Below are 54,444 nucleotides of genomic sequence, written 5' to 3' on the forward strand. Positions count from 1 at the left end.
CGCGCCGCAATCGCCCTCCCCTCTGGCGGCCTGCCACAGGGAATTGTCCATGCCGACCCGCCTCGCCCAAGCCTGCTTCTATTCCGCCGCCCTCGTCCTCCTCGCCGCCTCGCCCGCCTTCGCCGATTGGGACAAGGCAAAACTCGACAGCGAAATCCCGAAGCTCGAGCAGCAGGCGAAGGGCAGGCTCGGCGTCGCGCTGATCGACCTCAAGGACCGCAAGAGCTGGTCACATCGCGGGGCCGAGAGCTTTCCGCTGCAGAGCGTCTTCAAGCTTCCGCTCGCCTTCGCCGTGCTGCAGGCGGTCGAGGCCGGCAAGCTGAAGCTCGACCAGAAGGTCACCGTCACCCGCAAGGACCTCTCGCTCTATCACAGCCCGCTCGCCCGGGCCTTCAAGGGCGAGCGCAACGACTACACGTTGCGCGATCTGATCACCCGCTCGGCCGGCGACAGCGACAACACCGCCGCCGACCTGCTGCTGCGCCTGATCGGCGGACCGCAGGTGTTGACCGCGATGCTCAGGGACGGCGGCATTTCCGGCATCTCGATCGACCGCTACGAGCGCGTCTTCCAGCCCGAGATTTTGGGCCTGCCCGGCTATGGCTGGGACCAGGCGATCGACACCGCCGCTTTCTACAAGGCGATCCGTGCGATTCCCGCAGCCGAGCGGCGCAAGCGGCTCGAGGCGAGCCTCGACGACAAGCGCGACGCGGCGACGCCGGAGGCCTCGATCGCCTTCCTCGAGGCGATGGCCAAGGGCAACTGGCTGCGCGAGCCGGCCCATGCCGCGCTGATCGACAAGATCGCCTCCGAGTCGAAGACCGGGCCGAATCGCGTCAGGGCCGGCCTGCCCAAGGGCGCGGGTTTCGCCCACAAGACGGGGCTGGGGCCGAGCGCCGACGGGCTCAACCACGCCACCAACGATATCGGCATCGTCTCCTTGCCGGACGGGCGCCGCTTCGCCATCGCCGTTTTCCTCAAGGGCGCGCAGGTCGACGAGACGGCGCGCGAGGCGACGCATGCGGCGGTGGCGCGGCTGGCGGTGGAGAGCCTACGGCCCTGATCCGGCGCCTCAACGCGCCTCGATGCTGGCGAGATAGGCCCGCAGCGCCCGCTCGGGCCCATGCCAGGAGGCGCTGCCCTTGCCTTGCAGCTCGGGAGCGTCTTTCCAGCCCGGCTCGATCCCGGTCATGTCGGGGAGCTGATGGGCGATGCCCTTGTGGCAGTCGATGCAGGTCTTCTCCTTCGGGATCAGGTAGCGGCTATGGATATCGGCGGCGCGCCGCGTCTGCTTGGTGAAGTCCATCGCCACGGACGAATGGCAGTTGCGGCATTCGAGCGAGTCGTTCGCCTTCAGCCGCCCCCATTCGTGCTTGGCCAGCTCGAGGCGATGGCCAAGGAATTTCTCGCGCGTCGAGATCGTCCCGAAGATCTTGCCCCAGACCTCCTTCGAGGCCTGCATCTTGCGGGCGATCTTGTCGGTCCAGTTATGGGGCACGTGGCAGTCCGGGCAGCTGGCGCGCACGCCCGAGCGGTTGGAGAAATGCACCGTCTGCTGCAGCTCCTGATAGACGTTGTCGCGCATCTCGTGACAGGTGATGCAGAATTTCTCGGTATTGGTGATCTCCAGCGCCGTGTTGAAGCCGCCCCAGAAGATCACGCCGCAAACGAAGCCGCCGAGCGTCAGGAAACCGAGCGGCAGATAGGCGCTCGGCCGGCTGATCACGGTCCAGAACCGCACCAGCACGGCCCAGCACCAGAGGATGAAGGCTTTGAGCTTGGCCATCACCGCATCCCGCTAGGGCTTCCGCCCGACATCATTGGCGTCCTGGAACTGGTTCGGCACGAGCGGCGGCACGTCCGTCTGCTGGACATGGCAGGCGGTGCAGAAATAGCGCCGCGGCGTGACGTCGGAGAGCACCTGCCCGTCCCGGTCCTGGAAATGCGTGACGCTGATCATCGGCGCTCCGGAGCCTTCGGTGAACTCGCGCTTGTGACAATCCATGCAGCGGTTGGTGTTGACCGTCAGCTGATAGCCGTCGATCGAATGCGGGATGACCGGCGGCTGCTCCGGGTAGTTGCGCATGCGCCTGACGTCGTCGACGACCGGCCGGCCGAGCGCCGGAACCCGCTCCAGCGCCATGGGCTCGGGCGTGCCGGTGAGCCGCGGCACGATCTTCACCGGCGCCCCGTCCTGCGACAGGGCCGCGCCGAAGGCCAGCACGAGGCAGCCCGCGAATACGGCCCCGAGGAGGGTCCGCCAGCGCATCAGACAGAGACCGGCAGGATCTTGACCGCGCATTTCTTGAAATCCGTCTGTTTGGAGATCGGATCGGTGGCGTCCAGCGTCACCTTGTTGATCAGCTGGCTCGCGTCGAACCAGGGCACGAAGATCACGCCCGGCGGCATGCGGTTGCGGCCGCGCGTCTCGACGCGAGTGCGCATCTCTCCGCGCCGCGAAATGATCCTGATCTCGGCGCCCTGGTTCAGCCCGCGGGCACGCGCGTCCTCCGGATGCATGAAGCAGCGCGCGCCGGGGAAGGCCTTGTAGAGCTCCGGCACGCGCATGGTCATCGAGCCCGAATGCCAGTGCTCGAGCACGCGGCCGGTGACCAGCCAGAAATCGTACTCGCCGTCGGGCGATTCCGCCGGTGGCTCATAGGGCACGGCGATGATCCGCGCCTTGCCGTCGGGATTGCCGTAGAACTCGACGCCCTTGCCGGGCTTCACGTAAGGGTCGAGCCCCTCGCGATAGCGCCAGAGCGTCTCCTTGCCGTCGACCACCGGCCAGCGCAGCCCGCGGACCTGGTGATAGGTGTCGTAGGGCGCCAGATCATGGCCATGGCCGCGCCCGAACGAGGCATATTCCTCGAACAGCCCCTTCTGGACATAGAAGCCGAAATGCTTGGCCTCGACATTGTCGTAGCCGGCATCGATCTCGCTCAGGTCGAAGCGGTCGACATGGCCGTTGCGGTAGAGCACGTCGAACAGGGTCTTGCCGCGGAAATTGGGATTGGCGGCGAGGAGCTCCGCCGGCCAGACCTCGTCGGTGGTGAAGCGCTTCGAGAACTCCATCATTTGCCAGAGGTCAGAGCGGGCCTCGCCCGGCGCCTGCACGAGCTGGTGCCAGACATGGGTGCGGCGCTCGGCATTGCCGTAGGCGCCTTCCTTCTCGACCCACATCGCGGCGGGCAGGATGAGATCGGCCGCCACCGCGGTGACGGTCGGATAGGCGTCGGAGACGACGATGAAATTCTCCGGGTTGCGATAGCCCGGATAGGCCTCGCCGGTGTTGTTGGGCGAGGCCTGCAGGTTGTTGTTGACCTGGATCCAGTAGAAATTGAGCTTGCCGTCCTTGAGCATGCGGTCCTGCTCGACGGCATGGTAGCCCGGCTTCTCCGGGATGATGCCGTGGGGGATGCGCCAGATCTCCTCGGCATGCTTGCGGTGCTCGGGATTGGTCACCGTCATGTCCGCCGGCAGGCGGTGCGTGAAGGTGCCGACCTCGCGCGCCGTGCCGCAGGCGGAGGGCTGGCCGGTCAGCGAGAACGGGCTGTTGCCGGGCTCGGAGATTTTCCCGGTCAGCAGGTGCAGGTTGTAGACCATCTGGTTGGCCCAGACGCCGCGCACATGCTGGTTGAAGCCCATCGTCCAGAGCGAGACGACCTTGCGCTTGGGATCGGCATAGAGCTCGGCGAGCTGCTGCAGGAAGCCCCTCTCGACCCCGGTCAGGGCCGAGACCTTCTCCAGCGTGTAGTCCTTCACGAAGGCGGCGAAGGCCTCGAAATCGATCGGCGTCGTCGCCGCCGGATCGGCCGCCTTCTTCGCCGCGACCTCGCGCGGATCGTCGGGCCGCAAACCGTAGCCGATCTCGGTCGCCCCCTTCACGAAGGTGGTGTGCTTGTCGACGAAATCCTTGTTCACCCGCCCCGTCGAGATGATGTGGTTGGCGATGTAGTTCAGGATCGCCAGGTCCGTGCCCGGCTTGAACACGATCGGGATGTCGGCGAGATCCGAGCTGCGATGCGTGAAGGTCGAGAGCACCGCGACCTTGACATGCGGATGCCCGAGCCGCCGGTCCGCCACCCGCGTCCACAGGATCGGGTGCATCTCGGCCATGTTCGAGCCCCAGAGCACGAAGGCGTCGGTGGCCTCGAAATCGTCATAGCAGCCCATCGGCTCGTCCATGCCGAAGGTCCGCATGAAGGCATAGGCGGCCGAGGCCATGCAGTGGCGGGCGTTCGGATCGAGATTGTTCGAGCGGAAGCCGGCGCGCATCAGCTTGGTCGCGGCATAGCCCTCGAAGATCGTCCATTGGCCGGAGCCGAACATGCCGAGCGCGGTCGGCCCCTTCTCCTTCAGGACGCGCTTGGCCTGCGCGGCCATGGTGTCGAAGGCCTCGGCCCAGGAGACGGGCGTGAACTCGCCGTCCTTGGCATAGGCGCCGTTCTTCTTGCGCAGCAAAGGCTGGGTCAGCCGGTCGGCGCCATACATGATCTTGGAAAGGAAATAGCCCTTGACGCAGTTCAGGCCGCGATTGACCTCGGCCTTCATGTCGCCATGGGTCGCGATCACCCGGCCCTCCTTGACGCCGACCATGACGCCGCAGCCGGTGCCGCAGAACCGGCACGGCGCCTTCGACCAGGAGATCTTCAGCGCATCGACGCCCCCAGTGACAGGCTGCGCCGCCGCCTCCCCGCCGATATTGGCCGCCAGCGCGGCAATTCCCGCCGCCTGAGCCTTGAGCATCTCGCGACGGGACAGCGTCATCTCTCGTCTCCGGGGTCGTCGAGGGGTTCGATCTGCTCGAACACCATGTTGGCCGAGAACACGCCGTCCATCAGCGCGATGGTCGTGAGCCGGCTTCCGATCTCGCCGCTGCTCTCGCCTTCCATGACCGCGACGATCTTGGTGTGCTCGACCGCGCGGACCTCGGTGCCCGGCAGCAAGGCGATCTGGCGCGCGATCTCGGCGCAGCGCTCCGGCCGGGCCGTGACGACCGCGCTCGAAATATGGAAGAAGCGCTGCGGACGCGGCGGCGCGGCGCCGGGTTGCCCTCCGGCACCGCCGGTCAGGAACTCACGTCTGTCGATCTCGCGCTTGACGGTTCGCATCGCCGGCCCTCAACGCGGTGGGCCTGGCGGGCCGAGGAGCAATTGCGACATCCAGATCAGGAAGCCGAAGCCGCCGACGATCCCGACGGCGATGACCGGCCAGATCAGGACGGCAAGTGTGACGAACGCGACGATTTCCTCACGTTTGCTCGGCGGCTCCGCCACAAGATCCGTATTGAACTCGTCCGACATCAAGACGGCTCCCGATCAAGGGTTCAACCGATGTGCGAGTCTGCTTTATTTTATCTATTCTAACGAGAGTAAGACGCCGGCGTGGCACTGTCCAGCCGTTCGACATCGCTGCCGTTCGTCGTGCTGGTCTCAGCGAAGCTTCCGCTCGGCGATCCAGATGCCGCCGAGCACCAGCACCAGCGCCAGGCCATGATAGAGCGCGAGCTGCTCGCCGATGATCAGCACGGCGAGCAGCGGCGCGAAGACCGGCACGAGATTGACGAAGACGCCCGCCCGCCCCGGCCCGATCAGCTCGACCGCGCGCATGAAGAAGAGCTGCGAGAGCAGCGACGGCCCGATCACGACGAAGGCCAGGATCAGCCAGCCCTTGGCCGTCGGCCAGATGATGCTGCCGCTCCAGATCTCGAGCCCCAGCAGCGGCAGCGAGACGATGCAGGCGACGATCGCCATCGCGGTGAAGAAGACCAGCCCGGGAACCGCCGGCCGGTTGCGGATGCCGACCGTGAAGCCGGCATAGAAAACGCAGCCGATGATCATCCAGATATCGCCCGGCACGAAGCTGAAATTGGCCAAGGTGGCGACATCGCCGCGGCTCGCCGTGACCAGCACGCCGAGGATGGTGACCGCGACGCCGAGCGCCTGCATCCAGCCGATCGGCGTGCGATAGATGAGGAAGGCGCCGATCAGCACATAGACCGGGATCGAGCCCTGAAGGATGCCGATATTGATCGCAGTGGTCGAATAGGCCGCCAGATACATCAGCGCGTTGAAGGCGGTGAAGCCGAGCGCGCCCAGCAGGATGATCCGCCAGCGATGCGCCAGCAGCACCGGCGCGTATTGCCTGAGCTCGCGCCGCAGCAGAAAAGGCAGCAGCGCGCAGACGAAGACCCAGCGCAGCGAGGTCAGCGCCATCGGCGAGATATGCCCGACGGCCATGCGGCTGGCGACGGCATTGCCGCCCCACATCAGGGTCGTCAGGATCAGCAGCAGATAGGCATTGGCCCAGGCTCGCTGTGGCAGGGACATGGCTGGGGACAAGGTTGCGGCCTGTGCGGGAGGGAGTGCGCCTCAATAGCCTTGCACGCGCCTCATATCCTATGAGATGAGGCGCAAGGCTGCCCGTCGCCCGACGCATCCCTCCCGGAAGCTCGCCCATGCTGCATGTCTCGAAGCCCCTGCGCCTGCTCGTCGTCGACGGCAACACCCGCGAGCAGCGCGAGAGCCACGCCGCCGGCTACGGCTCGCAGCCGGGAGAGGCCTATGCCGAGGTGGTGCGCGCCATCGCCCCCGACGCCATCACCGATATCTGCCTGCCGGCCGATGCCGGCACGAACCTGCCGGACGGGGCGGGCCTCGCCTCCTATGACGGCATCTTCCTGACCGGCTCGGCCCTGCATATCTACCATCTCGAGCCGGAGGTGACGCGGCAGATCGAGCTGATGCGCGCGATCTATGCCAGCGGCACGCCCTGCTTCGGCTCGTGCTGGGGCGTCCAGGTCGGCGCGGTCGCGGCCGGCGGCACCGTCGTCGCCAATCCCAGGGGCCGTGAGGTCGGCTTCGCCCGCAGGATCACGCTGACCGATGCCGGGCGCTCGCACCCGCTTCTCGCCGGCCGCCCGCTCTCCTTCGACGCGCCGGCGATCCATCTCGACACGATCGCGTTGCCGCCGGCCGATACCACGGTGCTCGCCTCGAATGCCTACAGCACCGTCCACGCCGCCGAATTCCGCCATGACGGCGGCACCTTCTGGGGCGTGCAGTATCATCCCGAATTCCCGCTCGGGCAGGTCGCCTCGATCCTCGGGCGCATGACCACGATCCTGGTCGCCGAGGGCTTCCGGCGCGACGAGGCCGCCGTCGAGAGCTGGCTCGCCGAGATCCGCGCGCTCGACGCCGACCCCGCCCGCCACGACCTCGCCTGGGCCCATGGGCTCGACGAGGAGGTTCTGGACGAGGAGCGCCGCGTCCTCGAATTGCGCAATTTCATCGCGGCCCGCGTCAAGCCGCATGTGAGCCTGCGCGGCCGCGCCTGAAACTGTCCGGTTTCTGCATTCCGGCCCAATTCCGCCTTGGCCGCGCCGAATTCCGCCACGTCAATCCGCCGGTCTTGATTTGCCGGGGGAATGCCTGATGAAAAGCCGACTTGCCGCCGCCCTGATCTTCGCGCCCGGACTCGCCAGCGCCAGCGAGATCGAACTGCCGACGCGCATCGACCGCGTCACCGTCTATCCCGACGGCGCCGTGGTCACCCGCCTCGGCAAGGCCGAGCTGATGCAGGGCGCCTCCCAGATCGTGCTGCGCGGGCTCCCCGCGGCGGTCGATCCGGCCTCGATCCGCGTCGAGGGCAAGGGTAGCGGCGCGCTTGCGATCGGGGCGGTCGATGTCCGGCTGACGCCCGGCGACGCGAAGCAAGGGCTCGATGCCGTGGTCGAGGCCAAGCTCAAGACCCTGCGCGACCAGAAGGCCATGCTCGACGGCCAGATCGGCGCGATCGAAGCCAAGCGCGCCACGATCGAACGCTTCGCCCAGACCGGCCCCGACAAGCTCGGGCCCGATGGCAAGGCCTTGCCGATCAGCGACTGGCCGGCCGTGTTCGACGCGATCGGCACGGCGCTGGTCAAGGTCAATGACGAGCTGCGCGGCCTGCGCAACAAGATTGCCGATCTCACGGCCGAGATCGAATCCCTGGAGCGGACCCGCCTGCCGGCCGGGCGCGGCAGCCCGCCCAAGCGCGACGTCGCCATCGCGGTCGAGGCGCAGGCGCCGCTCGCCGCGGAATTCGCCGTGAGCTATCGCGTCACCGGCGCGAACTGGCTGCCGAGCTACGAGGCCAGGCTGGCGACCGGCAGCACCGCCGCGAAACCCGAAATCGTCTTCATCCGCCGCGCCGAACTGCGCCAGCGCACCGGCGAGGACTGGAGCGATGTCACGGTGACGCTCTCGACAACGCGCTCTGCCGGCGGCACGCGGGCGCCGGAGCTGACGCCCGTCCAGGTCGCCTTCTTCGAACCGCCGAGCGTCTATGAGAGCCGCCCGCGGCTCGGCGCCGCGCCGTCGCCCATGGCCGCAGCGAGAGCCAAGGCCGAGGCCGAGATGCAGGCCGACACGGCGCGCAGGATTCCCGAACCGCGGCCGGCCGAGGTCCAGACGGCACAGCTCGAGGCCGGCACCTATCAGGCCAGCTTCACCGTGCCCGGCCGTGTCTCGGTGCCGCAGAACGGCGCCTCCAAGGCTGTCGTCCTGTCGCAGGGCACGGTCAGCCCGACGCTCTCGGCCCGCGTCACGCCCGAGCTGGAGCAGAAAGCCTATCTCGAGGCCGTCTTCAACCATGAGGACGAGGCGCCGCTTCTGCCCGGCGAGGTCTTCCTGCATCGCGACGGCGCCTATATCGGGCGCGGCCGCCTGGCGCTGGTCGCGCCCGGCGACAAGGTCGAGCTCGGCTTCGGCGCCGACGACAAGCTCAAGATCAGCCGCGTGCCGGTGCGCCGGCGCGAGAGCGAGCCGAGCTGGGTCGGCCAGACCCGCACCGACCTGCGCGAGTTCAGGACGGTGGTGAAGAGCCTGCACGCCCAGTCGGTCAACGTCACCGTGACCGACCGGGTGCCCTTCTCCGAGAATGCCGCAATCACGGTCGAGATGCTGCCGCAGACCACCCCGCCGACCGAGAAGCAGCCCGGCGGCAAGCGCGGCGTCTCGGCCTGGACCTTCGATCTCGCGCCCGGAGCCGAGAAGGAGATCAAGCTCGCCTACCGGATCAAATGGCCGGGCGACCGCGAGCTGAATTACGAGCAGCAGCCGCTGCATTAGAGCGTGCTGTGATCTGACGGGATTGGAACTCCGTCATCCCGGACAAGCCGCGTCAGCGGCGCAGTTCCGGGATCCATCGTAAGGCTCCGGTGCTCTATGATGGATCCCGGAGCTACGCTTCGCTGCGTCCGGGATGACGCGCGTTTCGATTTGAAGACGGCATGCATTGGCAGCGACCGGAACCGTCATTGCGAGCGCAGCGAAGCAATCCAGCCTCGCGCGCTCTGCCCTGGATTGCTTCGTCGGCTATGCCTCCTCGCAATAACGAGGCGCGACTCAGCCGGCCATGGCGAGCTCGGCGCCACGGCCGAGCCGGGTCATCCAGTCGACATAGTTCGGCTGCGCCCTGAGCTGATGGGCGTAATGCCGGCCGAGCGCCGCGCTGAGCCGGCCGCCGCGGCCGAGCTGCGCATCGGCAAAGCCGATCATCACCGAATTCGGCCAGGCCTGCGGGCGAATCTCGCGCAGGCGCTCGAACAGCCGGTCGTCATCTTCATCGGCATGCACCTGCGCGATCAGCGTCAGCATCGCCGCGGTCGAGCGCGAGATGCCCATATGGCAATGCACCAACAGATGGCCCTGCTGCCGCTGCAGCGCCGAATCGCGCAGGCCTGAGCCGAAGGCGAGGATGGCGGCGACATGCTCCTGCGTCGGATGCACGCGGCCGGGTTGGGGCGCGATGATATCGTGGAAGCGCAGCGTCACGCGCTCATGCGCGTCATAGGCGACGAAGGATTCGAGCTCCGGCCAGTCGGGATCGAGCAAGGACAGGACATGGCTGACCCTGCGCCCGCTTTGGGCCGGCAATTCCTCGATCCCGCAAATGGTGAGCGTCGAGATGGCGATGGGCTGCATGCGGAACCTCGCTGGTGCTGACGGCGCGCAGTAGCGCCGCCGGCGCTACGCCACAAGCGCCAATGCCGCCGGGCCGCCCGCCTTTCAGCGCCGCACCGCATAGCGCAGCCACTGGATGCCGTCGCCCAGCGTCTTCGCCTCGGCAAGCGCCAAATCGCTGCGCGCGCCCTCCGCGAAGAGCCGGCCGCCGGCGCCGAGCGCGACCGGATAGACCATCAGGTTATAGGCATCAACGAGTCCGACGCGCTGCAGGCCATGGACGAGCTTCAGGCTGCCATAGACCAGGATGTCGCCGCCGGGCTGGCGCTTCAATTCCGCAATCGCGGCCAGCGCGTCGCCGCCGAGGATCGTCGTATTGGCCCAGTCGGCCTTGGTCAGCGTAGTCGAGGCGACATGCTTCGGCAGCGCATTGATCCGGCCCGCGAAGGGACCGTCCGTGACCAGCGGCCAGACCGCCGCGAAGGCCTCGTAGGTGTTGCGCCCGAGCAGGAACGCATCGGCGGCCAGGAGCTCCTCGAGCTTGAGCCGATCTCCCTCCGGTCCGCGCGAGAACGGGCCCGTCCAGTCGCCGAGGCCGGAGCCCTCCATCCCGACCGGATCCTCGATCACTCCGTCGAGCGAGATATATTGCGTGACGACAAGCTTCCTCGGCATGGTTTTCTCCTGGGCAGGACGGCGGGATCAGCCCCGCTCTGCCTTCACGTCGAGCGGCGCGGCGCGGAATCGACAGGCCCGGTGGATTTTATTGAAGGCCCGCACGCAGCCGTCATCGGCTCGGCCGGCGAAGCCCAATCTTGACCTCGCCGCATTGTTGGCCCATGAGGGCTTGCAAGGACCTGCCCCGAAACCCCGGCCTTGCGCCGGGGTTTTTCATGTGCGCGGCGCTTGCGCGAGACACGCAGGAAAGCGAAGCGATGGCGAATGTGGTGGTGGTCGGCGCCCAGTGGGGCGACGAGGGCAAGGGCAAGATCGTCGACTGGCTGTCGAGCCAGGCCGACGTGGTGGTGCGCTTCCAGGGCGGCCATAATGCCGGCCATACGCTCGTCATCGACGGCGTCGTCTACAAGCTCTCGCTGCTGCCCTCGGGCATCGTGCGCCCCGGCAAGCTCTCGGTCATCGGCAATGGCGTCGTCGTCGATCCCTGGCACCTCGTCGAGGAGATCGAGCGGCTGCGCGCCCAGGGCGTCGCGATCAGCCCTGAGAACCTGCGCATCGCCGACAACGCCACCCTGATCCTGCCGCTGCATCGCGAGCTCGACCATTTCCGCGAGACCAGCAATGCCGGCCTGAAGATCGGCACGACCAAGCGCGGCATCGGCCCCGCCTATGAGGACAAGGTCGGCCGCCGGGCGATTCGCGTCATCGACCTCAAGGATCCCGCGATCCTCAAGGCCAAGATCGAGCGGCTGCTGGCGCATCACAACGCGCTGCGCCGCGGGCTCGGCATCGGCGAGGTCGACGGGGCCGAATTGCTCGACCAGCTCACCAAGGTCGCGGCCGAGGTCCTGCCCTATGCCGACACGGTCTGGGCGCTGCTCGACACTGAGCGCCGCGCCGGCAAGCGCATCCTGTTCGAGGGCGCGCAAGGCGCGCTGCTCGATGTCGACCACGGCACCTATCCCTTCGTGACCTCCTCCAACATCGTCGCCGGCCAGGCCGCGACCGGCTCGGGCCTCGGCCCCTCGGCGGTCGGCTACGTGCTCGGCATCGCCAAGGCCTATACGACCCGCGTCGGCGAAGGCCCCTTCCCGACCGAGCTCTTCGACGAGATCGGCGAGCTGATCGGCCAGAAGGGCAAGGAATTCGGCGTCGTCACCGGCAGGAAGCGCCGCTGCGGCTGGTTCGACGCCTGCCTGGTGCGCCAGACCGTGAAGACCTCCGGCATCGACGGCATCGCGCTGACCAAGCTCGACATCCTCGACGGCTTCAAGGAGATCAAGGTCTGCACCGGCTACCGCCTCGACGGCGCCGTGCTCGAGCATCTTCCGGCCGGCCAGAGCGACCAGGCCCGGGTCGAGCCGATCTACGAGGTGATCGAGGGCTGGGAGGGCTCGACCGCGAATGCCCGCTCCTGGGCCGACCTGCCGGCGCAGGCGATCAAATATGTCCGCCGCATCGAGGAACTGATCGGCGCCACCGTCGCCGTGCTCTCGACCAGCCCCGAGCGCGACGACACAATCCTGGTCCACAACCCCTTCGAGGGTTGACGCTGCGGCCCAAGACGGACAAGTGAGGCCAATGGCCGATTTCTATCCCATCCTGGCGCGCGCGATCGCCGGGCTGCCCGACAAGTCGCCCGAGGCGCGCCGCGCGGTCTATGACCGCGCCAAGGCCGCCCTGGTCGCGCAGCTGCGCAGCCTCGACCCGCCGGTGGGCGAGGCCGAGATCATGCGCGAGCGCCTGGCGCTCGACGAGGCCGTCGCCCGGGTCGAGGTCGATTACGAAGGCGGCGAGGCCGAACGCCCCGCGACGACGACGATCCGCCCGGCGCCGGAGAGCGCTGCCGCGCCATTGGCGCCCGCTCCCGGACCATTGCCGCCGGCGGAGACGCTGCGCGACGAGACCGATCCCGAGCGGCCCCGCTTCGACGATGAGCCGGGCGAGCTGCCCGAACCCGTCGACACGCAGCCGGTCCGCCCGCGCGTCGCGCCGCCGCGCGAGCGGCGCGTCGATCCCGGCCATATCCGGACCGCCATCGTCGGCGGCGGCGTCGCCATCGCGGTCGCGGCGATCGCAGGTGCTGCCTATTACGTCAACAAGATCAAGCCGCCCGAGGTCGCGCAGCGTCCGCGCGTCGAGACCTCGGCCCAGCCTGCCCAGCCCGACGCCGCCGGCAAGCTCGGCGACCGCATCGGCGAAGGCGGCGCGACCGCTCCGGTGCAGCAGCCGCGCACGAACCCCAATACGGGCACGCCGGCCGCCCAGCCGCCGGCCGGCAGCGAGGTCGCGGTCGCCCAGCGCGCCATCCTCTATACCGAGGTGCCCGAGAACCCGCAGCAGCCGCAGGCCGTCAACGGCCGGGTCTTCTGGCGGCTCGACAGCGAGAGCGCCGGCCAGGGCCGCCCGGTCGAGACCATCGTGCGCGCCACGATCGAGGTGCCCGATGCCGGCCTCTCGCTCGATTTCACCATCCGCCGCAACACCGACAGCGCCTTTCCCGCCTCGCATATCATCGGCCTGCGCTTCACCCGTACCGGCGACGCCACGACCGACGCGATCCGCGAGGTTGGCGTGCCGCAGTTCAAGGCCGACGAGAACGAGCGCGGCGCGCCGCTCTCGGCGATCAGCTCGGCGCTCGGCGACAATCTCTTCGTCTCCGCCCTGTCGAACAACCCGGTCGAGATCGACCGCAATATCGACCTGATGCAGAACCGGAACTGGGTCGACATCCCGGTTCGTTTCGCGTCGGGCCGGCGCGGCATCATCACCTTCGAGAAGGGCGTCTCCGGCAACCAGACGCTCGCCGACGCGCTCGGGCGCTGGCGCTAGGCGCCCGCCTATCGTCAGCCGTAGCTGACACGCGCTGTCAGCACGGCCGGCAGCACGGCTTCCCTCCTTCGTCTGTGGTGCTAAGCGAGAAGCGCAGCACCGTTGAAGGGAGACCACGCAGATGGACCAGGCTCCGTTGTTCGAGCGGCTGTGGAACGGCAGCGCGCAAATGGAGGAATGGACCGAGGCGGTCTCAGTCGGCGCCATCACCTCCGTCGCCGAGAACGTGATCACGGTCCACACGACCTATTTCTGCGGCAGCGTCACCGTCATCCGCACGGCCGCCGGTCTCGTCTTCATCGACACCGCCAAGCCCGACACCGCCGACCAGACCCTTGCCACTGTCCGGGGCTGGGACGACGGCCCTATCCACACCGTGATCTACACCCACGGCCATATCGACCATACGAGCGGCATCAGGGCCATCGACGACGAGGCCGATGCGCGCGGCGTGCCCAGGCCCAGGATCATCGCGCATCGCAACGTGCTGCGCCGGATGGAGCGCTACGAAGCGTCCCACGGCTTCAACAGCATCGTGCAGGGCCAGCAGTTCAACAAGCCGGGCTATGTCTACCCGATCGGGCAACGGCGCCCGGACGAGGTCTATGACGACACCCTGTCGCTCACGATCGGCGGCGAACAGATCGAGCTCTTCCATGGCCGTGGCGAAACGGACGATGCGAGCTTCGTCTGGCTGCCGGAGCGCCGCATCCTGGCGAGCGGAGACTTCGTCATCTGGGTCTTCCCCAATGCGGGCAACCCGCGGAAGGTCCAGCGCCATGTCCCGGACTGGGCCGCTGCGCTGCGCCGGATGGAGCAGCTGAAGCCTGGGGTCCTGATTCCCGGCCACGGCCCGGTGATTTTTGGCGAAGCCCGGGCGGCCCAGGTGCTGCGCGACGGCGCCGAGGCGCTCGAGCACCTGACGAACCGGACGCTGGACTTGATGAACCGGGGCGCGACGCTCGACGAGGTGCTGCACGCCGTCAAGGTGCCCGCCGGCTATCTGGCGAAACCCTATCTGCTGCCGAAATACGACGACCCGGAATTCCTCGTTCGCGGCATCTACCACCTCTATGGCGGGTGGTTCGACGGCAATCCCGCGCATCTCAAGCCGGCGAGAACCGCAGAGCTGGCGGCCGAGCTGGCGCAGCTCGCAGGCGGGGCGGATAAGCTGGCCGAGCGCGCGGCGACCCTTGCCGCGGCCGGCCAGACCCGCCTTGCCGCTCATCTCATCGAATTCGCCAGCGCCGCGGCGCCGGAGGCCCGGCAGATCCAGGCCATTCGCGCGCGCGTCCTGCAGGGATGCATCGAGGCCGAGAGCTCGCTGATGGGCAAGGCCTTCCTCGCCGTCTATCAGCGCGACGCGGAGCAGCGCGCGAAGGCGACGGATCAGGCGTAGGCGACCCACCCCCGCCAGGTGAAGGCCGCATAGAACAGGGTGATGTCGGAGAACCCGGCCTCGCGCAGGATCGCCTCGTCATGCTCGGGACTGAGCAGGTCAAGATGCGCCTCGACCGCTGCGCGGGCATGCGCGGCGTGATCGCGCTCGGCGCCGGACGCGACCGCGAAGGCCGCGTAGCGCGACAGCCAGGGCCCGCGCTCGCCATCATCCTGCGGAAAGCTCGAATGCGCAGCCACGAAAGGCGCGCCCGGCTTGAGGCGGCGGCGGATCTCCATCGCCGTGCGCCGGCGCATCTCGGGCGCCATGAAATGCAGGGTCAGAAGGCAGGTGGCGGCATCGAACGGCCCCTCCGGCGCATCCTCTATATAGCCCTCGTGCAGGCGCACGCGCCCGGCCGACGGTCCGAGCGTCCGCTCCGCCAGCTTCAGCATTTCGGGAGCCGGGTCGACGCCGTCGAATGTCCAGCCCGGCTGGGCCGCGGCGAAGGCCTTCAGCTCCAGGCCGCCGCCAGCCCCGAGGACGAGCACGCGCGCGTCCTCGGATGCGCGCTCCGCAAGCAGGATGGCGCTCATCCGATGCAGGTCCGCGAAGCCTGGCACGAAGCGCGGCGGCCCTTCGGCATAGCGGGCCACGGCATCTGGGTTGGAGAATGGAGCCAGCATTGCGCTCACGAGATTCGCTCCAGCGGGTCCGGGCCTGACAGGCTCAGGGCGACCCGGCTGCCGCCGATGATGATGGCGTCATGACGCATGAATGCTCTCCAGATCGTGGCTGCCGCCCCGGGCAACGAGGCGGGCATGGAAATCGGCGCTCAGCCGGGCCAGCGTCACTTCGCCGAAGCGCGCCAGCAGCAGGGCCTCGGCCTCGCCGAACGCCTGGTCGAGGGCAGCATTCACCGTCTGCTCGACGAGGCAGCCCGGCGCCTCCGTCCGGTTCCCCATGGCCAGGAGCGATGGCGAGCCGAGCGCCGTGTAGATGTCGCGCAGGCTCACCTGCGACAGGTCGCAGGTCAGCTCCCAGCCCCCGCCATGGCCCTTTTCGGAGCGGACATAGCCCTGGTCGCGCAGCCCGGCCATGATCCTGCGGATCACCACCGGATTGGTCGCCATCGCCCGGGCCAATAGCTCGGAGGTCACGGGGCGGCGTTGCTCCGCCATATGCAGCAGCACATGGAGCACGCCCGACAATCTGCTGTCTCGTCTCATGCAACTTCATATGTTGCGTGATGAGGCGAAGGTCAAGTGGGACGCGCGCCGATTGGATCGAGGTTGGAATGACGGCATCGCGCCGATAATTCGTCATTGACGGCTAGTGCCCGCCGCTAGCTCCGCCGCGCCGCGGCGAACCGCGCCGCCGCCCGGAGCATCGCCGCCTCCGCGCCGAAGGCCGACAGCGCCGCGATCGCCTCGTCGCGCAATCTGTCGCGCTCGCGCTTGGCGCCGTCGAGCCCGAGCGCGCCGATCAGCGTCGCCTTGCCCTTGTCGCTGTCCTTGGCCGTCGCCTTGCCCATCTGATCGGCGCTGGCCTCGACATCGAGGATGTCGTCGGCGACCTGGAAGGTCGCGCCCACCGCCCTGCCATAGCGCCCGAGCGCCGCCAGCGCCGCCGCATCGGCCCCGCCGAGCCGTGCGCCGATCTCGACGCTCGCGGCCAGCAAGGCGCCGGTCTTCATCGCCTGCAGGCGGCGGATATCGGCTTCGGCCAGCGCCCGCGGCGCGGTCTCGAAGCGGCCTTCCGCGGCAAGGTCGAGCATCTGGCCGCCGACCATGCCGCCGAGGCCCGAAGCCCGCGCCAGGCAGAGCACCAGCGACGCCCGCACCGCGCCCGATTCATGCGTCGCCGGATCGGCCAACACCTCGAAGGCCAGCGCCTGCAAGGCGTCGCCGGCCAGGATCGCGGTCGCCTCGTCGAAGGCCTTGTGCACGGTCGGACGGCCGCGGCGCAGGTCGTCATCATCCATCGAGGGCAGGTCGTCATGGACCAGCGAGTAGCAATGCAGCAATTCGACGCCCGCACCCGCCCGCAGCGCCTGCGCCTCGTCCACAGCGAACAGCCGCGCCGTCTCGATCGTGAGGAAGGGCCGCAGCCGCTTGCCGCCGCCGAGCGCGCCATGCCGCATGGCAGCGAGAAGGCGCTCGGGCCGCGCGATCTCGCCCGCCCGCGGCTCCAGCGCGAGGAGATCCGCCAGCAGGGCCTCGATCGCGTCGGCGGTCTGCGCCAGCCTTGCCGGCAAGGCCTCGTTCGTCCCGAAGGCGTCGTTCGTCTCGGCGGAACTCATGCGCGGATCTCGCGTTCGCAACTCCGGCGGGGCTTGCCGGAGCGGGGCGGGATCGTCAAGTTGCGGGGGCATGGCGATTTTAGCGGGTTCCGGGCGGGCGAGACGACGAGGCATGTTCGGCACCCTGCGGCTCTGGTGCCTGCGCATCCTCCTCGTTCTCACGGTCGCTCTGGTGCTCGGGCTCGCGCTCTACCGATTCGTGCCCGCGCCTTCGACCCTGATGATCGGGCGCTGGCTCACTTTGCAGCCGGTCGACCGGCAATGGGTGCCGCTCGAACGGATATCGCCTTCGCTGATCCGCGCCGTGATCGCGGCCGAGGATCAGCGCTTCTGCAGCCATGCCGGGGTCGACTGGGTCGAGCTCGGCAGCGTCCTCGATGATGAGGACGGGCCGAGCCGGGGCGCCTCGACGCTGACCATGCAGACCGCCAAGAACGTTTTTCTCTGGCCGGGGCGCTCCTATTTGCGCAAGGCGCTGGAGATTCCGGTTGCCGTCGCCATCGACCTCGTCTGGCCCAAGCAGCGCATCATCGAGGTCTATCTCAACGTCGCCGAATGGGGCGACGGGCTCTATGGCGCCGAGGCCGCGGCGCAGCGCTATTTCCGCAAGCCGGCGGCGCGCCTGACCGGCGCCGAGGCCGCGAGACTGGCGGGCGCCCTGCCCAACCCGATCCTGCGCAATCCCGCCCGGCCGAGCCGCGCCCTGCAAGCGGCCTCGGGCCGCGTGCAGCGACGCATGGGGCAGCTCGGGCCGCTGGGCGATTGCGCCGTTCCTGGCCGCGATGCCGGCTAGTTGGCCGGAACCGGGCAGCTCATGTCGCCTTCCTTGCAGGCCAGATAGGCCTTGAAATCCGCGATCCGCTTGGTCGTCAGGCCCTCCGCACAGTTCGAATAGACCATCGGATAGGCGCTGCCGCCGGCGACGCCCGATGTCGAGAACTTGCATTCGGCGTCGCGGAAGGCGACCCAGCCCCGCTGGGCCGCGACGAGCAGGTTCCTGGTATCGGCATCGTCCTTGAGGCGCTGCTCGATCTGCTTGTAGAGCGCATTGAGCTGCGCATCGGCCTTGCTGTGGGATTTGCCGGCGCATTCGGTCATCGTCGCCTGGTCCATGGCCTTGGCGCAGTCTTCGGCCCTGGCCCCGGCGGCGGGGATCATCGCCATCGCGAGAAGTGGAATCAGCAAGCGCATGGGGTCTCTCCTGGCAATCGTCCCGGCCCCATTGAAAGCCGGACGGGCGCAAGTGCCAAGCCTCCGCTTGCCGGGGCAGGAGAATTCGACCTTCAGATATGCTAGGCACTAGCCAGCGTGCGCCTGAGCGTGTATGGACAACGCCTCACGAGATTGATCCGTCGTCGTGGCGGTGGCGTGGCCCTGCGGCCTGCGCTTCCGGGCGGCGGCACGATGGAGAGTAGAATGGCCGTTCCGAAGAGAAAGACTTCGCCGTCGAAGCGCGGCATGCGCCGCTCGGCCGACGCGCTGAAGCAGCCGACCTATATCGAGGACAAGAACTCCGGCGAACTGCGCCGCCCGCATCATGTCGACCTGAAGAGCGGCATGTATCGTGGCCGCCAGGTGCTGAAGGCCAAGGCTGAGGCCTGAGCCTTCCGCCACGTGCCTGAACGTTTGAAGCCGGCCGCGAGGCCGGCTTTTTCTTTGTCCGGAGCCGCTCGTTTCAATCCAGCCCTCATCCTGAGGAGCGATCGCAGATCGCGTCTCCTTAGGATGAGGGCTCGTAAATCGTCAAGCGATGAGGCGCTCCACGCGCACGGTGCGCTGGGCCGCCGCCCGGTAGCGCCCCGCCGCCGCCTGCGGCGTCTCGCGGTCGCGCCCGGCAAAAAGGCCGATCCCGGCATGGCTGGCTGCGATCTGGATCAGCAGCATCGCCGGCATGGCGGGCCCGTCGCCGCTCCGGAACCGATCGTCTTTCATGTCCCGCCCCGATACGCAAAAGTTGCATCGGGGTGGATTCTGCAAGCGCCCTGCCGCGCCTTAACCCTGCGTTAACCGCAAAACCTGCATCGTTTCGAGACACGTCCCGATTCCCTCCGGCCAGGACGGCTGGGTGCCGCAAGGCGCCGCGCGGCCTGTGCAGTCTCAAGGCCCCCGCACGATGCCCGCGCCATCGATCCTGAGCTCCCGCGACGACACCATTGTCGACCCGCGCAGCCTGCTCTCCTCGATCGGCGAAGTGGTCTATAGCTGGGACATCGCCAGCGACGGCCTGACATGGGGTCCCAACGCGGCCGAGGTCCTCGGCGCCATTCCGGACGCGGCGATGAGTCGCGGCCTCGCCTTCGCCGGCCTGGTCGAGCCCGGCAGCGGCCGCAGCCGTTATGACGCGATCTTCTCATCCGGCGGCCAGGATCACGGCGAGGGCGTCGTCTACCGCACGCGCTATGCCGCCGATCTCGGCGGCCGCAAGATGTGGATCGAGGATGCCGGGCGCTGGTTCGTCGGCATCGACGGCCACCCGGCCAGCGCCCGCGGCGTCCTGCGGCTCGAGCGAAGCGTCGGCCCCGACGAGCTCGGCGTTCAGAATCGCGACGTCTGCGACCGGTCCTCGCTGGTCGAGCGGCTGGAAACGGTCCTCCAGGAGCATCTGCCGGCCGAGCGCCCGGTGGTCGTCCTGGTCGCCGCGATCGACGAGCTGGCGCGTCTCAACGACGATTTCGGCCATGAGGCGACCGACGAGATCATCGGCGTCGTCCAGGAGCGGCTGCGCTCGGTGATGCGCCGGCGCGACCATCTCGTCCGCTATTCCGGCAACCGCTTCGCCATCCTTTTGACCGGCTGCCCGCAGAACCAGGTCGAGGCCGCGGCCAGGCGCTTCATCAAGGCCGTGGCGCAAGCGGCGATCGAGACGGCGCGTGGCATCGCCCTGGCGCGCCTGCGCGTCGGCGCGGCGGTCGCGCCGGAATTGTCGCGCCATGCCGGCGCGCTGGTCTCCGCCGCCGAGAACGCGCTCGCCGGCGCCAAGGCCGGGGCGGTCGATTCGGCCGTCATCGCCCGCCATCGCGAGATCCGCGAGCCGTCATCCGACCAGCAGGGCTTCGACATCCAGGCCATCGCCGCGCTGAACGAACGCCGCGTCACGCTGGCGCTGCAGCCGGTGGTGCGGGCGAAATCGCGGGAGGTCGCCTTCCACGAGGCGCTGCTGCGCGTCGGCCACGGCCCGGAAGGTCTGTTCTTCGCCGCGGCCGAGCTCGTCCCCCTGCTCGAACGGCGCGGCCTCGTGCGGCTGTTCGACCATCGCGTGCTCGAGCTCGCCGTCGACATGCTGGCGGCCGACCCCGGCATGACCCTGTCGATCAACGTCTCGCCGCGCTCGCTCGGCGATCCGGAATGGCTCGACGCCTTCATGGCCTGCACGCGCCAGTTCGGCGGCCTCGCGGGGCGGCTCGTCGTCGAGGTCACCGAGACGGCGACGATCGACGATCCGGCGCGCGTCGCCCGCCTGCTCACCCGGCTCAAGGACCAGGGCGCGCGCATCGCCATCGACGATTTCGGCGCCGGGCACACCTCGCTCCGGCACCTGCGCGCCTTCCCGATCGACATCCTGAAGCTCGACGGCGCCTTCACGCAGAACCTGCGGCGCTCGACCGACGACCGCTTCTATGTCCGCACCCTGATCGACCTCGCCCGCCACCTGATGGTCGAGACGGTAGCGGAATGGGTCGACGACGAATTGCAGGCCAACATGCTCTGCGACTGGGGCGTGACCTATCTGCAGGGCCATCTCGTCGGAAAGGCCGAGCTGTGGCGGCCGGACGAAGGGCCGCTGCGCGCCGCCGGTTGAGGAGCGAGCCGCGTCATTCTCGGGCGGAGCCCTCGGGTCCGACCTTCGGTCGGCCCAAGGATAAACTCCGCGCAGACCCGAGAATCTCCTGCAAGCGATGCTCGGGTCTTCGCCCGAGCATGACGCCATGCCTCACTTGGTCTTGGCGAGCTTGTCCAGCCTCTCGCGCATCTCGGAAAGCTCGCGCTTCAGGTCGCCGAGCTCGTCGCTCTTGGCGGCGGGAGCGGGCGGATCCTCCGGCTTGGCCTTGGCGGCCGCCGCGGCGGCGAACGGATTGAACAGCCGGAACGCCTCGGTGAACATCGCCATGTTGGCGCGCGTCTGCGCCTGGATCGCGTCCATCGCGCCGCCGCCACCGAAGGCGCCGCCCGTGAAGGCCTTGCCCATCATCTCGCGGAACTGGTTCTGCTCCTTCGTCAGATTCTCCATGGAGAATTCGAGATAGCGCGGCACCAGCGCCTGCATGCTATCGCCGTAGAAGCGGATGAGCTGGCGCAGGACGGTGATCGGCAGCAGGTTCTGGCCGTCCTTGCTCTCTTCGTCGAAGATGATCTGCGCAAGCACCGAGCGCGTGATGTCCTCGCCTGACTTGGCGTCATAGACCACGAAATCTTCGCCGCCACGCACCAGACCGGCCAGGTCTTCCAGGGTGACGTAGGAGCTGGTTCCCGTGTGGTACAGCCGGCGATTGGCGTATTTCTTGATGACTGTCGGTTCTTTTTCGCTGGCCATCATGTCCTGCATACGTTGGTCCGCGCCTGACCTTTCAAGCCCGCACGGAACGATCCTCTAATCCCGACGATAACCTGTCGGTCGGTTGCTGCAAGTTTTTTGAGCCCGCTGCGGAAGGTCGAGCCTGAACCGAAGCTGAACGCCCGGCTTGCAGTGCCGCTCTGATGCAACCTGCCGGGATCGCGGCGGTTCCGTCTCCCCCACTCGCATGGCTTGACGCGGCCGCGGCGGGCTTCGAAGGTGGATCGGAAACCGGCCGGTCCGACCCTGGCGGACGGCACGATAACAGCGAGGAATTTCCATGGCTGATACGGACATCGTCATCGTCGCCGCGGCGCGGACCGCGGTCGGCGCTTTCAACGGCGCCTTCGCCAACACCCCGGCCCATGACCTCGGCGCCACCGCGATCAAGGAAGCGCTCGCGCGCGCCAAGGTCGAGGGCGGCGAGGTCGACGAGGTCATCATGGGCCAGATCCTGACCGCCGGTCAGGGCCAGAACCCGGCCCGCCAGGCCGCGATGAAGGCGGGCGTGCCGCAGGAGGCGACCTCCTGGGGCCTGAACCAGCTCTGCGGCTCCGGCCTGCGCGCCGTCGCCATCGGCCTGCAGCAGATCGCCAATGGCGACGCCGACATCATCGTCGCCGGCGGCCAGGAATCGATGTCGATGGCGCAGCACGCCGCGCATCTGCGCAACGGCACCAAGATGGGCGACACCAAGTTCATCGACACGATGATCAAGGACGGGCTCTGGGACGCCTTCCACGGCTACCATATGGGCACCACCGCCGAGAACGTCGCGACCAAGTGGCAGCTCACCCGCGAGGACCAGGACAGGTTCGCCGTCGGCTCCCAGAACAAGGCCGAGGCCGCGCAGAAGGCCGGCAGGTTCAAGGACGAGATCGTCCCCTTCACCGTCTCGACCCGCAAGGGCGACATCGTCGTCGATGCCGACGAATATCCCCGCCACGGCGCGACGCTGGAGGCCATGGCCAAGCTCAGGCCCGCCTTCTCCAAGGAAGGCACGGTGACCGCCGGCAACGCGTCCGGCCTCAATGACGGCGCCGCGGCGCTCGTGCTGATGACCGCCAAGGAGGCGGCCAAGCGCGGCCTCACCCCGCTCGCCCGCATTGCGTCCTGGGCGACCGCCGGCGTCGATCCGGCGATCATGGGCTCGGGCCCGATCCCGGCGACGCGCAAGGCGCTCGAGAAGGCCGGCTGGAAGATCGGCGATCTCGAGCTGGTTGAGGCCAACGAGGCCTTCGCGGCCCAGGCGCTCGCGGTCAATAAGGATCTCGGCTGGGATCCCGGCATCGTCAACGTCAATGGCGGTGCGATCGCGATCGGCCACCCGATCGGCGCCTCGGGCGCGCGCGTGCTGGTCACCCTGCTGCACGAGATGGCCAAGCGCGACGCCAAGAAGGGCCTCGCCACGCTCTGCATCGGCGGCGGCATGGGCGTCGCCATGGCGGTGGAGCGCTAGGCGCCGCCATGGCCAGGCAGACGACGCTCTACCGCTATCTCACGGGCCCCGATGACGCGTCCTTCTGTCATCGGGTCTCGGAGGCTTTGAGCAAGGGCTGGGTGCTGTACGGGCACCCGACCCTGACCTTCGATGCCAAGGAGCAGCGCGTCGTCTGCGGCCAGGCGATCATCAAGGACGTGGACGGGCCCTATTCGCCCGAGCTGAAATTGTCGGAACAATAGTCTCAGAAAATCAAAACCGAGGGGAGACGACGAGATGGCGAAGGTCGCGTTGGTGACGGGGGGAACGAGGGGTATCGGCGCGGCGATCAGCCGGGCACTACAGGAGGCCGGCCATACGGTCGCGGCCAGCTATGCCGGCAATGACGAGGCCGCCGCCAAATTCAAGGCCGAGACCGGCATCCCGGTCTATAAATGGGATGTCGGCGACTACGACGCCTGCACCGCGGGCATCGCCAAGGTCGAAGCCGAGAACGGGCCGGTCGACATCCTGGTCAACAATGCCGGCATCACCAAGGACGGCTTCTTCCACAAGATGAGCAAGGACCAGTGGTCCGCCGTCATCCGCACCAATCTCGACTCGCTCTTCAACATGACGCGGCCGGTGATCGAGGGCATGCGCGCCCGCTCCTTCGGCCGCATCATCGTGATCTCCTCGATCAACGGCCAGAAGGGCCAGATGGGCCAGGTCAACTACTCCGCCGCCAAGGCCGGCGATATCGGCTTCGTCAAGGCGCTGGCCCAGGAGAACGCCAACAAGGGCATCACCGTCAACGCGATCACGCCGGGCTATATCGGCACCGACATGGTCGCCGCGATGCCGGAAGAGGCGCTGAAGCGCGTCGTCGCCGGCATCCCGACCGGCCGTCTCGGCAAGCCCGAGGAGATCGCCCAGATGGTCGTCTTCCTCGCCTCCGACCATGGCGCCTTCGCGACGGGCGCGACCTTCGCTGTCAATGGCGGACAGTATATGGCGTGAGCCTCGGGTCGCGACGCGCGCGGAAGCCGGCTCAGGCAGCGGCGACGCCGAAACGGCGCCGGTAATCCGCCGGCGCGAGCCCGGTGATGCGCTGGAACAGCTTGCGGAAGGCCGAGGCATCCTCATAGCCGACATCCCACGCGATCTGCGCGATCGGGCGGCGGCTGAGTTCGAGTGCCTCGCGCGCCTTGGCGATCCTGATCTGCTGCGCGTACTCGGTCGGGCGCAGACCGGTCGCCTTGCGGAAACGGCGCAGGAAGGTCCGCTCCTCCAGAGCCGCACGCCTGGCCAGCGCCGGCACGCCATGATCCTTGCCGCCCGTCGCCTGCAGCCAGTGCTGGGCCTTCAGGATCGCCTCGTCGCCATGGGATAGCCGCGGCACGAAGCGGCCATAGGGCTGCTGCGTTCGTCCGGGCGGATCGATCAGCAGGAAGCGCGCGGTCTCCAGCATGACGCTCGGCCCGAGCAACCGCTCGACCAGCGTCAGGCCGAGATCGGTCCAGGCCAGGATGCCGCCGGCCGTGATGATGTCGCCGTCGTCGATCACCATCCGGTCGGTATCGATCCGGATCGCCGGGAAGCGCTTGGCCAGCGCCTCGGCGAAGGCCCAGTGGGTCGTCGCCTCGCGCCCGGTCAGCAGGCCCGTATCGCCGAGCAGGAAGGCCCCCGCACAGACCGAGCAGAGCGTGCTGCCCTGCGCATGCCTTTCGCTCAGCCAGGTCGCGAAGGCAGGCATCGGCTGCATCCTCCCGGGCATGACCAGGCTCGGCGGCGCGATCAGGTAGCTCGGCTTGTGATCGTGGCGCGGGTGGCTGTCGAAGACGCATTCGACGCCGGTGCCGTCCAGCGTCTGTCGCCAGTGGCTGACGCGCAGCGACGGCGCGTCCGGCTCGCCGGTCGCCTCGCTCATCTCGCCGGCGATCCGGAACAGGTCGGTGAGGCCGTAGACGGCCGCGAGCTGCACATCGGGATAGAGCAGCAGCCCGATCTCCGCGACAATCCTTTCGCCCTTCGTCATTGTGTCAGTTCTGCCCCGCAGATTGTCGGTTGCGCCGAGCGGCAGCATGCGACGGCCGGCTTACAAACGTCCATATCGAAGGGCGACGATCCTGCCGCCCGAACACTGAAAGAGGACGGCCATGAGCACGATCACCACCAAGGACGGCACCGAGATCTTCTACAAGGACTGGGGTCCGAAGGACGCGCAGCCGATCGTCTTCCATCACGGCTGGCCGCTCAGCGCCGACGACTGGGACAACCAGATGCTGTTCTTCCTCGATCGCGGCTACCGGGTCATTGCGCATGACCGGCGCGGCCATGGCCGTTCGAGCCAGACCGCGACCGGCAACGAGATGGATACCTATGCCGCCGACGTCGCCGAGCTCGCCGCCAAGCTCGACCTCAGGAACGCGGTCCATATCGGCCATTCGACCGGCGGCGGCGAGGTGGCGCATTACGTCGCGCGCGCCGAGCCCGGCCGTGTCGCCAAGGCGGTGCTGATCGGCGCGGTGCCGCCGATCATGGTGAAGTCGGAGAAGAACCCGGGCGGCCTGCCGATCGAGGTGTTCGACGGTTTCCGCGCCGCGCTCGTCGCCAACCGCGCCCAGTTCTATATCGATGTCCCCGCCGGGCCGTTCTACGGCTTCAACCGCGCGGGCGCGAAGGTCTCGCAGGGCGTGATCGACAACTGGTGGCGCCAGGGCATGATGGGCGGCGCCAAGGCGCATTACGACTGCATCAAGGCCTTCTCGGAGACCGACTTCACCGAGGATTTGAAGCGGATCGAGGTCCCGGTGCTGGTGATGCATGGCGACGACGACCAGATCGTGCCCTATGCCGACTCGGCGCCTCTTTCCGCCAAGCTGCTCAGGAACGGCACGCTCAAGACCTATAAGGGCCTGCCGCATGGGTTGTGCACCACCCATCCCGAGATCGTCAATCCGGACCTTCTCGCCTTCATCAAGGGCTGATCCGGCCAGCGCGCGCTCTTGATGTGAGCCGGATTCACCGATCAGATTGCGTTGCAATCTGATCGCTACGCGCTCAGCGCGAGCGCGCGCCCTTCGGCAGCAGGAAGGTCAGGAGGCCGAGCGCCGGCAGCCAGGCGCAGAGCCTGAACACCTCGATGATGCCGATCCGGTCGGCCAGCGCGCCGATCGCGGCCGCCGCGATGCCGCCCAGCCCGAAGGCGAGCCCGTAGAACAGGCCGCCGACCAGGCCGACCCGGTGCGGCACGAGATCGATCGCGTAGATCAGGATCGACGAGAAGGCGCTCGACAGCACCAGGCTGATCACGACGCTGAGCACGCCGGTCCAGAACAGATCGGCCATCGGCAGCATCAGCGCGAAGGGCAGCGTGCCCAGGATCGAGAGCCAGATCACCCGGTCGCGGCCGATCCGGTCGCCGATCATGCCGCCGATGATGACTCCGATCGCCCCGACGAAGAGGAACAGGAACAGCATCACCTGCGAGAGCTGCACGCTCACCCCGAAGCGCTCGATCAGGTAGAAGGTGTAATAGGAGGTGAAGGCCGCCTGATAGGCGTTCTTCGAGAGCAGCAGCACGACCAGGATCGCCATGGCGAAGAGCACGCTGCCGCGCGGCAGGCCGTGCCGGGCGACATCCTCATGCGCGCCGGGGTCCGACACCTGGCTGCGCCGGAACGCGGCATAGCGCGACGCCGTCCAGGCCATCAGCGCCATGGCGATGACGACGACGATCGAGAACCAGACGAGGCTCGCCTGGCCGCGCGGCACGACGACGGCCGCCGCCAGCAGCGGGCCGGTCGCGTAGCCGGCATGCCCGCCGACCTGGAAGACGCCCTGCGCCAGTCCCTGCCGGCCGGCCGCGGCATGGCGCGCCATCCGCGTCGCCTCGGGATGGAACACCGCCGAGCCCAGCCCGACCAGCCCAGCGGCGACCAGGACCATCTCGTAGCTGCCGGCATAGGACAGCAGGACGAGGCCGAGCAGCGTCGCGCCCATGCCGGCCACCATCGCATAGGGCCAGGGCTTGCGGTCGGTGAGGTAGCCGAGGATCGGCTGCAGCAGCGACGAGGTGACCTGGAAGGCGAGCGTGATGAAGCCGATCTGGACGAAGTCGAGCTGATACGCCTCCTTGATCAGCGGATAGATCGCCGGGATCATCGACTGGACGAGGTCGTTGAGCAGATGCGCGAGGCTGAGCGCAGCCAGGACCGGCATCAAGGGGCGCCGGGTCGGCACGGAGAGCGGGATCGAGGTCATGCCAGACGCATGCTCCCGGCAGGCCCGCTGGTCAATATTTGGGCAACGCTCGGCACGCATGCCGGCCATAGCCGGGACGCCGGCCCTCATGGGCAGCGGCAACGGCGCATGCTATCGCGGCCGGCTCCAGCCTTCGGTGTCCGCGCGGCCATGACCTCCCGTTCAGCAACCCTCATCGGCTCCGGCGCCATCCTGCTCTGGTCGACGCTGGCGCTCTTCACCGCCATGTCGGGCCAGGTGCCGCCGTTCCAGCTCGTCGGCATGACCTTCGTCATCGGCGGCCTGCTGATCCTCGCCATCACCGCCGCGCGCGGGCAGTTGCGCCGGGCGCGGCCGACCTGGGGCTCCTTCGCGCTCGGGCTCTACGGCCCCTTCGGCGACACGGCGCTCTATTACGCCGCGGTCAAGACCGCGCCGCCGGCCGAGGCCAACCTGATCCATTATCTCTGGCCGCTGCTGATCGTGCTCTTCGCGGCGCTGCTGCCCGGCGGCCGGCTCAAGCCGCGCCATCTCGTCGGCGCGCTGATCGGCTTGGCCGCGACCGCGCTCCTGGTCTCCGGCGGCCTGGGAACCGGCACGGGCCTGTCGCTCGGGCATCTCCTGGCGGCGGCCGGCGCCGTGGTCTGGGCGAGCTATTCGGTGCTCTCGCGCCGGTTCTCCGCCGTGCCCTCCGAGAGCCTGGGCGTCACGATGCTCGGCTGCGCCCTCGCCGCCTTCGCCTGCCACGGCGCCTTCGAGACCACGCACTGGTCGCTGACCGGAACGGAATGGACCGGGGCGCTGGGGCTCGGCCTCGGCTCGATCGGGCTCGCCTTCATCTGCTGGGACATCGGCATGAAGCGCGGCGATATCGCCCTGCTCGGCGTCGCCTCCTATGCCGCGCCGGTGCTCTCGACCATCGTGCTCGTCGTCGCCGGCTATGCCGCGGCGAGCTGGCTGCTGGCGATGTCCTGCGCGCTGATTATGGCGGGCGCTCTGGTGGCGAGTGGGATGAGCCCCATACCCAAAACAGGCGCGTCGAGATAGCGCGCCACCTTCTCCCCTCGGGGGAGAAGGTGGCGCGGCAAAGCCGAGTCGGATGAGGGAAGTCCTCTGCCGAAACGAGAAAAGGGCCGCTGCCCGACCCTTCCCTCATCCGACTCACTGCGTTCGGCACCTTCTCCCCCGAGGGGAGAAGGGAATCAGTTCCGCCTGAGCAGGCGCTCGAGATAGTCGAGCTCCTCCATCGGCCGGGACGGGTCGCCGAGCCGGCGGCGGAGTTCTTCCAGGATGCGCCGCGCCCGCTGCGTCGCGCTTTCGTCGGCGCCTGGGACGCGCACGCGCCCGTCGGCCCAGTCGCGCTGGCGCTGCGGCCGCCCGAGCGGGTCCTCGCGGGCGCGCTGCTGCGCCGACGGCCGGCCGGACGGTTGCCCGTCGGGCTCGCCGAAGGCGCCCTCGGTGCCGTCGCCTTCGCCGGGCTCGCCCTGCATCTGCTGCGCCAGGTTCTGGCCGCCGCGGCGCAGCGCGTCGAGCGCCCGCCCCTGCGAATCGAGCGCGCCTTCGCCCTGGCCCTGGCCGAGCTGGCCTTCCGCCTCGCGCATCGCATCTTCTGCTTCGCCGAGTTCGCCCGAATTGGGCGCGCCCATGCCGCGCATCCGTCGCTGCAGCTCCTCCAGCCGCTCGCGCAGGGCCTGCTGGCGCTGGGAGAGGCCCTGCCCCTGGCCTTGACCCTGCCCCTCGGCGTTCTGGCCGTCCTCGCCCTCGCCGTCCTCGCCCTCCTGGCCCGGCTGCTGCTGGCCGCGCTGACCGCGTTGGCCCTGCTGCCCCTGCTGGCGCTGGCCCTGTCCCGGCCGCGCCTGCTGCTGGCCCGGCCGGCGACCCTGGGCCCGGTTCTGGCGCTGCTGCTCCTGCTGGTAGGTCTCGTCGCGCAGGCCCTGCTGGTCGCGCGTCATCCGGTCGAGATCGCCGAGCGCCCGGTTCATCTCGTTCTGGCGCGGGTCCTGCTGGCCCGGGCGCGCCATCTGGAGGTTGTTGAGGAGGTTGTTCAGCTCCTCCATCAGCCGCTGTGCCTCGGCCATGTCACCGCGCTTCGACAATTCCTCGATGCGGTTGAGCATGTTCTGCAGGTCGCGCGGCGTCACCGAGCGGAAATTCTCGGGCAGCTGCGCCTGGTTCTGCTCGCTGTTCTGCTGCTGGCGCTGCATCTGCTGGGCGAGCTCGCGCATGAAGCGGTCGAGCGCGCGCCGCATGTCCTCGGTGAGCTTGCGGATATCCTCCTCCGAAGCGCCGCGCTCCAGCGCCTGCTGCAGGTTCTCCTGCGCCGCGCGCAGGGCGCGCTCGGCATCGGAGAGATCGCCATCCTCGAGCTGCAGCGCCATCGCCCACATCAGCTCGGCGACCTCGCGCAGCTGGTCGTCATTGGCGGCGGTACGCAGCCGCTCTCCGATCAGGCGCATGCCGAGATAGACGCCGGTCTCCTTCATGAAGGTCTCGGGCTCGATCAGCAGCGCGTCCATCGCGAGCTGCACCTTCTGGCGCGTGTCGATATCCATGACGAGCTTGCGCCGCTGCTCGACCAGCGCCTTGGCCAGCGGCTTGGTGAAGGTGCGCTGCGGCAGCACGACCTCGATGGTCTCGCTGCGACCCTCCTGGCCGGCCTCGTCGCGCGCGGCGAGCGCCATCCTGACCTTGGCGCCGGCCCAGGGATGGGCCGAGAAATCGACGGTGCTCTTCAGCTCCTCGTCGCCGGACGGCGACGACGGCACGGTGAGCGGCTGCTTCGGCGGCTCGACGAGCGAACGGCCGCCCGAAGGCGGCCCGCTGCGCGAGACGATGACCTCGGCCGAGGCGATGCCGTAATCGTCCTTGGCGCGATAGGTCAGGCCGAGCCCGCCCTGCACGCCGCTGACCGGCTTGGGCGGCTCGACGAAGCTGATCCGCGGCGGCTGGTCGGCGACGGCGGTGATGGTGAGCGTCTGATGCGGCGCGCCGCTGCCGGTGATCCGGAGCGTGCCGTTGCCGGTGAGCGTATAGCGCTTTTCCGTCACCGCGACCGCGCCGGGCTCGGCCGGCCTGGCGTCCTTGGCCTCGGGCGGCGGCAGGACGTCGAGCCGGCCCGTGGTGGCGACGTCCATGCCGCTCTTGCCGGCGATGCGCACCACCACCGTCGACTTCTCGGGCGCGGTGAACTGGGTGCCCGGCAAATGGGCGAAATCGATCAGGATCGGCGGCAGCCGCGTATAGGCCGGCGGGTCGATCCAGGCGTCGATCCTGACCGCCGCGGCCGGCGCGGACGGTCCCCGCCAGTCGAAGGCGGCAAAGACGCGCGGCCCGGCCTCGTGACCGGCGACGAAGAGCGCGGTGATCGCCGCGAGCAGCGGAATCGCACGCAGCGCGAAACGGTCGCGCATCGCCATGAACGGGCGCGGCGCCGCCACCTTGAGTCCGGCGACCTGCGCGCTCTGGCGCTCGACATGCAGCTTCCACAGGGCCTGCGAGACCGGATCGCCCGTGCCGACCGCGAGACTGTCCTCGAGCGCCGAGGCGGGGCGATGCGCGCCCTGCAACGACTGGTCGAGCCGGGTCAGCGCGTCGCGCCGCGTCGGCAGAGGGGTGCGGGCCACATGCCAGAAGCTGGCAGCAAGCGCGGCCGCGAAAACGGCGACGCCGATGGCGCGTCCTTGCCAGGGCAGATGCGTCCACAGCCCGAGCCAGGACAAGGCGAGGAAGGTGAGGAGGATGCCGGTCGGCAGCCAGAGCCGGGGCCAGAGGCGCTCCCAGGCGAGCGAGACGCGCGAGGCCGCAGCCAACCTCCCGAGCCGCCGGCGGATGGTCCCGATCGGATCAAGCGCCGTGCGGCGCTGCGCCTCATTCATGCCGTCGCTCCGAGCCGCCCCCGCGCTGCCGAACCTCGCTCCATGCCTCACGCTAGCACGTGAATGTGGCAAGGCCAGAGCAGCAGGCCGCAACCCACAGCCCGCTCAGCGTTTCGTGAACGCCGATCAGGCGAGCCAGGGCGGTGCACGATCCGTGCCGATGAGCTCCTCATAGCTCTGGCGCGGGCGCGTCACCGCGTATTGCGCGCCCTTCACCAGCACTTCGGCCACCAGCAGGCGCTGGTTATAGGTCGAGGACATGCTGGCGCCATAGGCTCCGGCGGTCATGAAGGCGACGAGGTCGTCGGGCCTCAGCTCCGGGAGGACGCGGCCGGTCGTGAAGGTGTCGCCCGATTCGCAGATCGGCCCGACCACGTCATAGGCGATGCTGCGCGCCTCCGCGGCCGGCTCGGCTACCGGCCAGATCTCGTGATAGGCCTCGTACATGGCGGGCCGCACGAGGTCGTTCATCGCCGCGTCGACGATGAGGAACTGCTTGCTCGGGCGCGGGTTGAGATGCACCACCCGCGTCATCAGGATGCCGGCATTGCCGACGATGAGCCGCCCGGGCTCGAAGCCGAGCTCGACATCGAGACCCTTCGTGACGCGCGCGACCATCGCGGCATAGTCCTCGATCAGCTCCGGACCGTGATCGACGGCCTTCGCCATCTCGTAGGGGATGCCGAGCCCGCCGCCGAGATCGAGCCGGTCGACGCGGTGGCCCTCGTCGCGCAGGCTGCCGACCAGCCCCGCCATCTTGGCATAGGCGGCCTCGAAAGCCGCGATGTCCTGGATCTGGCTGCCGATATGGACCGCGAGCCCCATCATCCTGACGCCCGGCAGGTTGGCCGCGCGCGCATAGAGCCGGCTCGCCTCCTCGAAGGAGACGCCGAATTTGTTGGCGGCCGAGCCGGTCGTGATCTTGGCATGGCCGCCGGCGCCGATATCGGGGTTGACGCGGAACACCGCCTCCTGGCGCTTGCCGAGCCTGGCCGCGACCTTCGAGAGCAGGTCGAGTTCGCCCTCGGTCTCGATATTGATCTGGTAGATGCCGGCTTCGACCGCGAAGGCGAGCTCGCTCTCGCTCTTGCCGACACCGGAGAAGACGATCTTGTCCGGGGCGAAGCCGGCTGCCAGCGCCTTGCGGACCTCGCCTTCGGAAACCGTGTCGCAGCCGGCGCCGAGCGCGGCCAGCGTCTTCAGCACGCCGAGATTGCCGTTCGCCTTCATCGCATAGAAGACATGCGGCGCCGGCCGGGCCGGATCGATCCCGGCCATCGCCTGCGCGAACAGCCGATAATGCCGCTCGATCGTCGCGGAGGAATAGACATAGACCGGCGTGCCGACCTCGGCCGCGATCCGGCGCAGGTCGACATCCTCGGCGAAGAGCGCGCCGTCGCGATAGGCGAAATGATGCATCGGAGGCTCAGAGCAGCGGGTCGAGCACGAAGCTCTTGTTGGGGATCGTGACGGCGCGATTGGTCTTGGGCGGCTTCGCGATCGGCGAGGTCGTGGTCTCGGTCGGCACGCGATTCTTCTCCACCGCGCCGATCTGGTCGTCAGGCAGGTCGATGGCGTTGGTGGCGTTGGGCGGCGCCTCGAGCGGGCCCTTGCGGCCGCAGGCGGACAAAGCGAGGCCGAGCAGGCCGGCGACCAGTACGGCGCGGCCGAGTTTCAGGCGGGAATGCGGCACGAACGGGAATCCTCGGGCGACGGTTGAGCGGCAATGTAGCGAATGGCGGACGGTGTTGCGAGGCCCCAAAGCCGTCATTCTCGGGCGAAGCGCAGCGCAGGCCCGAGAATCTCTTGCAGGATAAGGCGCCATTCTGTCCGGAGATGCCCGGGTCAAGCCCGGGCATGACGCATCCTCAGCGACGCTGCGTCTCCTTCGCGAGCTGCTTCAGCCAGCGCCTGGCCTGGCGCTTCACATTCGCCGGCGCAGTGCCGCCATAGCTGACGCGGCTCTTGACCGATTGCTCGACGCCGAGCACCGCGAAGACAGCATCCGTGATCTTCGGCTCGACCTCCCGCATCTCCGCGAGCGAGAGCTTCTCCAGCCCCACGCCCTTGTCCGAGGCGACGCCGACCAGCCTGGCGGTGATGTGATGGGCGTCGCGGAACGGCAGCTTCAGCATCCTGACCAGCCAGTCGGCGAGATCGGTCGCGGTGGCGTAGCCGAGGCCCGCCGCCTTCTTCATCACCTTCAGGTTGGGCTCCATGTCGCGCACCATGCCGGCCATCGCGGCAAGGCAGAGCGAGAGCGACTGCAGGGCGTCGAACGTGCCTTCCTTGTCCTCCTGCATGTCCTTCGAATAGGTCAGCGGCAGGCCCTTCATCATCGTCAGCAGGGCCTGGAGATGGCCGAAGACGCGCCCCGCCTTGCCGCGCACCAGCTCGGCCGCATCGGGATTGCGCTTCTGCGGCATGATCGAGGAGCCGGTCGAGAACTTGTCGGAAAGCTTGACGAAGCCGAATTGCGGCGTCGCCCAGAGCACGACCTCCTCGGCCAGTCGCGACAGGTGCATCGCGCAGATCGAGGCGGCGGCGAGTGTCTCCAGCACGAAATCGCGATCCGAGACCGAATCGAGCGAATTCGCCGTCGGCCGGGCGAAGCCGAGCGCCTTGGCCGTCATCTCCCGGTCGATCGGGAAGGAGGTGCCGGCGAGAGCGGCCGCGCCGAGCGGGCATTCGTTCAGCCGCTCGCGGGCGTCACGGACGCGGCCGCGGTCGCGCGCCAGCATCTCGACATAGGCGAGGAGGTGATGGCCGAAGGTGACCGGCTGCGCCGATTGCAGATGGGTGAAGCCGGGCATCACCGCGCCGGCATAGGTCTCGGCCTTCTCGGCCAAAGCGAGCTGAAGATCGGCGACCTGCCGGTCGAGCTGGTCGAGCGTGTCGCGCACCCAGAGCTTCATGTCGGTCGCGACCTGGTCGTTGCGCGAGCGCGCCGTATGCAGCCGGCCGGCGGCGAGCCCGATCCGGTCCTTGAGATTGCTCTCGACATTCATGTGGATGTCTTCGAGCGCACGCGAGAACGTGAAGCTGCCGGCCTCGATCTCGGCCTCGATGCCCTTGAGTCCGTCGCGGATCGCGGTCACATCCTCGCCCGTCAGGATCCCGGTCTCGCCCAGCATCGCCGCATGCGCCAGCGAGCCCTGGATATCCTGCCGCCACAGCCGCTGGTCGAAATCGATGGAGGCGTTGATCTCCTCCATGATCGCGTCAGGCCCCGTGGCGAAACGCCCACCCCACATGCGATTGCTCACGACGCTCTTTCCTGCTTCTTGGACGCGCGATGACGTCTCGTTCCAAAAAAATCGCCGCCGCCGGCATCGTCAGCCTGATCGCCATCGGTAGCGTCGCGGCCTTCTACTCCCTCCAGAGCGGAGCCGGCAATTCAAGATCATGCGCCGCGAACGCCGATCTGGTCGACAAGCTGCGGCCGCTGGCCCGCGGCGAGGTCGCGGCGGTGGAGGTCGCGAAGACGCCACGGCCGCTGCCGGACCTCACCTTCAACGGTCCGGACGGCCAGCCGACCACGCTGTCGGCCTTCAAGGGCCGGACCGTGCTGGTTAATCTCTGGGCGACCTGGTGCCTGCCCTGCCTGCACGAGATGCCGGCGCTGGACGCCTTGCAGGGCGCGCTTGGCGGGCCGGATTTCAGCGTCGTCGCCGTCAATATCGACACGCGTGATCTCGACAAGCCGAAGAAATGGCTGGCCAAGCGGGAGATCTCGCGGCTCACCTATTACGCCGACCCGCAGGCCACGGTCTTCCAGGACCTGCGCGCCGCCCGCAAGATCGAGGGCATGCCGGTCAGCGTGCTGGTCGATGCCTCGGGCTGCGAGCTGGCGATGCTGCAGGGCCCGGCCGACTGGGCGAGCCAGGACGCGCTCGCCTTCGTGCGGGCGGCGCTCGGGCGCTGAAAACTTTCATGACGGCGCCGGAACGAACGGCACCGAAATGACCGGCTTCCGCCGCGCCGCGCCCGCTCCGCGCTTGGCGGGCATTCCCTGCCAAGCTGTTCCGCACGCAGTCGAGCGGTCATAATCCGATGCTAGCTGCGGTTGCAAAGGGCGCGCCCCGATCGACCGCCGATTGGCAGAGGATGGACTTGATGAACATCGCCGAAACCCGCTTCGGCCGTCGCGCCCGGCATTGCCTCCTTGCGGTGATCGCGATCCTGTTCGCCGGATGGGGCGCCGGCGAGGGCGCCCTCGCGCAGACGCGGCAGCCCGTCGCCGGCACCAGCGTCTCGCTCGTGCCGCTCAAGGGCTTCTCGGCAGCGAGCGGGTTCGCCGGCCTGCAGAACCGCTCGACCAAGGCGAGCGTCATGATCGTCGAGATGCCCGCCGCCGCGCATCCGCAGCTCGCGGCGCTGTTCGGCAACATGGAAACGGCCAAGGCCGGGTTCGCGAAACAGAACATCGCCGTCTCCGGCATCGACGAGGTCGACACGCCGGCGGGAAAGGCCCCGGTCATCAATGGCCGCCAGGACGCAGGAGGCATGCGCTTCGACAAGTGGATAGCCCTGTTCAAGGGGCCCAAGACCGTGATGGTCACCGTGCAGTCGCCCGAGAAGGCCGCGCTCGACCACCGGCAGGTCCTGGCCATGCTGGCCTCGGTCACGCTCGGCGGCGAGCCTGGTATGGCCGACAAGCTCAAGGCGCTGCCCTTCGCGATCGGCCCGGTCGCGCCGTTCCGCGTCGTCGACACGATCGGCGGCTCCGGCGTGCTGATGACCGTCGGCCCGCTCAATGCCGATCCGTCCGGCTCCCAGCCGCTGCTGATCGCCGTCTACCAGCTCTCCGCCCCGGCCGGCGGGGCCGGCAAGCTCGAAGACATGGCGGAGACGCTCCTTAAGCAGACGCGCGGTTTCGGCTCGGCGACGATCGCGACCCGGGGAAAGCTCCGATTTGCCGGCCGCGACGGCATCATGCTCACCGGCAGCTATCTGGACGAAGGCCGCGGCCCCAAGCGTTTCGCGCAATATATGGCGATCGGCGCGCAGGGCCGTTTCATCCGCCTGATCGCGTCGGCCGACGAAGCGGGCTTCGACGGCCTCGCCCCCGCGATCAAGGCGATCGCCCGCAGCGTCGCCTTTGGCCCCGGTCAATAAGACGCAGCCAGCGGAACGAAAGCGCCCCGCCGCGGGTTTGCCTGATCGGACCTCCTGTTCCATACCCTGAGGGGCATGACCTACACGATCGGCCTCGCCACCACCTTCCACGACCCCGCCATCGCCATTATCGGGCCCGGTGGCGAGGTGCTCTTCGCCGAAGCGACCGAGCGCTACCTGCAATACAAGCGGGCGCCGAATTGCGAGCCCGATTCCGCGCCGCGCATGGAGAGCCTGCTCAGGCGCTATATCCCGGCCGGCGCCGAGGTGAGGCTGGCGACGAGCTGGAGCGGCGAGTTCACCGGCTTCCTCGACCAGATGAGCCGCACCGGCGCCTTCAGTCTCGATGCCCTGCTCAAGCTGTCGCCCGAGCTCAACCGGTCGCTGGTGCCGGAGCGGGCCGAGCGCGCCTTCATCGCCTCGCTGCATCTTGGCCAGCAGCGTGCCGGACTCGGCACCCTGCTCGGGCTCGACCGGGCCTTCGGCGAGGCCGCACGCATCACCGGGCTCGCGCGTTACGGTCACCATCTCAGCCACGCGGCCTATGCCTGCTGGTCCTCGCCCTTCCGCGACGCCGCCTGCCTGGTCGTCGACGGCATGGGCGAGACCGGCGCATCGGCGATCTTCGCCTTGCGGAACGGCGAGATCAGCGAGGTCAGGCGTCACCGCGGCCGCGAATCGATCGGCTTCTATTTCGGCCTCGTCACCGATCTCGCCGGCTTCGACCAGGCCAAGGGCGAGGAATGGAAGATCATGGGGCTCGCCCCCTATGGCCGCCCGGACCCCGAACTGCTGGCGCTGCTGCGCCGGCTCTATCGCATCGACGGGACCAAGCTCACCTTCGCTGACGCCGCCACGGTGCGCGCCGTCAGCGCGGAGATCCTGGCGCGGCGCCCGGCGGACGCGCTCGACCAGGGCTGGGCCGATCTCGCCCGCTGCGGCCAGGACGTCTTCGCAGAGATGATGGAGGCGCTGCTCGCCGAGACGGCCGCGCTCGTCCCCTCGCCGAACCTGGTGCTCGCCGGCGGCTGCGCGCTGAACTCCTCCTTCAACGGGCGGATCGTCGGTCGCCACGGCTTCGAGCAGGTCTTCGTGCCCTCCGCACCGGCCGATGACGGCAACGCGATCGGCGCCGCCTGGCTCGCCCATTCCGCCGCCAACCCGGAATGGCGCGGACAGGGCGGGCCGGCGAGCCCCTATCTCGGCTCGGCCGTCTCGACCGAGCCGCTGGAGCGCATGAGCGCCTGGGAGCCGCGCCTGAAGCGCCTCACGCCGGAAGAGATCACGACGGCGACGGCGCGGCTGCTCGCCGAGGGCAAGCTCGTCGGCTGGGTCCAGGGCCGCGCCGAATTCGGCCCGCGCGCGCTCGGCAACCGCTCGATCCTGGCCGATCCGCGCCCGGCCAACGCCAAGGACCTGCTCAACGCCAAGGTGAAGTATCGCGAGGCCTTCCGCCCCTTCGCGCCCTCGATCCTGGCCGAGCACGGGCCGGACTGGTTCGAGAACTACCAGGACGCGCCCTATATGGAGCGCACCCTGGTCTGGAAGGAGGCGGTGAGATCGCGCGTCCCGGCCGTGGTGCATGAGGACGGCACCGGCCGCCTGCAGAGCGTCACCGCCGAGCGCAACCCGCGCTACCACGCCCTGATCTCGGCCTTCCATCAACTCACCGGCGTGCCGGTGCTCCTTAACACCTCGTTCAACATCATGGGCAAGCCGATCCTGCATACGAGCGAGGATGCCATCCTGATGTTCTATACGAGCGGGCTCGACGCGCTCGTGGTCGAGGACTGGCTCCTGATGAAGTGATCGCGCCGGCTGATCGGATTCATCAGCGAATGGCGCTGGCGGCGCGCGGCCCTTGGCTGCATGCTCCGCCCGATCGACGGGAGTGAGCCATGCTGCAACTGCGCCCGAACTGCGAATGCTGCGACCGCGACCTGCCGCCGGCAGCGCATGACGCGATGATCTGCACCTTCGAATGCACCTTCTGCGCCGATTGCGCGGAGACGAGATTCCACGGCGCCTGCCCGAATTGCGGCGGCGAGCTGGTGCGCCGGCCGGTCAGGCCCGCGAGCAAGCTGGAAAAATACCCGCCCTCGACCGAGCGGGTCCGCAAGCCGCATCCGGACTGTGCGGCGGCCTGAACCGCGCCTGCATGGGACAAGGGGTGATCGATCGGGCGAGGAACGCAGAATGACCTCCGCACCTGTCGTCTATGGCGCATCCTACAGCGTCTATGTGCGCGCCGTCCGGTTGGCGCTCGAGGAAAAAGGCGTCCCCTATCGGCTGGAGCCGATTGATGTCTTTGCCGAAACCGGACCGCCGGCTTCCTTGCTCGAGCGGCAGCCTTTCGGCCGCATACCCGCCTTCGAGCATGATGGCTTCCGGCTCTACGAGGCGGGAGCGATCGAGCGCTACATCGATGAAGCGTTCTCGGGGCCTGCCCTGCAGCCGTCGGCTCCGAGCGACCGCGCCAGGGTCAATCAGCTGATCAGCATCCTCGATTCATACGCCTATCGCACCCTGGTCTGGGACATCTATGTGGAGCGCGTCTCCAGTCCGAAGAAGGGCCGTCTGCCTGACGAGGCGCGCATCCAGGCAGCGCTGCCGCGAGCGCAGCTATGCCTGCGCGCAATCGGCGACGTGATGGACGATGGCCCCTACCTCGCCGGCGCCACCCTCACCCTCGCCGATCTGCATGCCGCGCCGATGTTCGCTTATTTCACGCTGGCGCCGGAAGCCGGCCCGCTGCTCGCCGACCAGCCGGCAATCGAGGCTTGGTGGGCGAGGATGGCCCAAAGGCCCACCATGCATGCGACGGCGCCGGCCGCCTGACGGGCCTGCGGTTCTGGAGCACCCTGTTTCAGGATAAAGCGGTGTCATCCCGGACGCAGCGAAGCGTAGCTCCGGGATCCATCATAGAGCACCGGAGCCTTACGATGGATCCCGGAACTGCGCCGCTGACGCGGCTTGTCCGGGACGACAGAGGTCGTTTCAGTCAGATCACGGCACGCAAGCAGGGCTGCGCGAGAGGCTAGCCTCAGCTCGCCTGCTTCACCGTGATGCCCTTGTCCTCGAAGAGCGCCTGCAGCTCGCCGGCCTGGAACATCTCGCGGGTGATGTCGCAACCGCCGATGAACTCGCCCTTCACATAGAGCTGCGGGATCGTCGGCCAATTCGAATAGGCCTTGATGCCCTCGCGGATCTCCTGGTCTTCCAGGACGTTCACGCCCTTATAGGGCACGCCGAGATAGCCGAGGATCTGGGCGACCTGGCCGGAGAAGCCGCACATCGGGAATTGCGGCGTGCCCTTCATGAAGAGCACGACGTCGCTGGATTTCACTTCGGCGTCGATACGGGCATTGACGTCGGTCATCGTTATTCTCCTGAGGCGGGGTCAAGGCCCGCTGGATGATCTCTTCTAATTCTGGGGAACCGTTGTCGCCAGCGCAAGGGCATGCAGCGCCGCGCCCGTGTTTCCTTGCCCTGCGGCAAGGAAACCTGCCCTCGCCATCCGCAGGGACTGGCGTCAAGGCGCGGTGAAGCCCTCCGGAAAGGCGCGGGAGGTCTCGTTCTCGAACCGAAAGTTGGTCAGCACCCAGCCGGCCTTCGTCATCTTGTAGGTGAACTGGTAGTACATGAACGGAAAGCGGTTATCGTCATATTGCGCATAGATCAGGATCATTCGGACCAGGTTGTTGTAGTTCCGGTCATAGGCGACGCCGGACACGTCCGGCGTCTTCTTGCTGAACGGCCTCAGATTGTTGGACAGCTCGGTGGCCTCGCCCTTCTTCTTGAGAAGCCGCATCACCTCATCGGTGAAGGGCTCGGCGCCGTCGCTTTCGAGGGTCTTCATCAGCGCCTGCGAATTCGCAACCGGATCCTCGACCGGCGGCATGATCTGGGCGACAGCCGAACCCGCAGCCAGCGCAGCGCAGAACGCGAGGCCAGCCGCGGCGCCGCGCCAGGTCACGGATCGCAGCGCGCTCATTCCGGCGCCGCCGTCGTCAGCGCAAGGGCGTGCAGCACGCCGCCCATATTCCCCTGCAGGGCGGCATAGACCATTTGGTGCTGCTGCACCCGCGACTTGCCCTTGAAGGCGGCCGAAGTCACCGTCGCGGCATAATGGTCGCCGTCGCCGGCGAGGTCCTTGATCTCGACCACCGCATCCGGCAGCGCCGCCTTGATCATCGCCTCGATGTCCTGCGCTTCCATCGCCATGCTTAAGTCTCCTCAGGCGCTCTTGGCCGACATATAGGTCGGGAACCAGTCCTCATGCGCCTTGTCCAGCGCGCTCAGCGCGACCGGCGCCTCGCTCGGCAATTCAAGCGCATTGCCGCCCGTCCGCCCGATCGCGGCGGCGGGGACGCCGGCGGCCTTTGCCTCGGCCAGCAGCGCCTCGGCCCTGTCCGAGGGAACGGTCGCCAGATAGCGCGCCTGGTCCTCGCCGAACAGCACGGCATGGGCCGGTCCTTCCGGCAGATGCGTCACGCTCGCGCCGACGCCGCCGGCCAGCGCCATCTCGGCCAGCGCCACGGCAAGCCCGCCATCCGAAAGGTCGTGGCAGGCGCTCAGGCGCCCGGCCGTGATCAGGCCGCGCACGAAATCGCCGTTGCGCTTCTCGACCGCGAGATCGACCGGCGGCGGAGCGCCCTCCTCGCGGCCGCAGATCGTCGCGAGCCAGGCCGACTGGCCGAGCCAGCCTTCCGTTTCGCCGATCAGGATGATGCTCTCGCCCTCGGCCTTGAAGCCGATCGTCGCGTGCTTGGTCACGTCGGCCAGCACGCCGACACCGCCGATCGTCGGGGTCGGCAGGATCGAGACGCCATTGGTCTCGTTGTAGAGCGAGACATTTCCGGAGACGACCGGGAAGTCGAGCGCCTTGCAGGCCTCACCGATGCCCTTGATGCAGCCGACGAGCTGGCCCATCACCTCGGGCCGCTCGGGATTGCCGAAATTGAGGTTGTCGGTGATGGCGAGCGGCGTCGCGCCGACAGCGGTCAGGTTGCGCCAGGCTTCCGCCACCGCCTGCTTGCCGCCCTCGAACGGATCGGCCTCGCAATAGCGCGGCGTCACGTCCGCCGTCATGGCCAGGCCCTTCGGCCCCTCCTCGACCCGCACGATGCCGGCGTCGCCGCCCGGCGTGACCACGGAATTGCCAAGGATCAGCGTGTCGTATTGCTCATAGACCCAACGCTTCGAGCAGAGATCGGGCGAGCCGACGAGCTTCAGCAGCGCATCCGCGTTCGAGAGCGGCGGCTTGACCGAGGCCGCATCGAGAACCTCCGGCCTCAATGTCTCGATCCAGGGCCGGTCATATTCCGGAGCCTCGTCGCCGAGCTCCTTGATCGGCAGGTCGGCCATGGTCTCGCCCTGGTGCTTCACAACGAAGCGGAGCGTGTCGGTCGTATGGCCGACCACGGCGAAGTCCAGACCCCATTTCTTGAAGATCGCCTCTGCCGGCTCCTCATGCCCGGGCTTGATCACCATGAGCATGCGCTCCTGGCTCTCCGAGAGCATCATCTCATAGGCGCTCATCTGATCTTCGCGGCAGGGCACCTTGTCGAGGTCGAGCTCGACGCCGAGATCGCCCTTGGCGCCCATCTCGACGGCCGAGCAGGTCAGGCCGGCCGCGCCCATGTCCTGGATCGCGTCGACATGACCAGCCGCCATGATCTCGAGGCAGGCCTCCAGCAGCAGCTTCTCGGCGAAGGGGTCGCCGACCTGCACCGTCGGGCGCCGCTCCTCACCGCCCTCGCCGAAGGCGGCCGACGCCATGGTCGCGCCATGGATGCCGTCGCGGCCGGTCTTGGAGCCGAGATAGACGATCGCCTTACCGACGCCGGACGCCTTGGCGTAGAAGATCTCGTCCGCCTTCGCGAGGCCGACCGCCATGGCGTTGACCAGGATGTTGCCGTCATAGCGCGAATGGAAACCGACCGCGCCGCCGACCGTGGGCACGCCGAAGGAATTGCCGTAGCCGCCGATGCCGGCGACCACGCCCGAGACGAGATGGCGCGTCTTGGGATGCGACGGGTCGCCGAAGCGCAGCGCGTTCAAGGCAGCGATCGGCCGCGCGCCCATGGTGAAGACGTCACGCAGGATGCCGCCGACGCCCGTCGTCGCGCCCTGATAGGGCTCGATGAAGGACGGGTGGTTGTGGCTCTCCATCTTGAAGACCACGGCGAGCCCGTCGCCGATATCGATGACGCCGGCATTCTCGCCCGGTCCCTGGATCACCCAGGGCGCCTTGGTCGGCAGCGTCTTCAGGTGGATCTTCGAGGACTTGTAGGAGCAGTGCTCGTTCCACATCGCCGAGACGATGCCGAGCTCGGTGATCGTCGGCTCACGCCCGATCAGGTGCAGGAAACGCTGGTACTCGTCCGGCTTGAGGCCGTGCTCGGCCACGAGCTGCGGAGTGATCTTGATCTCGTTGGGAATCACGGCTCGCCTGTTCCTGACGCGGCATCGATGGGGAATTCGTTGCTGCGGGGCATAGCCCGATCCCGCGAGCGAGACAACGCGGTTGGCGCATGCAGTTGAGCGGCGGCAGCGCAATGTGTATACTATGCACAATCCTTACACATCGAGGCTGCCATGCGCACCAATATCGAGCTCGATGACGAGTTACTCGCCGAGGCGATGGAAGCAACGGGCTTGCCGACCAAGCGCGCGACTGTCGAAGAGGCGCTGCGCAAGCTCGTCCAGGAGCATCGGCAGCGGCGGGCGCTGGAAGACCTGCGCGGACTTGGCTGGGAAGGCGACCTCGACGCGATGCGGCTTGGCGAGCCCGATCATCGGCAGAAATGATCGTCGTCGATACGTCGGTCTGGATTGCTCTGCTGCGCGACCGGGAAACACGGCAGGTCGAACGACTGCTCTCGATCCGCGATCGTTCACAGATCCTGCTCGCGGATTTGGTCTTGCTCGAACTGCTGCAAGGTAGCCGCGACGATCGTCATGCGGCCCGGATCGAGCGCGATCTCAGCGTCTTCCAGCAAGGCGCGATCTCCAGCCTGGAGCTCGCACCAGTTGCTGCCGGCCATTATCGACGGCTACGCGAGCGTGGCATCACAATCCGCAAGACGATCGACCTGATCATCGCGACCTACTGCATCGCGCACGGACACCACCTCCTGCATCAGGATCGAGATTTCGATCCCTTCACCGAGCATTGCGGGTTGCTGTTGGCCTGAGCCTCAGACCGCGATTCCCGCCATCGCCGCTCGCAGGCCGCCCGGAATCGGCACCGGCTTCTGCGCGGCGCGCTCGACATAGACATGGGTAAAGCGCCCTTGCGCCGCAGCCTGCTCCGCGCCTTCGCGGAAGATGCCGATCCGATAGGTCACGGAGCTGCGGCCGAGCCTCTCGACAACGATGCCGACCTCCACCGTCTCGGGAAAGGCGACGCTCTCGAAATAGGTGCAGGCGGTCTCGACCACGAGCCCGACGATCGCGCTGCCGGCGATGTCGAGATGGCCCTGCTCGACCAGCCAGGCATTCACCGCCGTGTCGAACCAGGAATAATAGACGACATTGTTGACATGGCCGAAGACGTCATTGTCCATCCAGCGCGTCGGAATCGCGCGAAACAGCCTGAAATCCTCACGGCCGAGCCGCGCCGCACGTTCGCTCATCGGATGGCCCCGCTCCTCATTCGCCCGCCTTCTCGCCGGCCTTGATCTCGGGCACGCCGAGCGCGTCGGCCAGCCTCGTCTTGGCCGAGCCCGGCCGCAGCGGCTTCTGCTGGCTCTCATGTGGCGCCCAGCCCGAGAGCCAGACGATCTCGAAACTGGCGCGCAGCCGCCCGTCCGCGTCAGTGAAGCGCTCGGCATAAAGCGCGGCTGCGCGCAGCAGCGTGTCGCGCCGGAGCCCGGCCTTGCGGCGATCGGTCAGGGCATTGGTCCAGCCCAGGGCGCGCAGGTCGCGGAGCAGGCCGAACAGGTCGCGATAGCGCACGGTGACGAGCTCGCTGTCGACGACGGGCAAGGCAAAACCGGCGCGCTGCAAGAGGCTGCCCATGTCGCGCAAGTCGGCGAAGGGCGCGACGCGCGGGCTGACGCCGCCCGTCGTCTCCGCTTCGGCCGCGAGCAGCGCCTCGCGCAGCTCCTGCAAGGTCCGGCCGCCGAGCAGGCAGCCGATGAACAGCCCGTCCGGCCGCAAGGCGCGCCTGATCTGGATCAGCGCGCCCGGCAGGTCATTGACGCCGTGCAACGCCAGCAGCGAGGCGGCGAGATCGACCGAGCCCGGCGCCAGCGGCAGGCGTTCGAGATCGCCGACGAGATCGGCCGCTGTGCCCGGCGTCTCGGCCATGCGCCAGAGCGCCTCGGCCTTGCCGCGCAGCACGGCGGCGGCGCTCGGCAGCGGCGTGCCGAGATCGGCCGCGAGCCCGAAGCGCCTGAGCACGGCGCCAAGGCGCTCCTCGAGGTCCTCGGTCGCGCGGGCGAGCAGGAAATCGGGATAGCCGGCCGCGACAGCGCGCGTCAGGCGGCGGCGAATGAGATCGCGGTCGAAGACGAGGGGGCTGTCCGTCACGCTCGCGCTCCCCGCGCTAACCTGCCTTCACTCCATGCCTTCCAGCTCGATGATCAGCCCCTCGATCATGGTCAGGCCGATCTGCCAGAAGGCGGGATCGCGCGCGTCGAGGCCGAAGGGCTTCAGCAGCTCGGAATGATGCTTGGTGCCGCCGGCCGAGAGCAGCGCGAAATAGCGCTCCTGAAAGCCCCCGGCCGAGTTCTGGTAGACGCCGTAGAGCGAGTTCACCAGGCAATCGCCGAAGGCATAGGCATAGACATAGAAGGGCGAGTGGATGAAGTGCGGGATATAGGACCAGAAGGTCTCGTAGCCCGGCCCGAGCGTGATCGCCGGCCCGAGGCTCTCCGCCTGCACGCTCATCCACAGCGCGCAGAGATCGTCGGCCGTCAGCTCGCCCGCCTTGCGCGCCTCGTGCACCTTGCGCTCGAAGGAATAGAACGCGATCTGGCGCACGACCGTGTTGATCATGTCCTCGACCTTGGCCGCCAGCATCGCCTTGCGCTGCTTCGGATCGCTGGTTCCGTCGAGCAGCTTGCGGAAGGTCAGCATCTCGCCGAAGACGCTCGCGGTCTCGGCCAAGGTCAGCGGCGTCGGCGCCATCAGCGCGCCGTTGGGGGCCGCCAGCACCTGGTGCACGCCATGGCCGAGTTCATGGGCGAGTGTCATCACGTCGCGCGGCTTGCCCTGGTAGTTCAGCAGAACATAGGGGTGCACCGACGGCACGGTCGGATGTGCGAAGGCGCCCGGCGCCTTGCCGGGGCGAACCGGCGCGTCGATCCAGCCCTCGTCGAAGAAGCGCCGCGCGATGCCGGCCATTTGCGGCGAGAAGGCGCCATAGGCGTCGAGCACCGTGTCGCGCGCCTCGGTCCAGGGGATGCTGCGCTGCTCAACCTTGGGCAAGGGCGCATTGCGGTCCCAGTAATCCAGCGCCTCGCGCCCGAACCAGCGCGCCTTCAGCTTGTAATAGCGGTGCGACAGCCGCGGATAGGCCTCGCGCACGGCTGCGACCAGCGCGTCGACCACCTCGCGCTCGACCCGGTTCGCGAGATGGCGCGAATCCGCGACATCCTCGAACTTGCGCCAGCGATCGGAGATCTCCTTGTCCTTGGCCAGCGTGTTAGTGATCAGCGAGAAGGTGCGCTGCTGGCCGCGCAGCACCTCGCCGAGCGCTTCGGCCGCGGCCTTGCGCACAGTGCCGTCGGCATCCTGCAGCTTGTTGAGGGTGAGCTCGAGCGTCAGCTCCTCGCCGTTCACCGTGAAGCGCAGCGCCGCGATGGTCTCGTCGAAGAGCCGGTTCCAGGCGCCGCGACCGGTCACCGACTTCTCGTGGAACAGCTCTTCGATCCTATCCTCGAGCTGGTGCGGCTTGTCCTTGGCGAGATCCTCCAGCCAGGGCTGCCAATGGCTCAGCGGCGGCAGCGCCGAGACCTTCGCCAGCAACGCCTCGTCGATGCGGTTGAGCTCGAGCCCGAAGAAGAGCAGCTCGGTCGAGGCCGTCGTCATCCGGTCCTGGGTATCGCCATAGAACTTGGCGCGCTGCGGATCGGTGGTGTCGCCGGAATAGACCAGGCCGGCATAGGACATGATCTTGCCGAGCAGGTCCTCCAGCCGCTCATAGGCCTGGACCGCCTCGGCCAGCACCGTGCTGGCATCCTCGCGCGCAGCGAGCACCCCGAGCTTGCCGCGATAGAGCGCCGCAAAACGCTGCGATTCGCTCAGCGCGCGCTCAAGGTCGGCCGCGAACTCGGGCGAGTCCATCGATGGATAGAGATGGCCGAGGTTCCATTCCGGCAGGGTGCCGAGCGCCCTGGCAGCCTTGGCTGCGTTCTCGGTGGCGCTGCGGGCGGCGCTGGCGACAGCGCTCCTGGCGAAGCCGGCGGTCGTCCCGTCGAAAGCGATCGTCATGTCCCAGGCACCTCGTTCGACACATCCTCTCCCCCATATGCGCGGACAAGGCCGCGCGATCAACGCCGGTGCCCGAGCGTGCTGCGAAAGAGAGCGCTGAGAAAGCAGAACGGCATCATTGATTGCAGCCCCATCATTCGTCACGCTGCGAGCGAGCATCGTGAAGAGATCGAGGCAAAGGCCTGTCGGGAAATGCCCGCATGTATCCTATAGTTGACAATCTTCTTGACCGCCCTTTTTTGTGAATTATAATTCACATGATCAGCGTCCGCCAAACGGTCGAGTTCCGCGACTGGCTCACCAAGCTGGGCGATGGATCGGCAGTCCGGCGCGTCTTGCAGCGGATCGCCCGGATCGAGATCGGCAATTTCGGTGACGCCAAGTTCTTCGACGGCATCGGCGAGCTGCGGATCGACGCTGGCCCGGGCTATCGGGTCTATTTCGTCAAGCGCGGGGCGGCGGTGGTCATCCTGCTCTGCGGTGGCGACAAGAGCACCCAGCGCCGGGATATCAGGCGGGCCGTCGACATGGCCAAGGAGGTCTGAAATGGCGATCGAAACGACGCCCTTTGACGTGGCGGACTATCTCACCAGCGAAGAAGCCCAGGTCGAGTTCCTTGCCGACGCGTTCCAGGAAGGCGATCCCGCCTATATCGCCCATGCCATCGGCATCGTCGCCCGCGCTCGCGGCATGAGCCAGGTTGCGCGAAATTCCGGCGTGACGCGCGAGGCTCTCTACAAGGCGCTGAGTCCGACCGGCGACCCGCGCCTCTCGACGCTGCTTGGCGTGATGAAGGCGCTCGGCATGAAGCTCACCGTGGCGGCGTGACCGGTCGAGGCCGCGGCGAGAGACGCCGCGCTTAAGAGCGGCTTAACCGTTCTGGCCAAAGATGCCCCGAAACGGAACATCCGATTCCGTTCGACTGGCTTTGAGGCTTCATGACCGCCACCGTCCTCGTCGTCGATGACGATCCCGTCCAGCGCCGTCTCCTCGACGCCATGCTCAAGCGCTCCGGCTACGACGTCGTCCTCGCCGAGGCCGGCGACGAGGCGCTGCGGCTGCTCACCAGCTCCGAGAGCGCCATCGACGTCGTGGTGCTCGATCTCGTCATGCCCGAGCTCGACGGCATGGCCGTCCTCGCCCGCCTGCGCGAACGCGGCGTCGAGACGCCGGTGATCGTACAGACCGCGCATGGCTCGATCGAGACCGTGGTCACGGCGATGCGCGCCGGCGCCGTCGATTTCGTGGTCAAGCCGGTCGGCGCCGAGCGCCTGCAGGTCTCGATCAAGAACGCGCTGAAGCTCGGCGCCCTCGAACATGAGCTGCGCCATATCAAGCGCCGCGCCTCGGGCCAGCTCGGCTTCCGCGACCTCGCCAGCAAGAGCCCCGACATGGGCCGCGTCATCAGGCTTGCCGAACGCGCCGCCAAATCCAACATCCCGATCCTGGTCGAAGGCGAATCCGGCGTCGGCAAGGAGGTTCTGGCCCGCGCCATCCAGGGCACCAGCGACCGCAAGGGTAAGCCCTTCGTCACGGTGAATTGCGGCGCGATCCCGCACAACCTCGTCGAATCGATCCTGTTCGGCCACGAGAAGGGCGCCTTCACCGGCGCGACCGAGCGCCATATCGGCAAGTTCGTCGAGGCCAATGGCGGCACGCTGTTCCTCGACGAGGTCGGCGAATTGCCGCTCGACGCCCAGGTCAAGCTGCTGCGCGCCATCCAGGAGGGCGAGGTCGATCCCGTCGGCGGCAAGAAGTCGGTGCGTGTCGACATCCGCATCATCTCGGCGACGAACAAGAGCCTGCTCGAGCAAGTCAAGCGCGGCGAGTTCCGCGAGGACCTGTATTACCGACTCAATGTCTTCCCGATCACCCTTCCTCCGCTGCGCCAGCGCCACGAGGACATTCCCGACCTCGCGCGCGGCTTCCTCGCCCGCTTCGCGGCGGAGGAAGGCAAGAAGCTGCGCGGCATCTCGGCCGAGGCGCTGAGCCTGGTCACCGGCTATGACTGGCCGGGCAATGTCCGCCAGCTCGAGAACGCGATGTTCCGCGCGGTCGTGCTCGCCGATGGCGACGAGCTCACCGTCGCCGAATTCCCGCAGATCGCGGCGCAAATGGACGGCTACGACATCCGGATCCCGCCCGCGCCGGCCGCGACGCCGCGAACCGAATCGCGCGACGAGCCGCCGCGCATCATTCAGGTGCCGGTGCGCGATCCCAACGCGCTGGAGCTGGTCGCCGGCTCCGACATCCGCAAGCTCGACGAGCTCGAGCGCGAGATCATCAAATTCGCCCTGGCGCATTACCGCGGACACATGTCCGAGGTCTCGCGCAAGCTCGGCATCGGCCGCTCGACCCTCTATCGAAAGCTCAAGGATTACGGGCTGATCGAGGGCGAGGAGACATCCGAGGATTCCGACGCGGCTTAGTGTTGGAAACCGAAAGATCGCGGCTGTTGCACCCCCGCATCTTGTCGAAACAGGCCGAGTCACGCAGGTATTGCGCAGACCGGTGAAGGAACGAGGAACTGGACCATGCATCGTCGCCATTGGGCGGGCTCGGCCTCTGCATCGGTCCTCATCCTGTTTCTCGGCGCCGCGACGGCCCTGGCCCAGTCCGGCGATGCCCGTGATCCGGCACTGGGAATTCCGCTGCCCGAGCAGCCGCCGCTGCTGATCCTCAACACCGACAAGCCGGCGGCAAACATCCAGCCTCCCGCCCTCCCCGAGGTCGTCGTCTCGGTCGAGGCCGCGCCGAAGCCTACTGCCGGCGACGCCGGCATGGTGACCGGCACGGTCGCGCCATCGGCCCAGCCTTCGGGCGGGCCTGCACCGCTCGAGGCCCCGAGCGCGACGGTGAGCACCCCCGGCATCGACGATGACGACCCGATTGTGCTCGACATTCCCTCGGTCGAGATGCCGCCCGCCGATCCGGCGCTGGTTCCCGCGCCGAAGCATGAACCGCTCCGCTCCGCCTTGCCCGCCGAGCCGCTGATCCCGCCGCCGGAGCTGCCGCCGGTCGTGGTCGAGCTGCCGGCCGGCCCCACGCTCGCGGCCGAGATCCTCGAGCGCGCACCCGAAGCGCTCGCCCTGCCGCGGCTGTCCGAGCGCGAGCGCAACGAGATCCTCGCCGCCTACCAGGCCTTCGAGAACCGCCCCTTCTGGATCGACGGCAAGGGCTGGAGCGCGGCCGCCAAGCTCCTGGTCGCCCAGCTCGGCCGCGCCGGCGATGATGGCCTGCGGCCGACCGACTACCCGCTGCCGGTCTTCGAGGCGAGCGACAAGGGCAGCCTCGCCGAGGCCGATGTCCGGCTCTCGGCGCTCGCCGTGCTCTATGCCCGCGACGCACGCGGCGCCCGCATCGACCCGCGCCGGCTCTCGAAGCTGATCACGCCGACGCTCTATCTGCCGTCTGCGACCGAGGTCCTCTCCGAACTCGCTGCCGTCCCCGATCCCGGCGCCGCGCTCGCCGCCTACAACCCGCCGCATGAGGGCTATCAGCGGCTCAAGGCCAAGCTCGCGGAGATGCGCCAGCACCAGGACGACACGCCGCTGGTGCGCATCCCCGCCGGCCCGCCGCTCAAGCTCGGCATGCGCGACGATCGTGTGCACCTGATCCGCGCCCGCCTCGGCCTCGGCCCCTCGGAGGAAGCGGTCTTCGACCGCTCGACCGCGACCGCCGTCGCCGAGTTCCAGAAACAGGCCGGCCTACGCGCCAACGGCATCCTCAGCGCCCGCACGCTGGCCGCGCTCGGCACGCCCGTCACCGCCCGTGCCGAGCAGGACGTCATCGCGCAGATGGAGCGCTGGCGCTGGCTGCCGCCCGATCTCGGCAAGACCCACATCATCGTCAACGTGCCGGAATACCAGATGCGCGTCGTGCGTGACGGCAAGGTCGTGCACCATGCGCGCGTCATCGTCGGCAAGCCCGACTCGGCGACCCCGATCTTCTCGCACAAGATGGACCACGTCGTCGTCAACCCGTCCTGGTTCGTGCCGCCCTCGATCCTGAAGAAGGAATTCCTGCCCGGCCTCGCCGCCGATCCGAACTACGCCGCCAAGCGCGGCTATGTCGTGACCCGCGGCCGTAATGGCGCGATCTCGGTGCGCCAGCCGCCCGGCGAGCGCAACGCGCTGGGCTGGATCAAGTTCATGTTCCCGAACGACCATGCCGTCTATCTGCACGACACGCCGAACCGCCGGCTCTTCGCCACCGAGCGCCGCGCCTACAGCCATGGCTGCGTCCGCGTCGACAACCCCTTCCTCCTCGCCGACCAGGTGCTCGGGCCGGAATGGTCGACGGAACGCCTGAAGCGCCTGATCGGCTCCGGCGAGCGCATGATCAAGCTGCCGGAACCGCTGCCGATCCATCTGGTCTACAACACCCATGTCGTTGGCGCCGATGGCAAGCTGACGACCTTCGCCGACCTCTACGGCTTCCACCGGCTGGTGCGAGAGGCGCTCGAGCGTCGCAGTTGAGCCGGCGCGCTTGCTCTTGCGGGCACGGTTTTGCCATGATCCACAGGTAGCGAGCCGAAGCGGAGAAAATCATGGCGTGCAGATGGCCGGGTTGTTAACCTGCCGTTAACGCTTCTCCGCAACTGTTCGTTCACGTTTGCCGCGCCGCTTTGCCGGCACATCGAGACGGGTCAAGCAGCTTGGGCAGGTCCACCGCCACCACGTCGAGACGGCTTCTGCCCCGTTTGACGCCAGGACTCCGGAACGGCCTGACGCTGACCGTGGCGCTCGCCGCGCTGATCGGCGGCGTGCGCGGCACGCAGAACGCCGTCGCCAATGGTGACACGCGGACGATCTCGATCCGCCACATGCACACCAAGGAAGAGCTCACCGTCACCTTCAAGCGTGACGGGCGCTATGTCGCCGACGCGCTGGAGAAGCTGAACTGGGCGCTGCGCGACTGGCGCCTCGACGAGCCGATCAAGATGGATCCCCGCCTCTTCGACGTCGCCTGGGAGGTCCAGCGCGCCGTCGGCTCGGAGCAGCCCTTCCACGTCGTCTCGGCCTATCGCTCGCCCGGCACCAACTCGATGCTGCGCCGGCGCTCGCGCGGCGTCGCCAAGCACAGCCAGCACACGCTCGGCAAGGCGATGGACTTCTATTTGCCCGATACGCCGACGGCCAAGATCCGGGCGGCCGGCATGCGGTTGCAGCGCGGCGGCGTCGGCTTCTATCCCGGCGCGCATACGCCCTTCATCCATCTCGATGCCGGCTCGGTCCGCTCCTGGCCGCGCATGACCCGCGACCAGCTCGTGCGGCTCTTCCCCGACGAGAAGACCGTGCATCTGCCGGCCGACGGCCATCCGCTCTCCGGCTACGAGCTCGCCAAGGCCGACATCATGGCGCGCGGCGGCGCGGTCGCCGGCTATGCCGCGGCCGATCTCGACGAGGGCGCCGTGATCTCCTCCGGCCGCAAGAGCCTCTGGGCCTCGCTGTTCGGCGGCGATGACGAGGAAGCTGATGCCCGTCCGACCCGCGGCCGCGCCTCGGCGCCGAAGCCGCAGCCGAGGACGATGACCTACGCGACCGCCGCCAATTACACCGACAACAACGCCGAGGATGGCGGCTCCCGCTTCGGCGCCCCGTTGGTCGCGCAGCCAGCGCCTTCGCCCGAACCGACGACGCGCCGCACCACGCGCGAGCGCTCTGAGCGGCTGGCCCCGAGCACCATCGAGCCGCAGCCGGCGCAGGTCGCCGCGCTGGCCCCTGCCGCCGCCCCGCAGGACAACAAGCCGAAACTGATCGACGCGCCGGTGCCGATCGCCCGCCCGGGCGGGCTCACCGCGCCGCAGCCGCCCGCGGGCGCGCAGGAGGCGGTCCAGGTCGCGGCCCTCTCGCAGCAACAGGGCGGCGCCCTCGCCTTCGCGCCGCAACTCGCGCCCGGCAACCGCCCCGGCGCGGATCAGAAGCTGATGCTCGCCTCGCTGCCGCCACGGCGGCCGGGCGAGATGACGGCGCTGGTCGAGTCCGTGGTCGCCGGCAAGCCGATGGCGGCGCCAATGCCGCCGTCCCGGCCGGCAGCCTTCGCCAATCTCGCGACGGCGCAACTGCGCGGCAGCGAAGCCGAGGCCGACTCCCCGCCGCTGTCCGAAGGCAAGCTCGTCACGGTCAGCCATCCGCTGCCCCCGGGCCGCCCGCAGATCGGCATGGTCGCCGCCGTCGCCCAGAACGAGCGGACGAGCCGCGTCGCGCGCACGCCATTCGTCGCGCAATACGACGCCGACCGCTCGGGACTGGACTCGCTCTTCGCCACCGTCGCGAGGCCGACGCCGGAGGGCCGCTCGGTCACCGTCGCCACGGCGCGCACCAAGGCCGCCGCGCCGCCGCCCGGCGGCTGGGTCCAGGGACCGGCACCGGCCGCCTCGCTCGGCTTCAGCCATGCCGATCCGAGCGACGCCAAGACCGGCAGCTTCAGCGGCCCGGCAGTGCGGCCGCTGCCGACGAATTTCGTGCAGAACTGATATCTGAGCCCTCATCCTGAGGAGCGCCGCAGGCGCGTCTCGAAGGATGATTCAGTGCGCTCTGAAAGCACCCTTCGAGACGCCGCTACGCGGCTCCTCAGGGTGAGGGCTGAGAGCCTGTTGACTTCACTCCCGGTCGATCGGCCAGGCCTTGAACATCTCGAGCTGCTCGCAGGCCTGCGCCTGGGCGGCGAGCGCCGGCCAGCGGCTCTCCTCGACGAATTCCGGGATGACGAAGCGGCAGAAGCCCCAGGCGATCGCCGCAGCGATATCGCCGGGGCGCAGCTCGGGGTCGGAGCCGAGCTCGCCGCGCGCGGCGGCCTGGTCGAGCAGGTCGAGCGCCGTATGCAATTGCGTCACGATCCGCTCCTGCCAGGGTGCATAGCGCTGCGCCTCCGGGCGCTTGCGCTCATATTCGACCGAGACCGCCTTGTCGGCGGCGACGATGCCGATGCTGGTCAGGGAAAGGTCGCGGCTGCGCGCCACCTTCTCCGCCGGCCTGAGGCTGCGCTCGGCGACATCCTCGAAATGCTGGATGATCAACAGCGATTCGCTGATCACCGTGCCGTCGTCGCAAACCAGGGACGGCGCCTTGATCAGCGGATTGATCGCCCGGAACGCATCCATGTGGCGAAAGACCGAGACCGAGCGATGCTCGAATGCGAGCCCGAGCAAGCTCCCCGTGATCGCGGCGCGGCGCACATAGGGACTGTCCAGCATTCCGACGAGCAGCATCGCGACCTCCGTTTCCGACCATGCGCAAACTGGCCGGCCACCTCGGAAAAGCCACGCGAATTCGCGTGATGTCGCGGATCACGCCGATTGATGTTCGGCGGCCTCCGCATCGAAATCCGCCGGTTCTTCCTGCGCGCGGGAGTATCCGAGCGCAATGCCGCGCTCCCGCGCCGCCATCTGGCAGGGATCCCAGGACGGCGTGCCGCCGAAATGCTCGGCCAGGAGATCGATCAGGATGCGGACCTTGCCCGGCACATAGGCCCCCGGCGGGCGCACGACATAGAGCCCGTGCTCCGGCATCGGATATTCCCACAGGATATGTTCGAGCGCGCCGCTGCGGATCGCGTCCGAGGCGATGAAGGTCGGCAGGACGGCAAGGCCGAGCCCGGCGCTCGCCCATTGCATCAGCGTCTCGCCGCTGTCGGAGCGCAGGCGCCCCGG

The 54,444-nt window shown here is 68.2% G+C and carries 55 protein-coding genes (1 of these 55 only partly in view); 26 read left to right on the top strand and 29 right to left on the bottom strand.

Features of this window, described 5'->3' with window-relative positions; translation table 11 throughout:
• The first annotated feature begins 49 nt into the window (after positions 1-49).
• Positions 50-1,063 (top strand): class A beta-lactamase, encoded by a 1,014-nt coding sequence (gene bla, locus ACTIF2_RS15180; RefSeq protein WP_439497924.1) that lies wholly within the window; start codon positions 50-52, stop codon positions 1,061-1,063.
• A 9-nt stretch (positions 1,064-1,072) separates the two neighbouring features.
• On the opposite strand, the gene ACTIF2_RS15185 is transcribed toward bla, so the two are convergent.
• The 6 genes from ACTIF2_RS15185 to ACTIF2_RS15210 form a co-directional block, all read right to left on the bottom strand.
• Positions 1,073-1,786 (bottom strand): cytochrome c3 family protein, encoded by a 714-nt coding sequence (locus ACTIF2_RS15185; RefSeq protein WP_439497925.1) that lies wholly within the window; start codon positions 1,784-1,786, stop codon positions 1,073-1,075.
• 12 nt (positions 1,787-1,798) lie between these two features.
• Entirely contained in the window at positions 1,799-2,302 is a 504-nt protein-coding gene (locus ACTIF2_RS15190) for a nitrate reductase cytochrome c-type subunit (RefSeq protein WP_439497926.1), read from the bottom strand.
• Positions 2,269-4,770: a periplasmic nitrate reductase subunit alpha gene (napA, locus tag ACTIF2_RS15195; RefSeq protein ID WP_439497927.1), complete on the bottom strand. Its 2,502-nt coding sequence runs from the start codon at positions 4,768-4,770 to the stop codon at positions 2,269-2,271. The genes ACTIF2_RS15190 and napA overlap by 34 nt, the downstream gene beginning before the upstream one ends.
• Positions 4,767-5,114: a chaperone NapD gene (locus ACTIF2_RS15200; protein ID WP_439497928.1), complete on the bottom strand. Its 348-nt coding sequence runs from the start codon at positions 5,112-5,114 to the stop codon at positions 4,767-4,769. Before ACTIF2_RS15200 ends, napA begins: the two co-directional genes overlap by 4 nt.
• A 9-nt stretch (positions 5,115-5,123) precedes the next feature.
• Positions 5,124-5,306: a periplasmic nitrate reductase, NapE protein gene (gene napE / locus ACTIF2_RS15205; protein ID WP_439497929.1), complete on the bottom strand. Its 183-nt coding sequence runs from the start codon at positions 5,304-5,306 to the stop codon at positions 5,124-5,126.
• A 129-nt stretch (positions 5,307-5,435) separates the two neighbouring features.
• Complete coding sequence (locus ACTIF2_RS15210; protein WP_439497930.1) at positions 5,436-6,332, bottom strand: DMT family transporter; 897 nt, start codon at positions 6,330-6,332, stop codon at positions 5,436-5,438.
• 128 nt (positions 6,333-6,460) lie between these two features.
• Between ACTIF2_RS15210 and ACTIF2_RS15215 the strand changes: the two genes are divergently transcribed.
• A complete protein-coding gene (locus tag ACTIF2_RS15215) occupies positions 6,461-7,339 on the top strand; it encodes a type 1 glutamine amidotransferase (RefSeq protein WP_439497931.1) in 879 nt (292 codons plus the stop codon).
• A 97-nt stretch (positions 7,340-7,436) separates the two neighbouring features.
• Positions 7,437-9,113 (top strand): mucoidy inhibitor MuiA family protein, encoded by a 1,677-nt coding sequence (locus ACTIF2_RS15220; protein WP_439497932.1) that lies wholly within the window; start codon positions 7,437-7,439, stop codon positions 9,111-9,113.
• A gap of 276 nt (positions 9,114-9,389) precedes the next feature.
• On the opposite strand, the gene ACTIF2_RS15225 is transcribed toward ACTIF2_RS15220, so the two are convergent.
• Together ACTIF2_RS15225 and ACTIF2_RS15230 are read right to left on the bottom strand one after the other, a co-directional pair.
• The gene (locus tag ACTIF2_RS15225; protein ID WP_439497933.1) at positions 9,390-9,968 is read right to left on the bottom strand and encodes a tyrosine phosphatase family protein; all 579 of its coding nucleotides are present in this window, start codon (positions 9,966-9,968) and stop codon (positions 9,390-9,392) included.
• An 84-nt stretch (positions 9,969-10,052) separates the two neighbouring features.
• Complete coding sequence (locus ACTIF2_RS15230; RefSeq protein ID WP_439497934.1) at positions 10,053-10,622, bottom strand: dihydrofolate reductase family protein; 570 nt, start codon at positions 10,620-10,622, stop codon at positions 10,053-10,055.
• A 260-nt stretch (positions 10,623-10,882) separates the two neighbouring features.
• Here ACTIF2_RS15230 and ACTIF2_RS15235 point away from each other — a divergent pair, with 260 nt between their 5' ends.
• From ACTIF2_RS15235 to ACTIF2_RS15245, 3 genes are all read left to right on the top strand, one after another.
• Positions 10,883-12,175 carry an adenylosuccinate synthase gene (locus tag ACTIF2_RS15235; RefSeq protein ID WP_439497935.1) on the top strand — a complete coding sequence of 431 codons (1,293 nt, stop codon included), beginning with the start codon at positions 10,883-10,885 and terminating at the stop codon, positions 12,173-12,175.
• 31 nt (positions 12,176-12,206) lie between these two features.
• On the top strand, positions 12,207-13,457 hold the full coding sequence (locus ACTIF2_RS15240; protein ID WP_439497936.1) for a histidine kinase: 1,251 nt from the start codon (positions 12,207-12,209) through the stop codon (positions 13,455-13,457).
• 121 nt (positions 13,458-13,578) lie between these two features.
• Positions 13,579-14,856 carry an alkyl sulfatase dimerization domain-containing protein gene (locus ACTIF2_RS15245; protein ID WP_439497937.1) on the top strand — a complete coding sequence of 426 codons (1,278 nt, stop codon included), beginning with the start codon at positions 13,579-13,581 and terminating at the stop codon, positions 14,854-14,856.
• Here ACTIF2_RS15245 and ACTIF2_RS15250 read toward each other — a convergent pair.
• The 3 genes from ACTIF2_RS15250 to ACTIF2_RS15260 form a co-directional block, all read right to left on the bottom strand.
• Positions 14,847-15,521 (bottom strand): class I SAM-dependent methyltransferase, encoded by a 675-nt coding sequence (locus ACTIF2_RS15250; RefSeq protein WP_439498057.1) that lies wholly within the window; start codon positions 15,519-15,521, stop codon positions 14,847-14,849. The genes ACTIF2_RS15245 and ACTIF2_RS15250 overlap by 10 nt on opposite strands.
• A gap of 78 nt (positions 15,522-15,599) precedes the next feature.
• Entirely contained in the window at positions 15,600-16,064 is a 465-nt protein-coding gene (locus tag ACTIF2_RS15255) for an Rrf2 family transcriptional regulator (RefSeq protein ID WP_439497938.1), read from the bottom strand.
• A 116-nt stretch (positions 16,065-16,180) separates the two neighbouring features.
• Positions 16,181-17,137 carry a polyprenyl synthetase family protein gene (locus ACTIF2_RS15260; RefSeq protein ID WP_439497939.1) on the bottom strand — a complete coding sequence of 319 codons (957 nt, stop codon included), beginning with the start codon at positions 17,135-17,137 and terminating at the stop codon, positions 16,181-16,183.
• A 112-nt stretch (positions 17,138-17,249) separates the two neighbouring features.
• Here ACTIF2_RS15260 and mtgA point away from each other — a divergent pair, with 112 nt between their 5' ends.
• On the top strand, positions 17,250-17,930 hold the full coding sequence (mtgA, locus tag ACTIF2_RS15265; RefSeq protein WP_439497940.1) for a monofunctional biosynthetic peptidoglycan transglycosylase: 681 nt from the start codon (positions 17,250-17,252) through the stop codon (positions 17,928-17,930).
• On the opposite strand, the gene ACTIF2_RS15270 is transcribed toward mtgA, so the two are convergent.
• Positions 17,927-18,328 (bottom strand): lysozyme inhibitor LprI family protein, encoded by a 402-nt coding sequence (locus ACTIF2_RS15270; RefSeq protein WP_439497941.1) that lies wholly within the window; start codon positions 18,326-18,328, stop codon positions 17,927-17,929. The genes mtgA and ACTIF2_RS15270 overlap by 4 nt on opposite strands.
• Before the next feature lie 225 nt (positions 18,329-18,553).
• Between ACTIF2_RS15270 and rpmF the strand changes: the two genes are divergently transcribed.
• The gene (gene rpmF, locus ACTIF2_RS15275) at positions 18,554-18,739 is read left to right on the top strand and encodes a 50S ribosomal protein L32 (protein WP_439497942.1); all 186 of its coding nucleotides are present in this window, start codon (positions 18,554-18,556) and stop codon (positions 18,737-18,739) included.
• 141 nt (positions 18,740-18,880) lie between these two features.
• Here the strand turns inward: rpmF and ACTIF2_RS15280 are convergent, their stop codons facing one another.
• Positions 18,881-19,069 carry a hypothetical protein gene (locus ACTIF2_RS15280; RefSeq protein ID WP_439497943.1) on the bottom strand — a complete coding sequence of 63 codons (189 nt, stop codon included), beginning with the start codon at positions 19,067-19,069 and terminating at the stop codon, positions 18,881-18,883.
• A 181-nt stretch (positions 19,070-19,250) separates the two neighbouring features.
• Between ACTIF2_RS15280 and ACTIF2_RS15285 the strand changes: the two genes are divergently transcribed.
• A complete protein-coding gene (locus ACTIF2_RS15285; RefSeq protein ID WP_439497944.1) occupies positions 19,251-20,936 on the top strand; it encodes an EAL domain-containing protein in 1,686 nt (561 codons plus the stop codon).
• Between the two features lie 132 nt (positions 20,937-21,068).
• Here the strand turns inward: ACTIF2_RS15285 and phaR are convergent, their stop codons facing one another.
• Entirely contained in the window at positions 21,069-21,680 is a 612-nt protein-coding gene (gene phaR, locus ACTIF2_RS15290; protein ID WP_439497945.1) for a polyhydroxyalkanoate synthesis repressor PhaR, read from the bottom strand.
• Between the two features lie 289 nt (positions 21,681-21,969).
• On the opposite strand from phaR, the gene ACTIF2_RS15295 reads away from it, so the two are divergent.
• Genes ACTIF2_RS15295 through phbB form a run of 3 tightly spaced genes read left to right on the top strand, consistent with a single transcriptional unit; the run spans position 21,970 to position 24,129 of the window.
• Positions 21,970-23,148: an acetyl-CoA C-acetyltransferase gene (locus tag ACTIF2_RS15295; protein WP_439497946.1), complete on the top strand. Its 1,179-nt coding sequence runs from the start codon at positions 21,970-21,972 to the stop codon at positions 23,146-23,148.
• 8 nt (positions 23,149-23,156) lie between these two features.
• The gene (locus ACTIF2_RS15300; RefSeq protein WP_439497947.1) at positions 23,157-23,372 is read left to right on the top strand and encodes a DUF1737 domain-containing protein; all 216 of its coding nucleotides are present in this window, start codon (positions 23,157-23,159) and stop codon (positions 23,370-23,372) included.
• Between the two features lie 34 nt (positions 23,373-23,406).
• Positions 23,407-24,129 (top strand): acetoacetyl-CoA reductase, encoded by a 723-nt coding sequence (gene phbB / locus ACTIF2_RS15305; protein ID WP_439497948.1) that lies wholly within the window; start codon positions 23,407-23,409, stop codon positions 24,127-24,129.
• 31 nt (positions 24,130-24,160) lie between these two features.
• On the opposite strand, the gene ACTIF2_RS15310 is transcribed toward phbB, so the two are convergent.
• Positions 24,161-25,147: a GlxA family transcriptional regulator gene (locus ACTIF2_RS15310; protein ID WP_439497949.1), complete on the bottom strand. Its 987-nt coding sequence runs from the start codon at positions 25,145-25,147 to the stop codon at positions 24,161-24,163.
• A gap of 121 nt (positions 25,148-25,268) precedes the next feature.
• Here ACTIF2_RS15310 and ACTIF2_RS15315 point away from each other — a divergent pair, with 121 nt between their 5' ends.
• A complete protein-coding gene (locus ACTIF2_RS15315; protein ID WP_439497950.1) occupies positions 25,269-26,099 on the top strand; it encodes an alpha/beta fold hydrolase in 831 nt (276 codons plus the stop codon).
• A 73-nt stretch (positions 26,100-26,172) separates the two neighbouring features.
• Here the strand turns inward: ACTIF2_RS15315 and ACTIF2_RS15320 are convergent, their stop codons facing one another.
• Positions 26,173-27,375, bottom strand: a complete 1,203-nt coding sequence (locus ACTIF2_RS15320; RefSeq protein WP_439497951.1) for an MFS transporter — start codon at positions 27,373-27,375, stop codon at positions 26,173-26,175.
• Between the two features lie 150 nt (positions 27,376-27,525).
• Between ACTIF2_RS15320 and yddG the strand changes: the two genes are divergently transcribed.
• Positions 27,526-28,401 (top strand): aromatic amino acid exporter YddG, encoded by an 876-nt coding sequence (gene yddG, locus ACTIF2_RS15325; RefSeq protein WP_439497952.1) that lies wholly within the window; start codon positions 27,526-27,528, stop codon positions 28,399-28,401.
• Positions 28,402-28,556: 155 nt separating this feature from the next.
• Here the strand turns inward: yddG and ACTIF2_RS15330 are convergent, their stop codons facing one another.
• The 4 genes from ACTIF2_RS15330 to argH all read right to left on the bottom strand — a co-directional run bounded on the left by ACTIF2_RS15330 (position 28,557) and on the right by argH (position 34,495).
• Positions 28,557-31,229: a TIGR02302 family protein gene (locus ACTIF2_RS15330; protein ID WP_439497953.1), complete on the bottom strand. Its 2,673-nt coding sequence runs from the start codon at positions 31,227-31,229 to the stop codon at positions 28,557-28,559.
• Between the two features lie 126 nt (positions 31,230-31,355).
• Complete coding sequence (gene lysA / locus ACTIF2_RS15335; protein ID WP_439497954.1) at positions 31,356-32,648, bottom strand: diaminopimelate decarboxylase; 1,293 nt, start codon at positions 32,646-32,648, stop codon at positions 31,356-31,358.
• A gap of 7 nt (positions 32,649-32,655) precedes the next feature.
• Positions 32,656-32,922 carry an LPS translocon maturation chaperone LptM gene (gene lptM, locus ACTIF2_RS15340; protein WP_439497955.1) on the bottom strand — a complete coding sequence of 89 codons (267 nt, stop codon included), beginning with the start codon at positions 32,920-32,922 and terminating at the stop codon, positions 32,656-32,658.
• A 175-nt stretch (positions 32,923-33,097) separates the two neighbouring features.
• Positions 33,098-34,495: an argininosuccinate lyase gene (gene argH, locus ACTIF2_RS15345; RefSeq protein ID WP_439497956.1), complete on the bottom strand. Its 1,398-nt coding sequence runs from the start codon at positions 34,493-34,495 to the stop codon at positions 33,098-33,100.
• A gap of 29 nt (positions 34,496-34,524) precedes the next feature.
• Here argH and tlpA point away from each other — a divergent pair, with 29 nt between their 5' ends.
• The 5 genes from tlpA to ACTIF2_RS15370 all read left to right on the top strand — a co-directional run bounded on the left by tlpA (position 34,525) and on the right by ACTIF2_RS15370 (position 39,185).
• The gene (gene tlpA / locus ACTIF2_RS15350; protein ID WP_439497957.1) at positions 34,525-35,154 is read left to right on the top strand and encodes a thiol:disulfide interchange protein TlpA; all 630 of its coding nucleotides are present in this window, start codon (positions 34,525-34,527) and stop codon (positions 35,152-35,154) included.
• Positions 35,155-35,345: 191 nt separating this feature from the next.
• Positions 35,346-36,347: a hypothetical protein gene (locus ACTIF2_RS15355; protein ID WP_439497958.1), complete on the top strand. Its 1,002-nt coding sequence runs from the start codon at positions 35,346-35,348 to the stop codon at positions 36,345-36,347.
• A 75-nt stretch (positions 36,348-36,422) separates the two neighbouring features.
• Positions 36,423-38,156 carry a carbamoyltransferase family protein gene (locus tag ACTIF2_RS15360; RefSeq protein ID WP_439497959.1) on the top strand — a complete coding sequence of 578 codons (1,734 nt, stop codon included), beginning with the start codon at positions 36,423-36,425 and terminating at the stop codon, positions 38,154-38,156.
• An 89-nt stretch (positions 38,157-38,245) separates the two neighbouring features.
• Positions 38,246-38,494, top strand: a complete 249-nt coding sequence (locus ACTIF2_RS15365; RefSeq protein WP_439497960.1) for a DUF1272 domain-containing protein — start codon at positions 38,246-38,248, stop codon at positions 38,492-38,494.
• Between the two features lie 49 nt (positions 38,495-38,543).
• Positions 38,544-39,185, top strand: coding sequence for a glutathione S-transferase family protein (locus tag ACTIF2_RS15370; RefSeq protein ID WP_439497961.1), 642 nt, complete (start codon positions 38,544-38,546; stop codon positions 39,183-39,185).
• Positions 39,186-39,390: 205 nt separating this feature from the next.
• Here ACTIF2_RS15370 and grxD read toward each other — a convergent pair whose 3' ends face one another.
• The 4 genes from grxD to purL form a co-directional block, all read right to left on the bottom strand.
• Positions 39,391-39,726 (bottom strand): Grx4 family monothiol glutaredoxin, encoded by a 336-nt coding sequence (grxD, locus tag ACTIF2_RS15375; protein ID WP_439497962.1) that lies wholly within the window; start codon positions 39,724-39,726, stop codon positions 39,391-39,393.
• 153 nt (positions 39,727-39,879) lie between these two features.
• The gene (locus tag ACTIF2_RS15380) at positions 39,880-40,341 is read right to left on the bottom strand and encodes a hypothetical protein (protein WP_439497963.1); all 462 of its coding nucleotides are present in this window, start codon (positions 40,339-40,341) and stop codon (positions 39,880-39,882) included.
• On the bottom strand, positions 40,338-40,571 hold the full coding sequence (locus tag ACTIF2_RS15385; protein WP_439497964.1) for a BolA family protein: 234 nt from the start codon (positions 40,569-40,571) through the stop codon (positions 40,338-40,340). Before ACTIF2_RS15385 ends, ACTIF2_RS15380 begins: the two co-directional genes overlap by 4 nt.
• Positions 40,572-40,583: 12 nt before the next feature.
• Complete coding sequence (gene purL / locus ACTIF2_RS15390; protein ID WP_439497965.1) at positions 40,584-42,794, bottom strand: phosphoribosylformylglycinamidine synthase subunit PurL; 2,211 nt, start codon at positions 42,792-42,794, stop codon at positions 40,584-40,586.
• A gap of 153 nt (positions 42,795-42,947) precedes the next feature.
• On the opposite strand from purL, the gene ACTIF2_RS15395 reads away from it, so the two are divergent.
• A complete protein-coding gene (locus ACTIF2_RS15395; RefSeq protein WP_439497966.1) occupies positions 42,948-43,160 on the top strand; it encodes a type II toxin-antitoxin system VapB family antitoxin in 213 nt (70 codons plus the stop codon).
• Entirely contained in the window at positions 43,157-43,546 is a 390-nt protein-coding gene (gene vapC / locus ACTIF2_RS15400) for a type II toxin-antitoxin system VapC family toxin (RefSeq protein ID WP_439497967.1), read from the top strand. The genes ACTIF2_RS15395 and vapC overlap by 4 nt, the downstream gene beginning before the upstream one ends.
• A 3-nt stretch (positions 43,547-43,549) precedes the next feature.
• Here the strand turns inward: vapC and ACTIF2_RS15405 are convergent, their stop codons facing one another.
• The 3 genes from ACTIF2_RS15405 to ACTIF2_RS15415 are packed head-to-tail and all read right to left on the bottom strand — an operon-like array spanning position 43,550 to position 46,790.
• Complete coding sequence (locus tag ACTIF2_RS15405) at positions 43,550-43,987, bottom strand: acyl-CoA thioesterase (RefSeq protein WP_439497968.1); 438 nt, start codon at positions 43,985-43,987, stop codon at positions 43,550-43,552.
• A 16-nt stretch (positions 43,988-44,003) separates the two neighbouring features.
• On the bottom strand, positions 44,004-44,885 hold the full coding sequence (locus ACTIF2_RS15410) for a methyltransferase domain-containing protein (RefSeq protein WP_439497969.1): 882 nt from the start codon (positions 44,883-44,885) through the stop codon (positions 44,004-44,006).
• Between the two features lie 27 nt (positions 44,886-44,912).
• Positions 44,913-46,790: a M3 family oligoendopeptidase gene (locus ACTIF2_RS15415; RefSeq protein WP_439497970.1), complete on the bottom strand. Its 1,878-nt coding sequence runs from the start codon at positions 46,788-46,790 to the stop codon at positions 44,913-44,915.
• A 257-nt stretch (positions 46,791-47,047) separates the two neighbouring features.
• Here ACTIF2_RS15415 and ACTIF2_RS15420 point away from each other — a divergent pair, with 257 nt between their 5' ends.
• The 5 genes from ACTIF2_RS15420 (at position 47,048) to ACTIF2_RS15440 (ending at position 53,268) form a co-directional block, all read left to right on the top strand.
• Positions 47,048-47,335 (top strand): type II toxin-antitoxin system RelE/ParE family toxin, encoded by a 288-nt coding sequence (locus ACTIF2_RS15420; protein ID WP_439497971.1) that lies wholly within the window; start codon positions 47,048-47,050, stop codon positions 47,333-47,335.
• Between the two features lies 1 nt (position 47,336).
• Positions 47,337-47,618: an addiction module antidote protein gene (locus tag ACTIF2_RS15425; protein ID WP_439497972.1), complete on the top strand. Its 282-nt coding sequence runs from the start codon at positions 47,337-47,339 to the stop codon at positions 47,616-47,618.
• Positions 47,619-47,728: 110 nt separating this feature from the next.
• A complete protein-coding gene (locus ACTIF2_RS15430) occupies positions 47,729-49,219 on the top strand; it encodes a sigma-54-dependent transcriptional regulator (protein ID WP_439497973.1) in 1,491 nt (496 codons plus the stop codon).
• 105 nt (positions 49,220-49,324) lie between these two features.
• Positions 49,325-51,268: a L,D-transpeptidase family protein gene (locus tag ACTIF2_RS15435; protein WP_439497974.1), complete on the top strand. Its 1,944-nt coding sequence runs from the start codon at positions 49,325-49,327 to the stop codon at positions 51,266-51,268.
• 224 nt (positions 51,269-51,492) lie between these two features.
• Complete coding sequence (locus ACTIF2_RS15440; protein ID WP_439497975.1) at positions 51,493-53,268, top strand: peptidoglycan L,D-endopeptidase MepK; 1,776 nt, start codon at positions 51,493-51,495, stop codon at positions 53,266-53,268.
• Between the two features lie 126 nt (positions 53,269-53,394).
• On the opposite strand, the gene ACTIF2_RS15445 is transcribed toward ACTIF2_RS15440, so the two are convergent.
• Both ACTIF2_RS15445 and ACTIF2_RS15450 read right to left on the bottom strand, forming a co-directional pair.
• Entirely contained in the window at positions 53,395-54,003 is a 609-nt protein-coding gene (locus ACTIF2_RS15445) for a glutathione S-transferase family protein (protein ID WP_439497976.1), read from the bottom strand.
• 78 nt (positions 54,004-54,081) lie between these two features.
• Positions 54,082-54,444, bottom strand: the 3' portion of a protein-coding gene (locus ACTIF2_RS15450; protein WP_439497977.1) for a LysR family transcriptional regulator. It continues 639 nt past the right edge of the window; 363 of the gene's 1,002 nt are visible here — the last part of the coding sequence; its start codon lies off the right edge, out of view; the stop codon is at positions 54,082-54,084.

This window comes from Allobosea sp. (genome assembly GCF_051860145.1).
GTDB lineage: Bacteria > Pseudomonadota > Alphaproteobacteria > Rhizobiales > Beijerinckiaceae > Allobosea.

Bases quoted from the DNA above. Each gene is read 5' to 3' on its own strand.
- mtgA (WP_439497940.1), top strand. From the start codon at position 17,250: ATGTTCGGCACCCTGCGGCTCTGGTGCCTGCGCATCCTCCTCGTTCTC.
- ACTIF2_RS15395 (WP_439497966.1), top strand. From the start codon at position 42,948: ATGCGCACCAATATCGAGCTCGATGACGAGTTACTCGCCGAGGCGATG.
- ACTIF2_RS15245 (WP_439497937.1), top strand. From the start codon at position 13,579: ATGGACCAGGCTCCGTTGTTCGAGCGGCTGTGGAACGGCAGCGCGCAA.
- lysA (WP_439497954.1), bottom strand. From the start codon at position 32,648: ATGCATCATTTCGCCTATCGCGACGGCGCGCTCTTCGCCGAGGATGTC.
- ACTIF2_RS15300 (WP_439497947.1), top strand. From the start codon at position 23,157: ATGGCCAGGCAGACGACGCTCTACCGCTATCTCACGGGCCCCGATGAC.
- tlpA (WP_439497957.1), top strand. From the start codon at position 34,525: ATGACGTCTCGTTCCAAAAAAATCGCCGCCGCCGGCATCGTCAGCCTG.
- ACTIF2_RS15405 (WP_439497968.1), bottom strand. From the start codon at position 43,987: ATGAGCGAACGTGCGGCGCGGCTCGGCCGTGAGGATTTCAGGCTGTTT.
- ACTIF2_RS15315 (WP_439497950.1), top strand. From the start codon at position 25,269: ATGAGCACGATCACCACCAAGGACGGCACCGAGATCTTCTACAAGGAC.
- ACTIF2_RS15370 (WP_439497961.1), top strand. From the start codon at position 38,544: ATGACCTCCGCACCTGTCGTCTATGGCGCATCCTACAGCGTCTATGTG.
- ACTIF2_RS15310 (WP_439497949.1), bottom strand. From the start codon at position 25,147: ATGACGAAGGGCGAAAGGATTGTCGCGGAGATCGGGCTGCTGCTCTAT.
- grxD (WP_439497962.1), bottom strand. From the start codon at position 39,726: ATGACCGACGTCAATGCCCGTATCGACGCCGAAGTGAAATCCAGCGAC.
- ACTIF2_RS15360 (WP_439497959.1), top strand. From the start codon at position 36,423: ATGACCTACACGATCGGCCTCGCCACCACCTTCCACGACCCCGCCATC.
- ACTIF2_RS15355 (WP_439497958.1), top strand. From the start codon at position 35,346: ATGAACATCGCCGAAACCCGCTTCGGCCGTCGCGCCCGGCATTGCCTC.
- bla (WP_439497924.1), top strand. From the start codon at position 50: ATGCCGACCCGCCTCGCCCAAGCCTGCTTCTATTCCGCCGCCCTCGTC.
- ACTIF2_RS15330 (WP_439497953.1), bottom strand. From the start codon at position 31,229: ATGAATGAGGCGCAGCGCCGCACGGCGCTTGATCCGATCGGGACCATC.
- ACTIF2_RS15260 (WP_439497939.1), bottom strand. From the start codon at position 17,137: ATGAGTTCCGCCGAGACGAACGACGCCTTCGGGACGAACGAGGCCTTG.
- ACTIF2_RS15225 (WP_439497933.1), bottom strand. From the start codon at position 9,968: ATGCAGCCCATCGCCATCTCGACGCTCACCATTTGCGGGATCGAGGAA.
- ACTIF2_RS15255 (WP_439497938.1), bottom strand. From the start codon at position 16,064: ATGAGACGAGACAGCAGATTGTCGGGCGTGCTCCATGTGCTGCTGCAT.
- ACTIF2_RS15270 (WP_439497941.1), bottom strand. From the start codon at position 18,328: ATGCGCTTGCTGATTCCACTTCTCGCGATGGCGATGATCCCCGCCGCC.
- ACTIF2_RS15385 (WP_439497964.1), bottom strand. From the start codon at position 40,571: ATGGCGATGGAAGCGCAGGACATCGAGGCGATGATCAAGGCGGCGCTG.
- ACTIF2_RS15200 (WP_439497928.1), bottom strand. From the start codon at position 5,114: ATGCGAACCGTCAAGCGCGAGATCGACAGACGTGAGTTCCTGACCGGC.
- ACTIF2_RS15420 (WP_439497971.1), top strand. From the start codon at position 47,048: ATGATCAGCGTCCGCCAAACGGTCGAGTTCCGCGACTGGCTCACCAAG.
- ACTIF2_RS15240 (WP_439497936.1), top strand. From the start codon at position 12,207: ATGGCCGATTTCTATCCCATCCTGGCGCGCGCGATCGCCGGGCTGCCC.
- ACTIF2_RS15320 (WP_439497951.1), bottom strand. From the start codon at position 27,375: ATGACCTCGATCCCGCTCTCCGTGCCGACCCGGCGCCCCTTGATGCCG.
- ACTIF2_RS15425 (WP_439497972.1), top strand. From the start codon at position 47,337: ATGGCGATCGAAACGACGCCCTTTGACGTGGCGGACTATCTCACCAGC.
- napA (WP_439497927.1), bottom strand. From the start codon at position 4,770: ATGACGCTGTCCCGTCGCGAGATGCTCAAGGCTCAGGCGGCGGGAATT.
- ACTIF2_RS15295 (WP_439497946.1), top strand. From the start codon at position 21,970: ATGGCTGATACGGACATCGTCATCGTCGCCGCGGCGCGGACCGCGGTC.
- phaR (WP_439497945.1), bottom strand. From the start codon at position 21,680: ATGCAGGACATGATGGCCAGCGAAAAAGAACCGACAGTCATCAAGAAA.
- ACTIF2_RS15415 (WP_439497970.1), bottom strand. From the start codon at position 46,790: ATGACGATCGCTTTCGACGGGACGACCGCCGGCTTCGCCAGGAGCGCT.
- ACTIF2_RS15365 (WP_439497960.1), top strand. From the start codon at position 38,246: ATGCTGCAACTGCGCCCGAACTGCGAATGCTGCGACCGCGACCTGCCG.
- yddG (WP_439497952.1), top strand. From the start codon at position 27,526: ATGACCTCCCGTTCAGCAACCCTCATCGGCTCCGGCGCCATCCTGCTC.
- ACTIF2_RS15230 (WP_439497934.1), bottom strand. From the start codon at position 10,622: ATGCCGAGGAAGCTTGTCGTCACGCAATATATCTCGCTCGACGGAGTG.
- ACTIF2_RS15250 (WP_439498057.1), bottom strand. From the start codon at position 15,521: ATGCTGGCTCCATTCTCCAACCCAGATGCCGTGGCCCGCTATGCCGAA.
- ACTIF2_RS15185 (WP_439497925.1), bottom strand. From the start codon at position 1,786: ATGGCCAAGCTCAAAGCCTTCATCCTCTGGTGCTGGGCCGTGCTGGTG.
- ACTIF2_RS15280 (WP_439497943.1), bottom strand. From the start codon at position 19,069: ATGAAAGACGATCGGTTCCGGAGCGGCGACGGGCCCGCCATGCCGGCG.
- ACTIF2_RS15235 (WP_439497935.1), top strand. From the start codon at position 10,883: ATGGCGAATGTGGTGGTGGTCGGCGCCCAGTGGGGCGACGAGGGCAAG.
- ACTIF2_RS15285 (WP_439497944.1), top strand. From the start codon at position 19,251: ATGCCCGCGCCATCGATCCTGAGCTCCCGCGACGACACCATTGTCGAC.
- ACTIF2_RS15215 (WP_439497931.1), top strand. From the start codon at position 6,461: ATGCTGCATGTCTCGAAGCCCCTGCGCCTGCTCGTCGTCGACGGCAAC.
- ACTIF2_RS15220 (WP_439497932.1), top strand. From the start codon at position 7,437: ATGAAAAGCCGACTTGCCGCCGCCCTGATCTTCGCGCCCGGACTCGCC.
- ACTIF2_RS15210 (WP_439497930.1), bottom strand. From the start codon at position 6,332: ATGTCCCTGCCACAGCGAGCCTGGGCCAATGCCTATCTGCTGCTGATC.
- phbB (WP_439497948.1), top strand. From the start codon at position 23,407: ATGGCGAAGGTCGCGTTGGTGACGGGGGGAACGAGGGGTATCGGCGCG.
- napE (WP_439497929.1), bottom strand. From the start codon at position 5,306: ATGTCGGACGAGTTCAATACGGATCTTGTGGCGGAGCCGCCGAGCAAA.
- ACTIF2_RS15445 (WP_439497976.1), bottom strand. From the start codon at position 54,003: ATGCTGCTCGTCGGAATGCTGGACAGTCCCTATGTGCGCCGCGCCGCG.
- vapC (WP_439497967.1), top strand. From the start codon at position 43,157: ATGATCGTCGTCGATACGTCGGTCTGGATTGCTCTGCTGCGCGACCGG.
- ACTIF2_RS15435 (WP_439497974.1), top strand. From the start codon at position 49,325: ATGCATCGTCGCCATTGGGCGGGCTCGGCCTCTGCATCGGTCCTCATC.
- rpmF (WP_439497942.1), top strand. From the start codon at position 18,554: ATGGCCGTTCCGAAGAGAAAGACTTCGCCGTCGAAGCGCGGCATGCGC.
- ACTIF2_RS15430 (WP_439497973.1), top strand. From the start codon at position 47,729: ATGACCGCCACCGTCCTCGTCGTCGATGACGATCCCGTCCAGCGCCGT.
- ACTIF2_RS15380 (WP_439497963.1), bottom strand. From the start codon at position 40,341: ATGAGCGCGCTGCGATCCGTGACCTGGCGCGGCGCCGCGGCTGGCCTC.
- ACTIF2_RS15190 (WP_439497926.1), bottom strand. From the start codon at position 2,302: ATGCGCGGTCAAGATCCTGCCGGTCTCTGTCTGATGCGCTGGCGGACC.